This window comes from Arthrobacter sp. efr-133-TYG-104 (assembly GCF_030208915.1).
Lineage (GTDB): Bacteria > Actinomycetota > Actinomycetes > Actinomycetales > Micrococcaceae > Arthrobacter.
In genome coordinates this window covers 56,962-112,599 of record NZ_JARVTA010000005.1, presented here as the reverse complement: position 1 = coordinate 112,599, position 55,638 = coordinate 56,962, and the positions used below count along the sequence as shown (strand labels likewise).

Here is a 55,638-nt window from a genome sequence, read left to right as displayed (position 1 = left end):
GGTGCGCTGCTGTGGCTTGTCTCAGGCCAGGACAACGCCGTGGGCATTGCGCGCCCGGTCCTGGAGCGGCTGGGCAAGGAAGTGCGGGTTGTCGGCGGGGATCTGGAGGCCAGCGCCCTCAAACTGGCCGTGAACACGTGGCTGGCAGCATCAACGGTGGCGATCGCCGATGTCCTGAAAGTGTGCGATGCCTTGGGTGTCTCACACGAGGAGATGGTCACAACGCTCCAAGCAACGCCGTTGGCAATGCCTTTCGCTTTCGCCAAGATCGATCTGATGGAGAAGCGCGAATATCCCGCAGGCTTCGCGGTCGACCTCGCACTCAAGGACGTGGACCTGACCTTGGCCGACGGCAAACTGGACTTGCCGTTCCTGGAAGCAGTGCAGGAACGCCTGAAGGCGGCCATCAGCGCAGGTCACGGCCGGGACGACGTCGCGGCGGTGTACGAAGGGTAAGGAAGAACCCGTACGCTGGGACCTACTCCGCGAACAGTGCCGCCAAGTCGTCCGCCGTCAACGATCCACCGGCCATCGCGTCGCCTTCCATCACGTCCGCGAACAGCTGCGATTTCTTGGCCTTCAAGGCCATGACCTTCTCTTCGATGGTGTCCTTCGCTACCAGCCGGTACACCATGACGTTCCGGTCTTGGCCTATGCGGTGGGTACGGTCCACAGCCTGAGCCTCCGACGCCGGGTTCCACCAAGGGTCGAGCAGGAACACGTAATCAGCCTCGGTCAGGTTGAGTCCGAAGCCGCCGGCCTTCAGCGAAATCAGGAACACCGGAGCCGTGCCGTTCTTGAACTCGCTCACCACATCGCCGCGGTTCCGCGTGGAGCCATCGAGATAGCAATACTCCACCCCTTCAGCGTCCAAACGGTCGCGGACTTTGCCCAGGAAACCGGTGAACTGGCTGAATATCAGTGTCCGGTGGCCCTCGGAGATGACGTCTTCGAGTTGCTCGAACAGCACGTCCAGCTTCGAGGATCGAACGCCGGAGAGCGATGAATCCACCAATGACGGGTCAAGGCTCAACTGCCGGAGCAACGTCAACGACTGGAAAATCGTGAAGCGGTTCTTGTTGACGTCATCAATGAGGCCCAGGATTTTCTGCCGTTCGCGCTGCAAGTGGGTCTGGTAGACCTTCTGGTGCCGTGGGTTGAGCACCACTTCAAGTACTTGCTCCTGCTTGGGCGGCAGGTCCTTGATGACTTGCTCTTTGGTGCGGCGCATCATCAGCGGACGGACCCGACGCCGGAGCTTACCCAGTTGCGCGGAGTCCCCGTTCTTTTCCACGGGCTTTTGGTAGTTCTCGGCGAAACGCTTGGGGCTTGGGAACAGACCCGGCGCCACAATCGAGGTCAGCGCCCAGAACTCCATCAGGTTGTTCTCCAGCGGCGTGCCGGTGATGGCCAGCTTGAAACGGGCCGGCAGTTTGCGGGCACACTGGTACGCCTTGGACTGGTGGTTCTTCACGAACTGCGCCTCGTCCAGCATCAGCCCGGCCCAGTGGAAGGACGCGTAGGCATCGTAGTCAATGCGGAACAAGGCATAGGAGGTAATGACGACGTCGGCACCGGCCAACGCTTCCGCCGGCGCCAGGCCGCTCTTGGCGAAGGTTTCCCCGACGGTCCGCACCACAAGTCCCGGCGCGAACCGCTCCGTCTCCAGCGCCCAGTTGCTGACGACGCTGGTGGGCGCCACCACGAGGAAAGGAGCCCGCGGCGGTACTCCCGCAGTATCCCTCGCAGCATCCTTCGCTGCCAGATCCTTCGCGGCACACATCAGCGCGATCGCCTGGACCGTCTTACCAAGGCCCATGTCATCGGCCAGCACACCGCCGAGGCTGTGCTTGTACAGGAAGCTGAGCCAGTTGAACCCTTCCAGCTGGTACGGACGCAGCTCAGCGTTCAGGCCGGCCGGCAGCGGCAGCCCTGTCACGCCGTCGTCGAGCAATCCACCCACGGCCTCCCGCCACGCGGCCGCCTGTTCGTCAACTATGCCGAGCTGCGCGAGCTCGTCCCAGAGCCCGGCTTGGAAGCGGCTGATCTGCAGGGTTCCGTCCTTGTTGTCCGGGTTGTCCTGCAGGGACCGGGCCTCGTCGATGAGGGCCCGCAGCTGGTGAAGTTCGGGGAGGTCGAGCGAGAAGTAGGCGCCACTGGGCAGCAGCATGCGGGTCTGGCCAGCGGCGAGGGCAGAGAAGACCGCAGCGAAAGAGACGGGTTCGCCTTCGAGCGTGATCACGATGCCGAGATCGAACCAGTCACCGCTGGCCGTTTCCTTGGTGGAAATCGACACGACGGGAGCCTCTTCGGCCTCTCGGTAGTCAGCGATGTCACCGGAGGTTTCCACCACGACGTCGGGGAGGTCCTTGAGCGCGGGCAGCACCTCCTCCGTGAACGCCAGCGTGTCCAAGCCGCTCAGTTCTGCCGAGGCCGCCAACCGCGGAGCGCCCCAGCCGCCAGTGGACGATTCCGCCAACGCGGACACCACATCCCACGGCCGCCCGAGGGACTCCAAGATGCGCTCTTCCTCGGGGTCGTCACGGTACCCGCGATCATCCGGGTGGCGCCAGAGTGGCTGAGCCGTGACGAGCGTGCCGGACTTGTAGTGCCATTCCCAGTGGAGCCGGACTTTGTGGTCGTTGCCGTAATTCGCGAGCAGGGACAGCGTGGGAAGGGCAAGGGTAGGCAGCTCCACGGAGTCATCCGCCGCCTGCACGGCCGTGGACTGCCGCAGCTTCGGGTAGAACGAGGTCAGGAACCGGCCCTCGTCCTCCGCCGGAATCTGGAGCGTTTGGCCGTCGCTCACGAATTCCAGCAACTCATCGGTGATGCCACCCTCGATCGGGGCAAGGGTGATGAGGTTGTTCAGTTGCGGTACGCCGGGCAGCGATTCGCTGGCATGGGTGAAGAAGATGCCGTTGGCAGGCTTACCGAGGAAGCCCACGGTTCCGGCATCAATCGAGTGACCGTTAACGGTGATCGACGGCGCGAGCTGCAGGCCGCCGTCGTGCGTTGGGTTGGTCGGCTCGGTCGCGTCGGTGCCCACTCGCGCCAGGCTAAGTCCGACGACGGCGGGTTGGGTTTCGACGCGGACAGGCTCACTACCAGCCGAGTGGATGAGGGGGATGCCGGCTTTGGTGGCGTCCGCGAGTAATGACCAGAGGTTCTTGGCCGCAAAGTCGTTCAGGCTCAACCACATGGCGCCCGATGGTTGCTGGCGTCCGTTGCTGGAGCCGTGGGCGGCGAGGAATGTTTGGAGCCATTCGACCTGGACCTCGTTGAATTCGCGCCGGAAGCTGATGTAGGTCAGGTTGTTCCACGAGACATCACCGCGAATCCATTTACCTTTGGCGCCCATCATCACGGGCCGGGCCTTGAGTTGCCGGACGCTGCGCATGGGGTCCCGACGGCCTGTGTAGGAGAAGTGGGCGGCTGGCTCTTCAACCTCGAACTGAAGGGCCAGCTGGATTCCTGCCGCGCTTGGGGCAGTAGCGGGCTTGGTTATTAACCTGTTGAGGGCCTGTTCCCAAGCGGGACGTGCCGTGGCGTTGTGCTGGGGCCGTGCGGTTTGGATTCCCGGAGCCTGGGACAGGAGTTGCGCCCGAATAGTGGGGTGGTCTTCGGCGGTGAACAGCAGGGCCGCCACGTGCTTGCAATCCTTGCGGACCGGGCAGCTGCAAATACCTACCGTGCAGCTCCAGCCGCTGGGCTTGCGGACCAATTTTGCCGACGTCGAATATGGCTGGGGACCGCTGCCGCGGACTTTGCCGAGCAGGAGGCCGGTGCCCGCATCGAACGTGACCCCGGTGACCCGGCTTCCCATGGCATAGGCCAGCCCGGCCGCGAGGGAGCGGTCGTTGATAGCAGGAGTCTGTATGGCCAGTTCCCAGGTTTCGTCTGTGTGGGACGGCATGCGTCGGGCTACTTTCGGCAGGAGGTTATCTGTTCAATCTTAGTCAGCCCGGGACGGCCCCCAAACTTCGCCCACCGTTAACCCCAACCTCGTTTGCCGCGCCACTGCCCCGCGTACGTTGAAAGTGTCCGGAGCACCATGAGCTTTTAGCAGTGAGGATTTCCCATGACTACCAACCAGTACCCCGTCGTCCTGAGCAAGGCCAGCCTTGAAGCCGGCAACGCGGAGGTTGTGGACTCCAACGTCACCGTCGTGAACGAGATGTACCAGGAACTCCTCAACAGCGACGAAATCGCTCCAGCAGCGCTGAACAGCTACTTCGTGGATTTCTACTTGACGCAGGCCCTGTCCGGTGGGTTCGCGCAGTACGTCTTCACCGCACCCGAACGGGAAGAAGTAGATGCTTTCGTAAGGGCCGGTTTGGAAGGCATGGGCGCAACGCGGCACTGGACCTGTTCAACCGGACTGCCGCCGCCTTCGACGCGCTGAGCGAAGACGAAGCGGAGGCCTATCTCGACGGCGAACTGGACGAGTCGGAGACGCCGGTTGCCGGCGTCGTGCTGCTTGATGAGCTGGACGGTGAGTTCGAAGGCCTGCTGGAGGAAGAGGACATCATCGACCTCAACGCCGCTTACCTTCGTGGTCAGTCCGAGCTTCTGGTCCTTACTGACGAAGAGATCGAAGCGCACATCGCCGAACGGGTTGCACAGATACCGGACCTCGCCGAGCGCCAAGCCGAAGCGGACGAGGAAGCCCTCGCCAGCGCACCCGAGTTCGAGGTCATCATCCGCGAACTGTGCGATGTGGCTGGCTACGCCTTGGAAAAGATCACCATGGGTGACCCGAACTACGACCACGACGGCGTGACCACCCTCGCCTGGCATTTCTCCACCGATCACGGCGACTACATCATGGTGGAAGAGGACGAGGAAGCCTTCATGATCCACCCGGAGACCAAGGAGATCATCGCCGCCGTTGAGTTCGAAGAGTCCGAGTTCGCTGACGCGTAGGGCTTCCCCGGTAAACGCCTATGGCGCCGCGTTCCCCGGCGCCATAGGCGTTGCCAGTCACGTCGGAGTCAGGAGTCGGGGTTCTTGCGCAGGTACTCTCGGAGGCCGGGAATGGCGTAATCGACTTTGCCGTGACCTGTTGATTCGATGAGTCCGGCGTCCAAGAGCCGGTTCCTGTATTTCGCAACGAGAGTTGGCCGCGATCCCGTGCGGTGGATGATGTCGGCCGTCACGGAGGGTCCGTCATCGATGGACATGGCATGGAGGAACTCCCTGTCCTTGGCTGATGCGGCGGCGAGGGCTGCCTCGATGACGACGCGTTCGTTGCGTCGGATGCCGGCAGCGATGGCCCTGTTGACCGCTTTCGGGGGTAGCTGGCCGTTGTTCTTCTCAGCTTCTCGCCAGAGGAAGTAGCCGATGAGCTGAATCAGGAAGGGATATCCTCCTGTGGCAGCTGCTGCCTCTCGGATCAGCCCAGGCGCGATGCTGATGCCAGCTCCGGCAAAAGTGTCGGTGTACGACTTCTCGACGTCGCTGACGGCCGCGGCATGCAGGTCGATCTTGTCGGCCCTCCGAAGGAACGTCGCTACGCCTTCGTTCAGAAGGTCCGATACGGCTGCGGGCAGCCCAGCGAAAATCAACGCGATGGGCAGTCGGTCCTGGATGAAATGCTGCACACTGGCCGCTAATTGGGCGAGCTCGGCGCGGTCAGCGGCGTGGATCTCATCCACCGTGATGAGCAACCCCGTGCCGTGTTCATCAAGCAGGGCCAGGAGGGCTTCTCCCAGTTCGCGCCAGTCGACTTGGCGTTCGGGTGTCAGTTGGGAAGTGATACTGAAACCGGCCACGGACATCCCGGTGATACGGCGGCGGGATTCGTAATTGTCACCCAGTTCCTGGGTCAACCGCCGCATCTTCTCCCCAATACGGCCCATGAATGTACCTGTGGCGGTCTCGGCGATGACAGCCCACCCGTGCTCGCGGGCGACGTCGTGGGCTGCCCCAGCATGACCGTCTTGCCGATGCCCCGGGCGCCAGTGAAGATCGATAGCAAACCCGGTGCGCCCGAGCCAAGCTCCAAGCCATATTCGAACTCGTCCAGAAGCCCGGAGCGGCCGATGACTTCCGGAGGGGTGGCCCCAGCCGTGGGTCTGAAGGGGTTCTCGGTCGGGGCCTCGCAGCAGTCTCCAGGTTCAGGTGAATTCAGGTGAATTTGGTGAATTTGGCTAGGGTGGTGGATTTAGGCAGGGTGGTGAATTTAGGCAACGGGGTGAATTTGGTGAATACCACCATGCTAACGCAGCACCGCGCCCCTACCCTGGCCTCAGTACCCGGAGTTTGCCGAACCCTTGACCATCTCGCCGCTCGGGCCTGCCAGGTACCAGACGCTGCCGACTCCTTGTCCGAGGACGTCGCCAGGTTTCTTGTCCTTGGAGTAGTAGTACAGGGGCATCCCGTTGAGGGTCACTTGCTTCTTGCCGTCCGGAGTTGCGATGGTGCCCACGGTTCCCGTGACCCCGTCAACGGCAGGTGTGGCGGACGTCGTCGTCAATACCGGCCACAGGGCCAAGCAGGCTCCGGTGCAAGAGCTCTTACCCGAGTCCTTGACGTCCTTGGTGAAGAAGTACAGGCTCATGCCTCTGCTGTCCACCAGAATCTGCCCGGCACTTGAGGAGGCAACTTTCAGTTCGGCCCCGGAGCTGGACGCTGCTGAGGAACTGGAACTCGAACTCGAACTGGAACCCGACGACGCCGGTGGTGCTGCGGAGGAGCCGGCGCTGGTCCCGGAACTGCTTCCGCATCCGGCGAGGGCGGCGGCGAGGACAAGTGCACTGAACCCGAGGCTGAGTTGCTTTTTCATCTCTTGCTCCTTTGATGAGCCGGCCGGGATGGGCTGGCGCTACCCCCTATGACGCCAAGGGGGGAAGAATGGTTCACGGGTGGTGAACCTTTTTCCGCCGGGGCACGTCTTATGGGCAGGAGCGGTGGAAGGGATCGCAGCGGAGGTGGGTAATGGCCTTAGACGAAGACGTGGTCGCCGCGATCTACAGAGATCACGGGACAGCGCTGAAACGCTTCGTGCTCAGCTGTACCTCGGACACGCACATGGCGGACGACGTCGTTCAGGAAACCATCCTCAAGGTGTGGCAACACGCCCCACAAATCACCGGCAGCCTGCGCAGCTACCTCTTCCGGACGGCCCGCAACGTCATCATCGACAACTACCGCAAATCCCAGAGGCGGCCGCACGAAACCGGGGAGCATGACCTCCCGGACCACGCCGCTACCGAGCGCGTGGACGAACTCCTGAACCGTGTGCTCATGGAGGAGGCCCTGCTGAGGCTCAGCCACGAACACAGGGAGGTCCTGGTGGCCCTCCACTATCAGCGGTACACCGTCGCCGAGGCAGCATTACAGCTGAACATCCCCAGCGGCACGGTGAAATCCCGGGCCTTCTATGCAGTGAAGGCCCTTCGAACAATCCTTGACGAAATGGGGGTGGAACGGTGAGCGTTGACTCTGTCCACCAATTGCTGGGAGCCTACCTGCTGGGCGGCCTGGACCCTGTAGAAGAGCGGGCGTTCACAGACCATCTCGCCGGTTGCGCCGAGTGCCGCGGTGAATTGGAAGGCCTCGAAAGCCTGCCGGCGTTGCTCGACGCCTTGCCCGCTGCGGACGCCATTGCCCTCACGTCCAGCGGCCACGCCAGCGCGCCGCTTTCCCTCGTGGAAGCCGAAACGGTCCCGGAGGCCATCCTCGTAGATCTCGCTGCGCAAAGGAAAAAGTCACGACGCCGGTGGTCCGCTTTGGTGGGTGCGGTCGCCGCGGCCTGCTTGGCAGCGGGCGTCCTAGGCGGCCCATTGCTGAACCAACCACCAAAGCCCGACGCAAGCTACTCGGTGCAAGCAGACAACGGTCTGCAACTCACCGTCGCCATGGTGAAGAAGACCTGGGGCACCGAACTCGACGTCGATGGCAAGAGCATGCCCTTGGCCGGAACGCTCTATCTCTGGGTGAAGGGCCGTGACGGCGCCGAGGAGCTTACGTGTGGTTGGACTGCGACGCCGAGTGGTCGGATCAAGGTAACGGGCGCGACGCCGGTCCAGCTGGCGGGGATTGCTGGCGTGGAACTCCGGGATGAGGCGCAGAAGACCGTGGCGTCGATCTCGGTGCCTTAAGTCGGGAAGCCGGGCTAGATCTTGCGGTAGGTCAGGTCGAAGATCATGCGGCCAGCCTCGTGCGCTTTGTTCTCAAAGCTGGTCCGGACGCGGCCCTCGAAGCGCGGAGCCCAGCCGCCTTCCTCGTCCACGCCTTCGTTCGGCCCGGTGTGCTCGGTGCTGACAGGAGCCCGACCCTCGCGGACGGGCGCCCCACCCACCACGGATTCGACGCCGGACTGCCACACTTGGGTCAGAGGGCTGTCCTCGCCGCTGCGCTCGCCGTCGTGCATGTTCTCGAAGTCCGGTGACCCGGCGAGGACCTCGCGAACGTGGACCGCGTAGTTGGACCAGTCAGTGGCGATACGCCAATACCCGCCCTTTTCGAGGGCCTTGGCAGCAACGGCTGCGAAGGCAGGCTGGATGAGCCGACGCTTGTGGTGGCGGGCCTTGTGCCACGGATCCGGGAAGAACACCCACAGTTCACTGACTGAGCCTGCCGGGAGCATGGACTCAAGGACCTCGGGCGCATTTGCTTCCACCACGCGCACATTGGTCAGCCCGCGGCTGTTGATCTTGATGATGGTGTTGGCCAGCCCTGGGGTGTAGACCTCCACGGCGAGGAAGTCCTTGTCCGGGTTCTGTTCAGCAGCGTGGACAACGGCGTCGCCCAGTCCCGATCCGATCTCGACGATCAGGGGAGCCTTCCGCCCAAACACTGCCTCGGCGTCGAACGTGTAATCCGGGTGCACCGAGGTGTTGGCCACGTGCCGGGGGACCTGGATGGCCCAGCGCTCAGCGTGCTCCTCCCACGCAGCTTGCCTGCGACCCTGCAAACGGGTGCCTCGACGCACAAAGCTGACAGGCCGCCCACCATACGTACCGAAGGAAGCTTGGCTGCCGGGCGTGATGGGGCGCGGGGAATCTGGGGTTTCACTCATCCATTCCAGAATACTTGGCTTCGGCTGCCCGAGGTGGAACGGGCTGGAAGGGGGCACGCTGACACAATGGGAGGCGTGACCGCCTCGAAGAACCCTGCGCACCCCGGGAAATCCATCCGACCCGAGATCGCCGTGGACGCCGAGATCGATGAAGAACCGGCAGCGGACCCTACCTGGCTCAACGGCGCACGGGGCTTGGTCTACCTCGGTATTTGCCTTGTCCTGATCGGCTTGAACCTTCGGACGGTCTTCTCGAGTTTCTCGGCGGTGCTTCCGGAGATAACGTCCGACGCCGGCCTGCCGGGCTGGTCGCTGGTGGTGCTCACCACGGTGCCGGTTACGTTGCTCGGGGTCTTCGCGCCCGTTGCCCCGGTCCTTGCCCGAAGGTTCGGTGCAGAACGTGTGCTTCTGGGCGCCATGGCGGTGCTCACAGCCGGGTTGCTCGTCAGGCCCGTGGACCTCCCCGGGGTGGGTCACTTGCCGGCCCTCCTCCTTGGGACCGCCGCGTGCGGGGCGGCCATCGCGTTGTGCAACGTGCTGCTTCCCGGTGTGGTCAAGCGGGACTTTCCTCAGCGGCTCGGCTTGATGGGCGGGCTGTACACCACAGCGATTTGTGCCTCGGCCGCCCTTGGTGCGGGCTTCACGTACCCGATCTTCACGGCAACCGGCCACTGGACCTCGGCGCTGTGGTTCTGGGCGCTGCCTGCCGGCGTCGTGCTTTTGCTGTTCCTGCCCCTGGCGGTCCGCCAGCATCCCGTCCGGCATCAGGCCGTCGGTGGTGGCGTTAACGTGTGGCGTTCGGCCGTGGCGTGGCAGGTGACCATCTTCATGGTCCTCCAGGCGATGATGTCCTTCAGCGTTTTCGCTTGGCTTGCACCGATTCTCCGGGACCGTGGGGTGGATGGCGGAACGGCCGGTTTGATGGTTTCGGTGTCCATTGTGCTGCAGATGCTTGGCTCGTTGTTCGCCCCGGCCCTGGCTGCCAGGCTCAAGGACCAGCGGGTGATCAATGCCGTGGTGGCGTTGATGACCGGTGGCGGTTTTGCCCTCAGTATCTTCGGCCCACCGGAGTTCATTTGGGTCTGGACGGGGCTCAATGGGTTGGGGCAGGGGTCGCTGACCGCCGTCGCCCTCACCATGATCATGGTCCGTACCCGCGATGCCCACACAGCCGCGCACTTGTCCGGGATGATGCAGGGGGTCGGGTACGGCGTGGGCTCGGCGGGGACGTTGATGGTGGGGCAGTTGCACCAAGCGACGGGCGGGTTTGCGGCCGCCGGAATCCTGTTCCTGGTGGTTGGATCACTCGGTGCGTTCTTCGGCTACCGCGCAGGCCGGGACCGTTTTGTTTAACGTTGCCAGGCCCGCTCTGCACCCTAAAACTCCTAAGAAGGGTGCAGAGCGGGCCTCGCAACGAGGAAGAACCTACAGAGTGAGGTCCTTGCCCTTGGTTTCGGCAATGGAGAAGGCAAACCCGATACCCACCAGCAGCAGGATCACCGCGTACACATTGAACAGGTACCCCTGCCCGACGCTGCCCAGCCAGGTCTGCAGGTACGGTGCCGTACCGCCGAACACGGCGACGCAGATGGAATACGGGACACCGACGCCGATGGTGCGGATGTGGGTGGGGAACAGCTCGGCGTAGACGGCCGGAACGATCGCGGCGCTGCCTGCGATGAAGAACAGCATCACGGACATGGACACGGCCAACTGCCACGGCGAATCCTTCAACAGCCAGGTCATGGGGAAGTGCAGCAATGCCGCACCTGCAGAGGAAGCAATGATCACGGGCTTGCGGCCGATGCGGTCGGACAGCTTCCCCCAGAACGGCAAGGCGGCAATGAACACCACGTTTCCGATGACGCCCGCCCAGAGCGCTGCACCGCGGTCCATCTTCAACGACGACGCCGCGTAGCTCGGTGCCACGACTCCCCAGATGTAGTAGACAACGGTGAGTCCCACAGTCAGACCGACCACTTGCAGCGCCTGCTTGCGGTACTTAACGATCTGCGGCCACATCGGCAGCCGCTTCTCCTTGGGAGCCTCAGCTTCGAATGCGTGGGTTTCCCTCATCTTGGCCCGCATGAATAACGCGTAAACGCCCAGCGCCCCGCCGATCAGGAACGGCACACGCCAACCCCAGGCGTTCATGTCGCTCTTGCTGAGCACACCGGTGAGTATGGCACCGAGCAGAGTACCCGCGAGGATGCCCGCAGTGCCGGACGTGTAGATCAGCGTGGCCCAAAAACCGCGGCGCTCCTTGGGTGCCATCTCCGAAAGGTACGTTTGCGACGACGGCAACTCACCACCGTGGGCCAGGCCCTGGATGAGCCGTGCGATCAGCAGCATCACCGAGGCGAACGCACCAACCGCTTGGAATGTTGGCGCTATGCCGATCAGCAGGCTGCCCACGGCGCCGATGGCGACGGCGATGGTCATCGACGTCTTGCGGCCAACCCGGTCTCCGATCCACCCGAAGACGAACCCGCCGAACGGCCTGGCTACGAATCCGACGGCGAAAATCGCCAAGGTGGACAGCACGGCCGACGTCGGGTCGGTCTGGCTGAACAGGGCGCTGGCGATGAACGGCGAGAACGTGGCGTAGATCGCCCAGTCGTACCATTCGACGGCATTGCCGATCCCTGTTCCGACGAGCGTGCGCAGATGCGACTTGTGGACCTTGACGTCGGGGGACGTTCCTACGGTGGCGGTCATGTGCTTCTCCAAGTTAAGCGGGGGCTGGGGATTTTAGTTGCCGGCGAGGGCGGCGATGCGGGACACGGCGAGTTCGGCATAAAGCGCCGCACCGTCGGTGAGGACGCCGTCGTCGAACGTTGCGTACGGCGAGTGGTTGAAGGGCGACGTCGCGTGGTCGGCGCCCGGGGGGACGGCGCTTAGGCCCACGAATGTTCCGGGAACTTCTGCCAGGACGCGGGAGAAGTCCTCGGAGCCGCTGAGTGGCGTGGCCATCCGGGTGTGCCGGGATTCCCCGAACAGCCCCTCGATTACTTTCGCTGCCGTGGCGGTCTCACCTTCGCTGTTGATGGTGAGCGGATACTCTTCCTGGTAATCCACATCCACCTCCAAGCCGTGGGCTGCGGCGATCCCTTTGAGCAGCCGTGGTACCACATCCATCATCTTCTGCCGGGACGCCTCTGAGAAGGTGCGGATGGTGGCTTCGATCCGGGCGGTTTCGGGGATGACGTTCCGCTTGGTGCCCGCGTGCAGCACGCCCACGGTGAGGACCACCGGATCGAACATGTTGAACTGGCGGGTCACCATGACTTGCAAGGCGGTCACCATCTCCGCCGCGGCTGTCACCGGGTCTTTGGCTGAATGGGGAGCCGAGCCGTGGCCGCCGGCGCCCAGCACCGTGACTACCAGTCCGTCAGAGGAGCTGAGCATGACGCCGGGCTTGGTCACGAACTGGCCATGCCGTTCCATGGAGGAGAAGACATGCATTCCATAGGCTGTGTCCGCCCGTTTGCCGGCTGCGTCCAGGACGCCCTCCTTGATCATGTAGCTGGCGCCGTCGTAACCCTCTTCTCCGGGCTGGAACATGAGGACGACGTCGCCGGCCAGCTGATCACGACGTTCGGCGAGCAGCGTTGCAGCCCCGGCGAGCATGGAGGTGTGGAGGTCGTGGCCACAGGCGTGCATGGCACCATCCACGCGGGACGTGTAGTCCACGCCGGTGCTTTCCTGCACGGGGAGCCCGTCCATGTCCGCCCGCAACAACACCACCGGCTTCTCAGCCGAGGAATGCGCCGCGCCGCCGCGCAACACTGCCGTGACCGACGTCGTCTCCTGGCCCAAGGTGATCTCGAACGGGAGTCCGTCCAGTGCCTTGAGGACCTTCTCTTGCGTGCGGGGCAGCTGCAAGCCGATCTCGGGTTCACGGTGGAGTTCGTGGCGGAAACGGACGATGTCGTCCGTGAGTTCCTTGGCATCGGTGGCGATGGACATGCGGTGCTCCTGGTCTTTGGCTATCTGGTTCCTCATGCCATTTTGTGGTGACCTGCCTCACAATTCTAGAAACATCTGGAAATACGCACTTTTGTCATTCAACGGCCCGATTCATGCACGACCCTGCGAGAATGAAGGGATGGAGCTCAGCGAAGAAGATTTGCGTTTGGTCAACGCCTTACAGATTTCGCCCCGCATCAGTTGGTCCGACGCCGGCGAAGTCCTGGGTGTCCACGCCACTACGTTGGCCTCGCGATGGGACCGATTGCGCTCCTCCGGTGCCGCCTGGACCACGGCCCACCTCATGGGAGATCCCAAGGACATGTGCCTGGCCATGGTGGACATCGATTGCGAAATGCACCTCAGGCCGGAGGTCACCGCAGCGGTGGCCCAACTGCCGGAAGTCATTACGGTGGAAGAGGCGGCCAGCAACAGGGACCTTACCCTGACGGTCATCACCCAGGACCTGGACCAGCTCAGCACAAGCGTGCTGCCACGGCTCAAAGCGATCCAGGGACTCACCAAATATCACACGGCCCTCTGCACCCGCATCCACACCAGTGGCTACGCCTGGCGGCTCAATGTCCTCACCCGCGCCGAGCAGCAGGCGCTCCGGGCACTCGCCGGTCCCGAGTCGGCCAACCCCTCCGCCCCCGACGCCACCGTGGTCCCGCTGCCCGAGAGCCACCTGGCGCTCATTCCCTTCCTGGCCCGGGACGGCCGCGTCACCGCTGCAGAGATAGCGCGTGCTCTCGGCAGGAATCCGGCCACGGTGCAACGCCAACTCGGGAGGGTACTGGCCAGCCGCATGCTGTCCTTCCGCTGCGAAATCGCCCAGCAATTCTCCGGTTTCCCCGTCACGGTGCAGTGGTTCGCCAACGTTCCCGCAGGCCAGCACGAGGCAGCAGCCACCGAGCTGCGTGCCGTTCGGAACGTGCGGTTCTCAGCGTCCACCACCGGCCGCACCAACTTCACCATGATCATGTGGCTGCGTTCATTGGCCGAGGTCATGGACATGGAGTTGGCCGTTCAGCAGCGTATTCCCGGCATCCAACTCGTGGAGAGCGTGGTCATGCTGAACACCGCCAAACGCGTCGGCTGGATGCTGAATCCCGACTCGACCGCAACAGGGAAGGTTGTCCCGCCCTACGGAGAGTTGCTGCCCGCTGGCGTTTAGCTGTGCTTGGTGGCCTTCAGGACTGCGTCCAGGATGGTGGCCGGTTCGCCGTCGGGCCCGGTAACGGTCCGCTCCCGGGCTGTCAGGACGTCCACGCGCCACGGCCCTTCGTGCAGCCGCAGCCCGCCCTCCAGCCGCAGTTCTTCCGCCAGCTGCTCAGGCGTAAAGAATGCCTCGGTGTCGTGATGGTGGCTGCTCCACGGCGGCAACCCGTGCGGGTGGTGCCCCACCACCAGCAGCGTGCCGCCCGGAGCCACGGCTGCTGCGGCCGAGGCCAGAGAATCGCGCCAGGACAACAAGGGTGAGTGCAGGAACTGGGCCGAGACCAAATCAAAGACAGGCTCGGGCACCCACTCTGTGAGGTCCTGTTGCTGCCAGGTGATCCGTTCAGCATGGCCCGCTTCCGCTGCATGCGCGGCCCCCCGTTCAAGCGCGACGGCGGAGACGTCCAGGGCGGTGACCGTCCACCCCTGCTCGGCGAGCCAGAGGGCGTCCGCACCTTCGCCGCAGCCCAGATCGAGTGCCCTGCCCGGCTTCAGGTCACGGGCCTCGGCCACCAGTTGCGGGTTCGGGTTTCCGCTCCACACTTTCGGGCGTTCCCGGTACATCCCGTCCCACATGTCCACGGCGTTCTCTGCGTCCTCGTCGAGATGGAGTCCTCCCGGCCGGAGCCCGCCAACATAAGCGTCGCCGTCGTCGTGCTGTTCGTGATGTTGAGTGCCGCCGTCGCTCGCGTGTTCGGTCATGACCCAAGCCTGCCGCGAGGTGTGGACCTAAGGCAACGCCTGTTGCTGTTGGGGCAGGCTCCGCGGTACAGCGGGGTCTGTTTATTCCAATTGATGGTGGCTACGATGAGGCTCAACGCGCCCTGATGGTCCTGCGGCGCCTGTAATTGGGGGAACACAGTGGTCTTCTTCACGCGCAAAATGCCGATCCGAACAGCTGCGGTGAGCATCATGATGGCGGTGGGGCTGATCGCGTCAGGTGTGTCGGCTGTCGCTGGCCCTATTGCGTCCAAGGCAGGAGTCGCAGATGTGGTTCACGCTGCGCCCTCCACGGATCCAGCAAGGATCGAGGTTCCCAGCCCGCGATTTGTTGAAGCCAGCCCAGACAGTTCGAAGGTGTTCGCAGCCTCTGCGGCAGGTGACTTCACGGTCATTAATGTTGCGACGGATACCGTCCAGGCAACTGCCCGGGTCGGCAACGTGTCATCCATGGCTGTTAGCCCCGACGGGCGGCGGGTTTTCCTCGCCACGAGCACCGCTCAGGAAAACAGCGTGACAATCGTAAACGTGCAGACGACGATGCCGACTGTCATACCGATGGGCGGCCGTGTGCAGGGCCGGGCGGTCTCTCGGGATGGGCTCACCGCGTACGCCGCCGCATCGGGCGTGGGTTCAGGGCCTGGCTCCATCTCGGTCATTAACGTGGCGGCGGCGCGCGTCCAAATGACAATTCCTGTGGGCCGCGGACCCTCTCAGCTCCTGGTTTCACCGGCAGGCGACAAACTCTTCGCCCTGAGCGTCCCGGACCAGTCTGTCTCCGTTATTGCCACATCCGCGGGCACAGTAACAAACACCATCCCGCTGGGCGGAACCCCAACCGAGGGCTCAATGTCTCCGGACGGAGCAAAGCTGTACTACCCGAAGGTTGAGGGCGGTATTGCAGTGGTAGGAACCCCTGCGGCCGCTGTCATTGGCCAGATTGCCACAAAGGCCGTGGCCACGGCACCCATTTTCACGCCTGACGGGTCCCGCGCATTCACCGTTGACCAGACGCGGGACGAATACACCCTCGCTGAGGTCAATCTCAAGGGGAACTCACTGACCACCGTGAACCTCCAACCATCCGGTGCGCCAACGGTGAACATGGGGTCTTTCACGATCCGGATCAGCCACGACGGCGCCCGCCTCTTTGTGATTACTTCCTACATCCTGGTTGTGAATGTCCCGGCGCTGAAACCGACAAGCCAAATTCTTTTGCAAGGGCAAATGCCCGGACTGCTGACAATGCTCCCCGATGGGTCGAAGGGGTATGTGACACCCGCAAACCAAGACAACTACTTGTGGGTCGTTCCCACCCCGCGCTCACCAAACCTGTGGAAGGACTACAACTCCGATGGGTACACCGATGTCCTGGCCCGTGACACGGCCGGTGCACTGTGGCTGTACCCGGGCGACGCGCGAGGAGGCTGGCTGCCCCGCTCCCAGGTGGGGTCCGGGTGGAACGTGATGAATCTGATCATGTCCGCGGGTGATTTCAACGGCGACGGACTGCCGGACGTACTAGCCCGTGACGCTGCGGGCGACCTGTGGCTGTATCCGGGAAATGGACACTCCGACTGGCTTCCGCGCTCCAAGGTAGGGGTCGGCTGGAACGCCATGACCGCCGTCGTCGCACCCGGAGACTTTAACGGCGATGGGAAGGGTGATGTCCTTGCGCGGGATTCGGCCGGTGTTATGTGGCCCTATCCAGGAAACGGTTCGGGTGGATGGCTTCCCCGCACAAAGATAGCTACCGGGTGGAACGATATGACCGCGATCATGGGCCCAGGCAATACTCATGCCCCCGGACGTGATGTGTTGGCGCAGGATAGCCACGGGACTCTGTGGCTATACGAAGGGGACGGCTCGGGCGGGTGGAATCCGGATCGATTGCTGGTGGGCCTCGGCTGGGACGTCATGACGGCCAAAGTCACTCCGGGTGACTTCGACGGCGACGACCTCCCGGACATTTTGGCCCGTGATTCCACCGGCGTGCTCTGGCTCTACCCAGGCACCAACGGCGGCGGTTATCAGCCTCGAGTGCGCGTCGGTGTTGGCTGGAATGTCATGACCGCGATCGTCTGACTGTTCACCCGGGCAAATTCCAGCGCTGCGCCCCTGCACCGGACGCGCCGAGTTCGTCCGACGGATTCTGGAGCGCACACGACTTCAAGCTCAGGCAACCACAGCCGATGCAGCCGTCCAGATCGTTGCGCAAGTGCTCCAGTGCCGCGATCCGATCGTCCAACTCCTTGCGCCACCGCAACGACAGTTTTGCCCAGTCCCGCTTGGTGGGCGTGCGGCCATCGGGCAAGGAATCCAACGCATCCCGGATGTCCTTGAGCGGGAGTCCCACGCGTTGTGAGGTCTTGATGAACGCAACCCGCCGGAGGGTGTCCCTCCGGTAGCGCCGCTGGTTGCCTGCTGTGCGCTCTGATGCGAGCAGCCCGTTGCGTTCGTAAAAATGAAGGGCCGACGGCGAGACCCCGCTGCGTTCCGAAAGCTCACCAATCGTCAGGGGCCTGTGGGCGGCGCCGGGGATCTGGGGCATGGGTTCTTTTCCGTGACGGGGTGGCGAGTTGACCTCAACAATAGTTGAGGTTTTAGGGTAGCGTCCATGAACACTGACACTGCAACGGCCGGGATACTGCGCCGTCCTTACCTGCTTGCCACCGTGGGGGCCTGCGCGCTGGTGTTCCTCAGCGCCTTCGAGTCGCTTGCGGTGACCACCATCATGCCGCTCGTCAGCCGCGACCTCCACGGGGCAAGCCTTTATGCGCTTGCCTTTGCAGGGCCCCTGGCCACCGGCGTCATCGGAATGGTTGGTGCCGGTAACTGGTCCGATCGCCGTGGTCCCGCTGCACCGTTGTATGCCTCCGTGGCACTGTTCGTTCTTGGCTTGCTGATTGCCGGGACAGCCGGAACCATGGAGATCCTGGTGCTTGGAAGGCTGGTTCAAGGACTCGGTGGGGGAGCCATGACTGTGGCCTTGTACGTGCTGGTGGCCCGGGTCTACCCGCCAGCGCTGCACCCCAAGATCTTCGCGGCTTTCGCTGCGTCATGGGTGGTCCCGTCACTGGTAGGTCCGTTCGCGGCTGGTGTTGTTGCCCAACTCAGCAGTTGGCACTGGGTGTTCCTGGGCGTGGTTGGGTTGGTTGTTCCTGCGCTGCTCATGGTGGTGCCCGCTGTTCGGGGTCTGCACCCGGAACCCGCTGCCGAGCCGGTCCCATGGGCTTTCGGCCGTATGGGATGGGCGGCGCTCGCGGCCCTCGCCGTCCTGGGACTGAACCTGTCCGCAGAGGTGCCGGGTTTCGGCGGGGTGATGGCCGTCGTCGCGCTTGTCTTGGCAGTGGTGGCGCTGCGTCCGCTGGTGCCGCGTGGAACTTTGACTGCGCGCCGTGGGTTGCCGAGCGTGATCGTAGTTCGCGGCCTGGCGTCGGCAGCGTTTTTCGGGGCTGAAGTGTACTTGCCGTATCTGCTGACCGACCGGTACGCGTTCATGCCGACATTCGCAGGACTCACCCTGACCGGCGCTGCGCTGGCGTGGGCGGGCGCGTCGGCGATTCAGGGGCGGATGGGCGCCAGGTTGGTTAACGCCCTGGCAGTGAGGATTGGGGCTGCGCTGGTGCTGGTAGCCATTGGGTTGGCATTCGTGACGGCGGCGTTGTCCCTGTCGCCCGCGATAGCTGTGGGCGGGTGGATCCTCGCCGGAGGTGGGATGGGGCTGATGTATCCGCGGCTGAGTGTCATGACACTTGCCCTTTCCACGCCCGACAACCAGGGGTTCAACAGTGCTGCCATGTCCATCTCCGATTCCCTCGGCGGCGCGTTGTCCTTGGCCGCCACCGGTCTGGTGTTCGCTGCCTTCGCGGGGAGCCCCTTTGCGGCCGTCTTCGCGCTCACGGGTGTGATCGCCGTCGTCGGGGTTGTCATAGCGCCGCGCGTAGCAGCGCGGTCTGGGTCTTCCGGAGCCAGGGATGGTCAACCCCAGCTCTGTCGCCACCCATGATCCGTTGTGGGGCCTACTCTGCACGCTTGCTGCACGCTGAACCCTGTAGAGCGGGCCTCGCAACGGGAAGGGTAGCGAGGGCCGATGCGGGGTCAGGCGCCGGGTACTGCTAGACTGGACTTACTTGATGTGCGGTGACGCCCTGAAGCAGGTGGCCTAATAGGCTGCGCGGCGGGGCATTTTTCATGTGAGAGGCACATCCTGCGTCGATGAACGCGTTCCATTTGGTCCCGGCCCCCGCTGCTGAAGCGAACCGGTAGACCACCTGAATTTTCCTCGGCGAACCCCTGGCCCAACCGGCGTCGGGGGCCGATGTCCGCATGTGGACACCGCCCGAAAGACATTAGTACATGACTACTTTTGCTGCCCTTGGCACACCCAAGCCCATTGCTGAATCCCTCGCTGCAGACGGCATCGAAGAGGCATTCCCCATCCAGGTGAAGACCCTGCCGGATACGCTCGCAGGCCGCGACGTCCTGGGCCGAGGCCGTACCGGCTCCGGCAAGACCATTGCTTTCGCTATCCCGCTCGTGGCCCGCTTGGCCGAGCGCGAAGCAAAGCACTTCCGCAAGCCGGGACGCCCCATGGGCCTCGTGCTTGCACCGACGCGTGAACTGGCAACCCAGATCAACGCCACCATCGAGCCGCTGGCCAAGGCTATGGGCCTGAACACCACTGTCATCTACGGCGGCATCTCCCAAGCTCGCCAGGAAAAGGCGCTGCGCGCCGGCGTCGACATCGTCATCGCCTGCCCGGGCCGCCTCGAAGACCTGATCCGCCAGCGCATCCTCACCCTCGAGGCTGTTGAGATCACAGTGCTGGACGAGGCCGACCACATGGCAGACCTCGGCTTCCTCCCGGTAGTCAAGAAGCTCATGGACATGACCCCCACCCAGGGTCAGCGCATGCTCTTCTCCGCGACGTTGGATAACGGTGTTGACAAGCTGGTCAACCGTTACCTGTCCAACCCGCTGACGCACTCGGTGGACGATCCCCAGGCCGCCGTGACCACCATGGAACACCACGTCCTGGTAATCAACGACCAGACCGTGAAGAAGCAGGTCATCGTCGAACTCGCGTCCGGCGCCGGCCGCCGCGTTCTCTTCATGCGGACCAAGCACCACGCCCGCAAGCTTGCCAAGACCCTCACGGACGCCGGAATCCCCGCCGTCGACCTTCACGGCAACCTGTCGCAGAACGCCCGCGACCGCAACCTTGCCGAGTTCTCCAACGGCGACGTCCGCGTCCTGGTGGCTACCGACGTCGCAGCCCGCGGCGTGCACGTTGACGACGTCGAACTCGTCATCCACGTTGACCCGCCCACAGAGCACAAGGCATACCTGCACCGCTCAGGCCGCACGGCCCGCGCAGGTTCGGACGGCACCGTGGTCACGTTGACCCTTCCGGAGCAGCAGAGCGACGTCAAGAAGCTCATGAAGGCTGCCGGCGTTGACGTTTCCTTTGAGCGCGTGACCGCCAACTCCCCGCTGATCGCCGAGCTCGTTGGTGACATCGCGGACAAGGTTGATCCCCGCACCCGTGCAGCACTCCTTGCAGCGAAAGCCCCGCAAGGTGGCGGCACGTCCACTGGCGCCAACGCCCAGCGCAAGCGCACCCGCCGCACCGGCGGCCAGGCTGCCCCCACTGCCGGTGGCCGTGGGGGCCGCGGTGGTCGTGGCAAGGTCGCTGCTGAGCCGGTTCGCACTGATGTCAACCGCGCCGAGCGTCGCGCAGCAATGAACGACGACGTCGCCCGCAGCCCACGTGGCCGCGGCAAGTCGGCTGCAACCCACCGCAACGACGTTCCCGGCGCGCAGGGTCAGGGCGCCCGCAGTGGTCGTCCGGCTACGGGCCAGCGCTCAGCTTCGGCTCCGCGCACGGCTTCGACCACGAGCACGCGAACTGGCGGAAACAAGGCCGTATGGTCTTCCGCTACGGGTGCCACGTCCGGCGGATCGTTTGGTTCGGGTTCGGGTAACTCGAGTCGCGGCGGCTCCGGTGCAGGTCGTCCGGCACGTAGCGGCCCGCGTCGTGCATCGGCTCCTGCCTCGAACGAGCGTCGCGGCCGCTAAGTACTAGCGTTGCGAGGCCTGCTCTGCACGGTTTTCCTGAGGATTACCCTGCAGAACGGGCCCCACAACGGGTTACCAGCCTCGGGCGCGCCACTCTTCCAAGTGCGGCCGCTCGGCTCCGAGGGTCGTGGGCAATCCATGGCCCGGGTGCACCAAGGTTTCGTCCGGGTAAGCGTCGAACAGCCGCTCCGACACGTCGTTCAACAGAGAAGTGAAGCGTGCAGGATCGTTCTGTGTGTTACCGACGCCGCCCGGAAACAACGAGTCGCCACTGAAAATGTGGGCCGGCCCGTCCGGGTCTTGGTACACAAAAGCGATCGAACCCGGGGTGTGTCCACGCAGGTGGACCGCCAAGAGCTCGAACCCGTCGAACCGCTCAACGTCGCCGTGGCCAAGCCGGACATCCACCGGAACCGGCAACGCATCGGCGTCGTCCGCTCCTGCTGAAGTGCTCGCACCTGTGGCCGCAACCAGCTCGGCAAGGGCTCGGACGTGGTCCCAGTGCTGGTGGGTGGTGGCGATCCTGGCCAGCTTCGGTGTCGCGGACGTATCCGCAGCCGCGTCGTTGAGCAGTTGCTGAATGGCTGGAAGGTCATCGGCGGCGTCGATCAACACTTGCGTACCGGTGGACTTCGAGGTCACCAAATACACGTTGTTGTTCATCTCGCTGACAGAGATGCTGCGGATGGTGACGTCACGGAGTGAGTGAATGAGCGAGTCCATTCGTTCAGCCTACGTTGCCCGTTTCGCGGCCTTCCGACACCCAGGTGGGGTCAGCGGACCGTGAACCCACGACGGCGGACGCGGCTTCGTCGAGGACCTCAAGGTGCGCTGCCCCCAGTTGCAGGGACAGCGCCCCCAAGTTCTCGTCGATGCGGTGCGTTTTGCGCGTACCGGGGATCGGAACCACAGGAATCCCGAGGCGCTGACCTTGGGTAAACAGCCAAGCCAGGGCTACCTGGGCAGGAATTGCATCCAGCCCGCTGGCTACCTCGCGAACCGCGGCCACCACGGCCTGGTTCGCATCAAGTGCCTCGTCGCCAAAGCGGGGGACCCTATGGCGGAAGTCATTCTCGCCGAGGTCGCTCGCGCTGATGGTTCCCGTGAGGAACCCGCGGCCAAGCGGCGAGTACGGCACGAACCCGACGCCAAGTTCCTTGGCTGCAGGCACAACGTTGCGCTCCACATCCCTGCTCCAGATGGACCATTCGCTCTGGACTGCGGCAATGGGATGGACGGCGTTGGCCTGCCTGAGTTCCTCGGCTGTCACTTCAGACAGCCCGAGGTGCCGGACCTTGCCCTCACGGACCAGCTCCGCCATGGCCTCCACGGTTTCCACTATCGGAACGCGGAGGTCGCGGCGGTGCATGTAGTAGAGGTCAATAACGTCAGTGTCCAGACGGCGGAGGCTCGCTTCCGCTGCTTGCCTGACATAGGGTGCATCCCCGCGGACTCCCGTGTATCCGTCCGCGGGGTTGCCCTCAATTCCGAATTTCGTGGCCACTTGGATCTCGTCGCGGCGCCCTTTAAGGACCCTGCCCACGAGTTCCTCGTTGCTGCCCGCACCATAGATATCTGCGGTGTCAATGAACGTGATTCCGGCGTCCACTGCGTGCCTCAACGTGGTGAGGCCACCTTCGGGGTCGATTCCGCCATACACGGGGGTCAGGGCCATTCCGCCGAAACCGAGGGGGCTGACTGTGAGGCCGTCGCCGAGTTGAACTGCAGTCATGAACTTCTCCAATGCGCGTTTGGGTGCTCTTGAATGGGAGAACTCCACGGACGCTGTGGGTATTCCGGCGAGGGCAGGAGTGGTGAGTTGCGACCGATTCGGGGCTTTGCTGCGAGATGCGCCGCGCGAACGGCCTGGTGCGCAGTGAGCCATCGAAACGGGGTGCTACGCAGTGGTGGCTACTCGCTGTCCAGGGCAGGCTTCCCAGTGGGCAGGGCCTTCAAACCGGCAGCACAGCCTACGATGCCCGCGATGAACAGCAGTTTCAGCGGGCTAGCGGATTCCAGGCCTGTGATCATTGCCCAGCCCACTGTGAGAGCCGCGCCGATGCCCACCCATACGGCGTAGGCCGTGCCGAGGGGAATGCGCTTCACGGCGATGCCCAGTCCGAGCATGCTCATGGTGGCCGCGACGGCGAAAACCAGGGTGGGGATGAGTTGCGTGAAGCCGTTGGAGAGGCCCAAAGCTGTGGCCCACACGGCTTCGAGGATGGCCGATGCCAGGAGGATGACCCAGAAGGCGGTGCTCTTTGTCGTCTTGGTGGTCTTCGTCGCCATAACCATTGCTACGCCACCACCTTCAGGCCCACCACACACGCGCCAATGCCGGCGAGCAGTAGCAGCCGGGCCGTCGTCGCCCGTTCAACTTTGGTGACCATCGCGTACGTTGCCGTCAGCACAACGCCAACGCCAACCCACACCGCGTAGGCCGTGCCGGTGGGGATGCTCTGCATGGCGATGGCGAGTCCGCCCGTGCTGGCAACGACCGCCACCAGGAAAACGGCTGAAGGCAGAGGGAGGCGGAAGCCTTTGGAGCGATGCAGGGCTGCGGCCCAGACAGCCTCAAGCGCGCCCGAAAAAATGAGGATTAACCACGGCATGACAAGTCCTTTGGCCAGTCTTGTCGCGTGCCGGGTACTGAACCGTCGTCCGGAGGTCCCATGGCGGAACCTTGATTTCAGGCTAGCAACTCCTGCGAAGAGTGGCCAGTTCCGGTGGCGAAGGTCACCAGCTCACGCGTCAACGGGATCGATCGAAATCACCGCAATGAATCCCCTGCCGGAAATCTCGGGGCTGCGCGTATCGGAACCCACCACGGTGTCGTAACGGGACAGTTCCAGAGGTTCGCCTGCGCTGGTAGGCGCTGGGCCGCCGTCGGGCGTGTTTCCGCCAAGAGTGCCCGGCGCGACCGTAGCTTTTCCCTCGAGCAGGACTGCCAGCTGGCCCTCGAAAACGGGGTGGGCGCGCTTCTTGGAAATCTCCACAATGGACGTGTAGCCCTTGAAGGCACCGGTCCGGGCGATGACGTTCAGGTCGCGGACGTCGCCGGTGGGAAGGCTGGAAGCGGAAGCCGCTTCGCCGGAGAAGCGGAATGGCCGGTACTTCTCCAGCGGATGTTCAGAGCCGTCGACCGTGAGCAGCAGCAACTCGCCGTCGATGATGGTGATGACGCGTTCCATGCCCGGAAACGTGGAGAAGTCGCCCGCTGTGGAGACCTCGGCGATGCTGACGCGCCAATCCCACGAGCCGCCCTGTGCCGAGCCGTCCTGTGCCGATGCTGCTGCAGGGTGGCGGGCGAGTTCGCGAGTCACCCCGCCTCCGTTGCGCCAGGGTTCGGGGCGGATGTCGGCAAAGCGGATGATCTCCATCCGACCAGCCTAGTGCTGGACAACGGTTCTACGTTGCCGGTTTGGCTTGCTAACGTCGTAAGTGGAAGTTGTGTGCGGAAAATAGTTGCAAATACCTGGAGGCACGGATGTTCGTCAAAGTGTGCGGCTTGAGCACGCCTGAATCCGTGCGCGAAGCCGTCGACGCCGGTGCGGACGCCGTGGGTTTCGTCCTCACTACGAGTGCTCGTCAAGTCAGTCCTGAGCAGGTCCGCGCGTTGCTTCCCCTAGTTCCTTCCTCCGTCCGGGCCGTGGGCGTGTTCCGCCATGAGTCGGCGGCGGATGCTGTTGCCGTTGCCCAGGCAGCGGGTCTCCAGTGGATCCAGCTGCACGGTCACCGCACCTCCGAGGACGTCGCAACAGTGCACGACGCCGGCATGCGGCTCATCCGGGCCGTCACCATGGGTGCCTCCCAGGACGAGTTCGCGGATCTGGGCGAAGAGGTGTTCCTGATCGACGCTGCAGTGCCTGGATCCGGTGAGGCGTGGGACTACGCGTCCGTGCAGGCCAAGGGTCTCGAGGGGCGTGAGTGGTTGCTGGCCGGCGGGCTCGAACCGGGTAACGTCTCCGGCGCGGCAGCGAGCGTGGGTGCGTGGGGCGTGGATGTTTCCTCTGGCGTTGAGTCCTCCCGTGGGGTCAAAGACCTGGCCAAGATCCGCGCATTCGTCCTTGCCGCGAAGGCCTGACGCACCCACAGGGGAGGCCCGGGGCTCTTTGTCAGACCTACCGGGGAGAATGAAGAGATGAAAACGCTCCTTAACATCATCTGGCTGTTCTTTGGTGGCTTCTGGTTGGCTTTGGGCTACTTCGCAGCGGGGATCATCTGCTGCGCGCTCATCGTGACCATCCCTTGGGGCATAGCCTCGTTCCGGATCGGCGCCTACTGCCTCTGGCCTTTCGGGCAAATGGTTGTTGAAAAGCCTGGGGGAACGGGGGTTTTCACGCTCCTCGGCAACGTCATTTGGCTACTGGTGGCTGGTATCTGGATCGCCGTGGGCCACGTGGTCACCGCGTTTGCCATGGCCATCACCATCGTCGGCATCCCCTTGGCCATCGCCAACCTGAAGCTGATCCCGGTTTCGCTGATGCCACTTGGCAAGCAGATCGTGCCAACCAACCAGCCGTTCGTTAGCAGCTACCGCTAGGACGCGGCTTCACTGTTCAGGCGAGCTCGGCTGCCAGGTTCCTCGCCGCTGCCTCATGCCACAGCGCTTGCGCGCGCTGGCTGTGAAACAACGGGTCCAAGGCCAGCAAATGGCGCACGACGGCGGCACGCCCCTTGGCGAAGTCGTCGTCGCTGACATGCGCATAGTCTTCGCGAACGGCGGCAAGGTATCGCGCGTAGGAATCCTCGTTGCCACCGAGGACCGAGAGGTCGGCATCGCACAGGAGTGCTCCGGCGTCGTCTCCGGGCTTGGGCGCGTGCGTGGCGGTGAGCCGGACGAGCCTGGCCACTTCCGCAACATCCGCCGGCGGCAAGCCCGCAAGCGCGAGCCGGTCCTCGGCGAGCCGGGCTGATTCCTCCTCGTCCTGGCCTGCAACCCCTTCGTAAACGGCGTCGTGAAACCATGCGGCCAGGACAACAGTCGCGGGTGGTGCGGACGGCTCGGTGAGGGTGTCCAGAGCCTCCAGGACCGCCAGGAGATGTGTGCGGCTGTGGTATTTCCGGTGCTGCTCTCCCCACCGCTCCAACAGCTCAAGGCCTAATTCCTCGTGATCCGGGAAGAGGCTGTTCCAACGTTCCATCAGGGGGACGGTCAGGGCTTTGCTGCGTTCGCGCGCCGGAATCCGCAGACCACTGGCGATGAGTTTGCGTACCAGGATCCTCGCTTCCACAGCAATGGCGCCGGCAAGGACCAAGTCGTCGTAACGGCGTTCCGGCACGTCGTAGTGATCGCCGTCGAAGGCCCTTTCGGGGACCCCTGCCGCATCGGCGAAAGCGTGCAGCTCAGCCAGCGATCTGTCTGAAACGAGGTGTGAGAACACCGTTCCGTGCGCTGGCCACAACGGGGGATCGATGTAGATGGCCATGGCGAAAGTGTACCCAAGCGATCCTTCCCAGTTGCTGGCCATCGGGACGTCTACCGCCTGCTTGCCGTCCCGGAAATCGGGCGTCAGTGCCCGTGTCTCGCACCGCAACTGGGAAGGAGCGTCGAAACCCGGTAGTAGAACAGCGTACGTCCATGCCGCCCGGCGGGCCATGGGTAAAGCTTACGAATTGCTTTCGTGATCACGGAGCCGGCGAACTGCGCCCCGGGTAGCAGTGAGTCACAATGCGTTTGCGGAACCCAAACTGCCCCATCACCGCATTTACGGAACTACACTCATTTCATGCCGCAAATACGAATCTCCGAGGCCGCCCGCTTCCTCGGCGTCAGTGACGACACCGTGAGGCGTTGGACGGAGAATGGGACGCTCACGGCGCGCAAGGACGCGGCGGGCCGCCTTGCGGTTGACGGGTTGGAACTTGCCACACTCGCCCGCGACCAGTCGCACCTGCCGGACGACCCCGCACGAACGGGTAGTTCGGCCCGCAACCGCTTCGTCGGGCTCGTTACAGGGATCACTGCTGACAAGGTCATGGCCCAGGTTGAACTCCAGTGCGGTCCGTTCCGTGTGGTGTCGCTGATGAGTAGCGAAGCAGTCCGCGAGCTCGGCCTGGAACTCGGCTCAGTCGCAACCGCAGTGGTCAAGGCGACCAATGTCATCATCGAAACACCGCACGGAAAGAGCATCATATGATCCCGCACCTGAAGAGGAACTTGGTGGCTCTGTTGGTAGCCGGCGGGTTGGCCAGCGCCCTCACTGGATGCGGCGGGGCGCCCGCCGGCACGTCATCGAGCACCGGAACCTCATCAAGCGCCGGCACCTCATCAAGCGCCGCCAGCCAGCTGGACGGACCCATCACCGCGTTCGCCGCGGCCTCCCTCAAGGCCCCGTTCACGCAATTGGCCCATGAGTTCGAAGCGAAGAACCCCGGCACCAAAATCACTCTAAGCTTTGCCGGATCATCGGACTTGGCAACTCAGATCATCCAAGGAGCCCCGGCGGACGTTTTCGCGTCCGCGGACACTAAGAACATGTCGAAATTAGTAGACGCGAAACTGCTCGACGGCGGCCCGCGCAACTTCGCCAGCAACGTCCTGGAGATCGCGGTCCCACCCGGCAATCCGGCGTCGATCTCTTCCTTTGCGGATCTGGCAAAGCCAGGGGTCAAAGTGGTCGTTTGTGCCCCGCAAGTTCCCTGCGGCTCGGCCGCGGCAGCTGTCGAGAAGTCAACGGGTACAACCCTGAAACCCGTCAGCGAGGAATCGTCGGTCACCGATGTCTTGGGGAAGGTCATGTCCGGCGAAGCCGACGGCGGTCTGGTGTACGTCACTGACGTCAAGGCCAACGGGGGCAAGGTCCAGGGAATCCCGTTTCCCGAGGCATCGAAAGCGGTGAACACCTATCCCATCGCGGCGGTGGGCAACAGCAAGAACAAAGCGTTGGCGGCGGCGTTCATCGCCTTGGTCACCGGCGAAACGGGCCGGAAGGTCCTCAGCGACGCCGGTTTTGGGGCACCCTAGGAAGCCCATGAACAAACACCACAGCCACAGTTACCACGGGATACCGGGGTGGGTTTACGCCGTCGCGTCCATCGGTGGTCTGTTGGTGATCCTGCCTTTGGCGGCCATGGTGGCCAAGGTCAATTGGGCGCAGTTCATCCCCCTGGTCACGTCCGAATCGGCGCGCACGGCCTTGGGCCTGAGCCTGCGGACGGCCACCGTCAGCACACTGCTGTGCATCGTGCTCGGCGTCCCGCTCGCGCTCGTCCTGGCCCGCGGCGTGTTCCGGGGCCAACGCCTCCTCCGCGCCCTGGTCCTGTTGCCCCTGGTGCTGCCCCCCGTCGTCGGCGGTATCGCCCTGCTGTATACGTTCGGCAGGCAAGGCCTCTTGGGAAAGTCGCTCGAGTTGGCAGGTATCCACATCGCGTTTTCGACGACGGCGGTGGTCCTCGCCCAGACATTCGTTGCCCTGCCGTTCCTAGTGGTCAGCCTTGAGGGGGCCCTGCGCTCGGCCGGACACAGGTATGAGGCTGTGGCTGCCACTCTGGGGGCCCGCCCCACCACGGTACTGCGCCGGGTTACCCTTCCGTTGGTTCTCCCGGGCCTGGCTTCGGGGGCGGTGCTTTCCTTCGCTCGGAGCCTGGGTGAGTTCGGGGCCACGCTGACTTTCGCAGGGAGCCTGGAAGGGGTCACCCGAACCCTCCCGCTGGAGATTTACCTGCAACGCGAGACCGATGCCGATGCCGCCGTCGCGCTTTCCTTGGTTCTGGTGGCAGTGGCGATGGCCGTGGTTGGACTCAGCTATGGTGGCCGTCGAAGCCGGCAAGGGGCAGCCCTATGAGTTTCGCTTTCAAAGCAGCCTTGTCCGCGCGGAATTTCGACATGTCCGTCAGCCTTGCCGATGCTGAAACCGTGGCAGTCCTTGGTCCCAACGGCGCGGGCAAGTCCACGCTGCTGGGAATGATCGCTGGACTGCTGCGACCGGATTCCGGCACCGCGGTTTTGCGGGAGCGGAGGTTGTTCGACCTCGACGGCGGCACCCACCACTGGCGCCCCCCGCACCTTCGCGGTACTGCGTTACTGGCCCAGGATTCCCTGCTCTTTCCGCATCTGGATGCCTTGGACAATGTGGCCTTCGGGCCGCGGAGCGCGGGAGTGTCGAGAAAGGCTGCGCGCGAGGCTGCCCGTCACTGGTTGGCCGAGGTGGACGCTCTGGCCTTCGCTGACCGCAAGCCCTTGCAGCTATCGGGCGGACAGGCGCAACGCGTCGCGGTGGCGAGGGCCCTTGCCGCCGAGCCCGAACTGCTGCTCCTTGATGAGCCGATGGCCGCCCTCGATATCCACGCAGCGCCCATGCTTCGCCGCGTGCTCAAGAGGGTCCTGGAGGGACGGAAAGCCATCATCGTCACCCACGACGTCTTGGACGCGTACATGCTTGCCGATCGTGTGATCGTTGTGGAGAACGGCCGCATCGTGGAGGAAGGCCCCACCCGCCGGATCCTCGAAAGGCCGCGGAGCGCGTTCGCGGCCGGACTGGCCGGGCTCAACCTCGTTTCCGGGACCATCACCAGGGAAGGAATTACGACGCCGGACGGCCAGGTTTTCGCCGGGCAGCACGATCCCGCGTGGTTGCCCCAGCCGGGCCAGGCAGGCGTGGCAGCCTTCCCGCCGTCGAGCATTTCGGTGTTCCTGGGCGACGTCCACGGAAGCCCCCGCAATTCCTTTGCGGTAACCATCACCGAACTCGAACCGCACGGCGACCAGATCCGGGTACGGGCGGACACAGGGCAGCACACCCTCTCCGCTGACATCACGCCCGCCGCATCCGCCGATCTGGGCTTGGTGCCGGGAATGGAAGTGCGGTTCGTGGTCAAAGCTGCGTTGGTGTCTGTCTATCCGGCGTAGGAGCGCGTCCGGATTCAGCGTTGTTCACATAGCCACCCCTTTTTCTGGACAGGCCTTTCGCCGTGGGCAAACATGGAGACCAGAGCGGGTAAATCAAACTTGAGCGTAGTAGACTCAACTTTGAAAGCATTGGTCACACCCAGAAAGGGAGCACTCTTTGGACGTCAAATTCACCACCAAAAGCCAGGAGGCCCTTTCTGCGGCCGCCATGAATGCCTCCACCGCAGGCAACCCCCAGGTGGAGCCCGCGCACCTGTTGAAAGCCCTCATGGATCAGCGCGAAGGTGTGGCAGTGGCCCTTCTCAGGGCCACGGGCTCCGATCCGGACGCCGTCAGCGTGCAGGCCAGCTCGGCCATCAAGGCGCTGCCGTCGTCGTCCGGCACCTCCGTCCAGCAGGCCCAACTGTCCCGCCAGACCGTGCAGGCCATCCAAGCAGCCCAAAACGAGGCCGACAAACTGGGCGATTCCTTCGTCTCCACCGAGCACCTCCTGCTGGGACTCTCGGCCGGAAGTGATGCGGTAGGGAAGTTAATGCGCGACGCCGGGGCCTCCCACGAGGCACTGCTCGCCGCACTGCCTGGTGTGCGGGGCGATCGGAAAGTGAACTCGCCGGACCCGGAAAACACTTTCCAGGCGCTGGAGAAGTTCGGCACCGACCTCACCGCAGTGGCGCGTTCCGGCAAGCTGGACCCCGTGATCGGCCGCGATAGCGAGATCCGCCGTGTCATCCAAGTCTTGAGCCGCAGGACTAAGAACAACCCGGTGTTGATCGGCGAACCCGGCGTGGGTAAGACTGCCGTCGTCGAGGGCCTGGCACAGAGGATGGTGGCCGGTGACGTCCCGGAAAGCCTCCGCGGCAAGACCCTCATCGCTCTGGACCTTGCTTCGATGGTGGCCGGAGCCAAGTACCGCGGCGAGTTCGAGGAACGGCTCAAGGCCGTGCTGGAGGAGATCAAGAACTCCAACGGCCAGATCGTCACCTTTATCGACGAAATCCACACGGTGGTGGGTGCTGGTGCCACCGGCGAGAGTGCCATGGATGCTGGCAACATGCTCAAGCCCATGTTGGCCCGCGGTGAGCTGCGCCTGATTGGTGCCACCACCTTGGATGAGTACCGGGAGAACATCGAGAAGGACCCTGCGTTGGAGCGGCGTTTCCAGCAGGTCTACGTGGGCGAGCCGAGCGTTGAGGACACCATCGGCATTCTTCGCGGCCTCAAGGAGCGCTACGAGGCGCACCACAAGGTGGCCATTGCCGACTCCGCCCTGGTAGCTGCAGCAACCCTGTCCAACCGCTACATCTCCGGCCGCCAACTTCCGGATAAAGCCATCGACCTCGTGGACGAGGCAGCGTCCCGGCTGCGCATGGAGATCGATTCCGCGCCCGAAGAGATTGACCAGCTCCGCCGCGCCGTCGACCGTTTGACCATGGAGGAACTGGCGCTGCAGAACGAGACCGACCCGGCCTCGGTAGAGCGGCTGGCTGCCCTCCGCGCGGACATGGCGGACAAGAAGGAAGAGCTGAACGCCCTGAACGCGCGGTGGGAAGCGGAAAAAGCCGGCCTCAACCGCGTGGGTGACCTCAAGGCGAAGATCGACGAGTTGCGCTCGGCGCAGAAGAAGTACGAGCAAGAGGGCGACCTGGAATCGGCGTCGCGCATCCTCTACGGTGAGCTGCCCGCGCTGGAGCGTGAGCTAAGTGCCGCAGCCGAAGAGGAAGCCCGCACCAGCGGCGAGAACAAGCCTGAGCTCATGGTTGCCGAGGACGTCACGGCGGATGATATCGCCGAGGTCATTTCGGCCTGGACCGGCATCCCGGCCGGCCGCATGCTGCAAGGCGAATCCCAGAAGCTTCTCCACATGGAAGAGGAGCTGGGCAAACGCCTGATTGGCCAGGGCAAAGCCGTCCAGGCTGTGTCCGACGCCGTGCGCCGTGCCCGTGCCGGTATCAGCGATCCCAACCGTCCCACGGGTTCGTTCCTCTTCCTGGGACCGACGGGCGTCGGTAAGACTGAGCTGGCGAAGGCCTTGGCGGACTTCCTCTTCGATGACGAGCGCGCCATGATCCGGATCGACATGTCCGAGTACAGCGAGAAGCACGCTGTGGCCCGCCTCGTGGGTGCACCTCCGGGATACGTGGGCTACGAGGAAGGCGGCCAGTTGACGGAAGCCGTCCGTCGTCGTCCGTACTCTGTGGTGCTGCTCGATGAAGTGGAAAAGGCCCACCCGGAGGTCTTCGACATCCTCCTGCAGGTGCTCGACGACGGCCGGCTCACCGATGGGCAGGGCCGCACCGTGGATTTCCGGAACACGATCCTGGTATTGACCTCCAACTCGGGAAGCCAGTTCCTGGTGGACGCGAACCTCGATGCCACCTCAAAGCGCGAGGCTGTCATGGCCGTAGTCCAAAGCTCGTTTAAGCCCGAGTTCCTGAACCGCCTCGACGAGATTGTCCTGTTTGACCCGCTGTCCGTGGATGAACTCGCCCAAATTGTCGAGTTGCACGTAGCTGAACTGGCCAAACGGCTGCGCGATCGCCGCCTGAGCTTGGAAGTCTCTGACGGAGCCCGCGCTTGGCTTGCCATGTCGGGTTACGATCCCGCCTACGGTGCGCGGCCGTTGCGCCGGCTGGTCCAGCGCGAGATCGGCGACCGCCTGGCAAAGGAGATCCTCGCGGGGGAGATCGCCGACGGAGACACGGTCCTGGTGGACACGGCCGCCGACCTGGACGAACTCACGATTGAGGGCCTTGAAGCATTGTCGGCCCCCGACGGCGGCCCGACGGTGGGTGCGGGCCTCACCGTCCGACGGAAGTAGGGACGAAGCATCGCCTCAGGCTACTTTTTGAGGACGTCGTCCTTGATGGTGTTCCCTGAGTCCACCACGATGAAGCAATCAACGCGGCGGTCGCCACGGTCCCAGCTGCTGGAGCTGGGGTAGACGTTCTGCTGGAGCAACTGGTAGTTCGCGGCCGCCGCGTTGAGTGTCGCCCCGTGGCAGACCTCGCGGCCCTTCTCGCCGAGGGCCTTGGTTCCCGGGAAGGAATCGTCCGCGCCATAGTTGAACACAGCCACAAGTTGCGCTGAGTGTGGGGTGTTGCACGCCACCGCCTTGGCGGTCGCGTTGTTCGGGTTGAAGTCGGCAAAACACTCGCCAGCTTGGAAGTTTTTTGCGGCCTCGTCGCGCGGCAGCGGTCCTTGGCTTGCCGAGGTCGTGGGGGCGGGGCTTCCGCCCGCCTCGGGGTGGCTGCCAAGCACGTTCAGGAGGGTCCAGATAACCACGCCGATCAGCACGAGCACACCCACAACGATTGCGGCGATGATGAGCCTTTGCCGCATGATGGGGTTCGTTGAGGACTTGACTGGCAAATCCTCTGATGGATCCTGCCTTTGATCCTCGGGAAAGGAAGGCGCCCACGCGGACGTGTCCGACGGTGAGCTTTCCGACGGCGGAATGTTGTCTTGGGTCATGTCCCGGTGTGTGCCTTCCTGCTCTGGAGCCGCATTGAAGCAGACTCTACCCAATTTTGGGGACCTTTGGAGGTGCTGAACCCGGGTTTAACCCGGGGCGGGTCCCTCGGGCGACGCCGATGGCACACGGGCACCCCTGAAAGCATGTAATCTAGACATACGACAAATTGACCAAACATTCCGGGGCCTCACCGATAGCCAAGGTGACCACCTCCGGTCCAAGTACAAAAGGGGGTCACGCCATGGGGCGCGGCCGTCAAAAGGCAAAAGCTACCAAGCAGGCTCGGGACATTAAGTATTACTCCCCGAACACTGACTATTCGGCACTTGAGCGGGAGCTCACGGGTCCGTCCAGTCGTGTAAAGAGCCACTTCCCGGACGATCCTCCGGAGCCCGACTACTCGGCCTACGAGGATAAGTACGCGGATGATGATGACGACGAGGTAGACACCCGCCGTATCGGATAGCTGTCGTAAACACCAAGTGCCTTTGGCGCTGTGTTGCGAACCGCCGTCGTACATCAGGTCGTCGCGCATCTCCGGATGCCGTATATCTCTTGAGAAGGGCCCTCGGGCGCGCTGAAATTTGGCGTGCCCGGGGGTCTTTTTTGCGTAGTCTGGACTTTGAACCTCGTGAAGGGAGTTTCGTGTGACCACGCGCAAACATTACGCCAACGGTGAGCCGTGCTGGGCCGACCTCCAAACGCCGGACGTCCCTGCGGCCAAGGACTTCTACCAGGCTCTGTTCGGTTGGAGATATGAGGACCTTCCAACACCGGACGGGCGCAGCTACGCCCAGGCCTTTGTCGGAGATGACTTGGTGGCTGTGATTGCGCCCCAAAATCCGATGCAACAAGCCGCCGGGACGCACGGGCAGTGGAACATCTACATCGCTGCGACGGATGCGGAGGAAGTAGCCGAGGACAGTGTGCACGCCGGGGGAAAACTGGAGTTCGGGCCTGAGGCAGTCGCGGACACGGGTACGCTCGCGTTCATTGAGCCGCCTGGGGGCGGCACCACCGGCATCTGGCAGGCCGGCACGCATCGGGGCAGCCACCTTTTCAACGAGCCCGGGGCGTTGGCCTGGGCCGAGCTCCTGACGCCCGAGCCGCAGGCCGCCGTCGGCTTCTTCCAGCAGCTGTTCGGTTATCAGGTCACCGAATATCCACAGGACGACGGCGCGAATTACAGTACGCTGCTGGTCAATGGTGACGAGGTCGCCGGGATAGTTCCTGCCGATGCCGGCGAGGACGCCAGCTGGCAGGTGTACTTTGCCGTGGCTGACGTCCGGAAAGCCGTGGAGGCCGCGGTTGCCGCTGGGGGAGAGGCCATAGTGGAGCCTGAGGAGAAGCCGGAAAGCGGATCCCTCGCCACCATCCAGGACCCGCAGGGTGGAGTGCTGAGCCTGATCCAGGTCTAACCCCTGATCCAGGTCTAAATCAAAGAGCGGCCGGCCAGTTGGGATCAACTGGCCGGCCGCTCTTTCAGAAGGCGGTAAGACGCCTAGGCGTAGGCGTTCACCAGACGGACGGCGCCGCCGTCGACGCCTTTGGCGCCCTGGACGTAGTCCGGACCGGTCTTGTCGATCGAGTCGCTGTTGGACGACACGGTGCCCATGACCCATGACGGCAGTCCGCGGTCGTTGAGGCGGGCTACCGCAGCGTCGGCAACCTCGGGGGACACGATGGCGATCATGCCAACGCCGAGGTTCAGTGTGCGCTCCAGGTCAGACAGGGGAACGTTCCCCAACTCAGAGACCAGCTTGAAGATCGCCGGCAATTCCCACGTGCTGCGGTCAACCGTGGCCACCAGGCCCTGGGGCAGGACGCGGGCCAGGTTGGCGGCCAGGCCACCACCGGTGACGTGGCTGAAGCCGTGCACTGCTGCGCCGCCGCTCAGCGGGAACGCGCGGGTCAGGTCCAGGCAATCGGCCGCGTACACGCGGGTGGGCTCCAAGAGCTCTTCACCCAAGGTCCGTCCGAGCTCGGAAACCTGGCGGTCCAGTGCCCAACCGGCGTGGTTGATGACCCGGCGAACCAGGGAGTAGCCGTTGGAGTGCAGGCCCGAGGAGGCCATGCCGATCACCACGTCACCTTCGCGTACGCGGTCCGGGCCGAGCAGCGCGTCAGCTTCGACCACGCCGGTAGCGGCTCCGGCGACGTCGTATTCGTGCTCACCCAGAAGGCCCGGGTGCTCGGCGGTTTCGCCGCCCACAAGGGCAGTACCCGCAACGGAACAAGCCGCAGCGATACCACGGACGATGTCAGCGATGCGCTCCGGAACAACCTTGCCGCAAGCGATGTAGTCGGTCATGTAGAGCGGCTCGGCACCCACCACGACGATGTCATCGACCACCATGCCCACGAGGTCGAAACCTATGGTGTCGTGGATGTCCATGGCCTGTGCGATGGCAACCTTGGTGCCCACGCCGTCCGTGGAAGTAGCCAGCAGCGGCTTCTTAAAGGTCAGCAGCTTGGAGACGTCGTACAGGCCAGCGAAACCGCCGACGCCGCCAATCACCGAGGTGTTGTGGGTCGCCTTGATGGCACCCTTCATCAGTTCGACGGCGCGGTCTCCCGCTTCGACGTCGACACCTGCCGAAGCATAGGTGATGCCGTTCGCGGCGTTTCCAGCGGCAGGGGTTGCGGAGGTCATACGGGCTCTTTCTTGTCGGCGTCGGTCAAACGATCAGCGTCGGTCAGCAGGTTCTCGAATTCGGCGTCCGGTCCCGGATCGCAACCCGTGGCGCCCGGCTTCTCGGCCGGGTCCTCGGAATCGGCAACTTCGTCAGTCGCGGACTCCGCCGGAGCCAGTCCACCCAAATCCGTGCGCTCCAGCAAGTTCTTGCCCAGCTTGTCAGCATGCGGAAGTTCGATGGGGTACTTGCCGGTGAAGCACGCCGTGCACAACCGTTCACGCGGCTGCTGCGTGGCGCCGATCATGCCGTCTTCGGAAATGTACGCGAGCGAGTCAGCACCGATGGCTTGGGAGATCTCGTCGATCGTGGCACCGTTGGCGATCAGCTCTGCACGGGATGCGAAGTCGATGCCGTAGAAGCAAGGCCACTGGACCGGCGGGGAAGAAATCTTCACGTGTACCGCGGCGGCACCGGCTTCGCGCAGCATCCGGACGATGGCGCGCTGCGTGTTGCCGCGAACGATCGAGTCATCCACCACAACAATGCGCTTGCCACGGATCACTGATTCCAAGGCGTTGAGCTTGAGCCGGATACCGAGCTGGCGCAGTGTCTGTGAAGGCTGGATGAACGTGCGGCCCACATAGGCGTTCTTCACAAAGCCGTGCGCAAAGGGGATGCCCGATTGCTCAGCGTAGCCAACAGCGGCCGGAGTGCCGGACTCGGGAACGGGAATGACAAGGTCTGCCTCGTGCGTGTTCTCACGGGCCAGCTGGCGGCCCATTTCAACGCGGGCCTCGTACACGGAACGGCCGGCAATGGCAGCATCCGGGCGGGCAAGGTAGACGTACTCAAAGACGCAACCCGCAGGAGTCGCCTCGGCGAAGCGCTGCGAACGGACGCCGTCCTCGTCAATGGCAATGAATTCGCCGGGCTCGATCTCGCGGATGAAGCTGGCGCCAACAGTGGCCAGGCCGGCCTGCTCGGAAGCGACAACCCATCCCCGCTCCAGGCGGCCCAGGCACAGCGGGCGAATGCCGTAGGTGTCCCGGGCGGCGTAGAGCGTTCCTTCATCCATGAAGACGAAGCAGAATCCACCCTTGATCTTGGGGAGCAGCTCAAGCGCAGTCTGCTCAAGGGTTTTGCCCTCTTCGCCTTCAAGGAGGGCAGTCACCAGTGCCGTGTCCGAGGTGTTGCCCTGCTTCATTTCACCGGTGAGCTGGCCATCGTTGCGCCCCAGGATCATTTCCCGGAGCTCAGCAGTGTTGGTCAGGTTGCCATTGTGGGCCAAGGCAACGGTGCCCGTCGCGGTCGCACCCAAGGTGGGTTGCGCGTTGGCCCAGTGGCTTGCACCGGTGGTGGAGTACCGGCAATGGCCTACAGCCAAGTGACCGGTGAGGGTATTCAGGGTTGTCTCGTCAAAGACCTGGGACACGAGGCCCATGTCCTTGTAGACATTGATGCGCTTGCCGTCACTGGTAGCAATACCAGCCGACTCTTGTCCGCGGTGCTGCAGCGCATACAGCCCGTAATAGGTGAGTTTTGCTACTTCTTCACCGGGAGCCCAAACCCCGAAGACGCCACAAGCGTCCTGGGGGCCTTTTTCGCCGGGGAGAAGATCATGAGAAAGTTTTCCGTCGCCACGTGCCACTGGTCGATTGTCTCATGTTGTGGCCGTGGTACGTTCCCGCTCAGCTTATGTGACCGCCAAAACAGCCTGTTCGGGCAAAAATGCGGCGAGTTTCACATTCGCACCTGCACCGGGATGACTCTTCAGTAGACCTGGTTAGTTGACGCCGTCGTCGTCGGGTCCTGCATCCGGAACCGAATCCGCAACGGCCTCCACGACGGCGCGTTCCGCCCGCTTCACGCTCATCCGGTCCAGGATGAGGGCGAGGATCGAGAAGAGGATGACCCCGCCGCCGATGCAGACGATCAGGAAAAAACCGAAGACCGTGCTTGCATCGTAGGCGGGGTCGGCCGGGCGGCCGTAGGCAATAATCGCGGCGACTATGGCGCCCACCACCGCGCCAAGAATCATGAACGGTACGAACTTGGGCGCCCGGCGAACCGTAATCTCGCGGTGGGCGGTGCTGGGGGTGGTGTCCTCTGAAGCCATGCCTTAAAGCCTACCGTTCCGCTGGTGCCGCCTCGGCGGCGGCTGTTAGCTTCCGCGGTAGGTGGAGAAAGCGAACGGGCTGAGCAGGAGCGGCACGTGGTAGTGCTCACCGGCGTCGGAAACCGTGAAGTTCAAGTCGACCTCCGGAAAGAACGTTTCGGTGCCCAGGGCCTCGTAATACGCGCCGGTGGCGAAGTTCAGGCGGTAGGCGCCGCCAGGAATTCGTTCCGGGCCGAGCGTCTTGATGCGGCCGTCCGCGTCGGTCTCGCCCTTGGCCACCAAAGTCCAGTCGCTGCCCTCGCGCACATAAAGTATGACGGCGACGCCCGCCGCCGGGCGGCCGGAACCTGTGTCCAGGATGTGGGTTGTTACCTGCGAAACGGTCATGCGTTCACTCCTTCGCTGATCAGCCCGGCGAGCCGCAGCAATGCGATCTCCCGGAGCTGGCCGGCCACAATGATGTCTTCTTCTTCGGGGGTATGGGTGAGGCGTTCCTGCAGGGCACCCAGGATTTCCTGGGCGCTCCGGCCGGCAGCACGGATCAGGAACACCCTGCCGAACTTCTCTTCATAGGCCAGGTTGCCCTCGGCCAATGCGGCAGTGGTTCCACTATCTCCGGGGTCCACACCGGCCTGTTCCGAGCGCGACATTGCGGCTTCGGTTGTCTGAGCCTTTGGGCGTTCGCCAATCCGGGGGTGATGGGCCAAAGCCGACTCCGCCTCGTCCGGTGTGAAGGGCTCGGCGGCCTTCCGGGCCCGGGCGAGCAACTCGTCCAGGCTGGCGAACGGACGGGCGTCCACGACGTCGTTGACCCAGCGGCTGATGTCCAGGCAGGGCGTCAGGATCCTGATGGCCTCACCGCGGTCAACACTGTTGAATACTGCAAGCTCCATGCTTGTCATCCTCGTGCAAATGCTGGCATCCATGGTGTTGGCTATGCGGAACTCCAGCTGGCAGCAGGAGGAAGCAGTGACTTCTACTTCCGCATCATGGAACTGTTATTTCAGCATACGTAATAGTCAAGCCGAGGATGAGCCCTGGTGTCAAGAGACTACGTGCTCTGCGTGTCTGGCGCGAACCGTGAGGTAGAGCCGATGGGCGGTGATGACCAAGGCCAGCCATGCGATGCCCAAAGCCCACGCCGCCAGAACGTCGGTCAGCCAGTGATGGCCGAGGTACACCCTGCTCAGCCCGATGGTGATGGCGAACGCCGAGGCGACCAGTATGGTGACTACCCTGGCTCGGGTGGTCTCCAGTCGGAGGATGATGATGTAGGCCACGATGCCGGCGATCACGATCGAATTGAGGGAGTGGCCGCTAGGGAACGACGGCGAGTGCTCGTACGGTGGGACGGCGTCGCTGAGGTTCGGACGGGCACGGCCAAAGAGTTGCTTGCCCGCAATGGTCATGAGCAAGGAGCCTAGTCCCGCAGTGACAATCAAGATAACCGGCGTCCAGGATCGCCTGCGCAGGGCCAGCCAAATCATGATGACGACGGCGATGATGGGCATGCCGATGGTGCCGCCGATATCCGTATATGCCGTTACGGCCACATTCAGGGCCGGCGATCTGACGCTCTTGGCGGCGTCCAGTACGGGATGATCCAATCCGGCGACGCCGTCGGCCTCAGTCACTGATTCGTAGACCTCACCGAACACCAAGGCCAAGGCAAGCACCACCGCAAGGCCGACGGCGAGCGTGATGACCAGCGCGGCGTAGGGGCCAAGGAAGGCCGTGATCCGCTGGGCGATCCTGACCATGAATCGGCCGATGGGGGACTTCCAGCGAGTGAGATCCTGCCCGCCGACAAAGCGGTCCTGGTTCACCTCACCACGAACGCCCGTTTCCGGCGTTTTAGGCTCTTGGGCGGTCACTGTGGTCCTTTGCTCGGGGCGGACTCCATATTAGTGAGTAACCTTAGCATTTTGCTCTTGGGGCTTCCTGGGCGGCTCGCCCGACGCTCCTGGCTGGGGCAGAATGGCGTCAACAGCTAAGGAGTTCCCCATGCCAGACATCCTGACGTCCCGGTTTCTGTTCGGTCCGGGGCCGAGCAATTGCTACCCGGAAGCCATGGCCGCTTTGGCATACCCGGTGTTGGGGCACCTCGACCCCGTGTTCATCGATCGGCTGGACCGGACGTGTGAAGGCCTGCGCGCCGTTTGGGGCACCTCGAACGCCCGCACCCTGCCGTTGAGTGCCACCGGTTCCGGCGGCATGGAGGCAGCTTTCGTGAACACCGTTTCCGACGGCGACGTGGCGGTCATCGCCGTCAACGGGCTCTTCGGTGAGCGGATGTGCGAGGTTGCCCGCCGCTGCGGGGCCACGGTGGTCCGTGTGGATCACCAGTGGGGCCAACCCGTGGACGCCGAACGAGTGCTTTCGGCGCATCCGAATCCGAAGGTCATAGCCGCCGTCCATGCCGAGACTTCCGTCGGCGTGCTCTCGGATATAGCCGCCCTTGGCGCTGGCAAGGGTGACGCCCTGCTGATCACCGATGCCGTGACGTCCATCGGCGGACTGGAACTGCGCGCAGACGACTGGGGGATCGACGTCGGATATGCAGGGACCCAGAAGTGCCTGGGCGTCCCACCGGGTCTCTCACCGTTCACGGTGTCCGATCACGCGTTCGAGCGTCGGGTGAAGGAACCGCGATCGTGGTACCTCGATATTGGCCTGCTCGGCGGGTACGTCGGAGCCGCGAGCGGCGCCAGGACGTATCACCACACGGCTCCGGTCACTATGATCGCCGGACTCGAGGCGGCACTGGACCGGATCCTCGCCGAAGGCCTGGATGTGGTCCAGGCGCGGCATCACGCTGCCGGGACGGCGTTGCAGGATGGGCTGCAGGAGATGGGGCTCGAATTGTTCGCGGAAGAAGGGTCGCGGCTGCCAAGCCTCACCACAGTCAAGGTGCCCGACGGCGTCAGCTCGGCCGCGGTGCGAAGTTACCTTCTGGAGAACTTCAGCATGGAAATTGGCTCGGGGGTTGGCGCGTATGCGGACACGGTGTGGCGGATCGGCATGATGGGCCCGAACGCCAACCCGGCATCAGTGACCTTGGTGTTGGGTGCCCTGAAAGAGGCCATCGCGAAAAGCATGTAACGCCCGCTCACATTTGCGAGCGGGCGTTACAGGAAATGTGCAGTTATGCGGAGAGGGCTAGACTCCGAGCTCTTCCTTGAGCGCTTGGACATGGCCCTTGGCGCTGACCTGGTACTGGGTGAGCTTCACTGTGCCTTCGCCGTCGAGCACAACGGTGGAGCGGACCAGGCCTTCGACGATTTCGCCGTCGACCAGCTTCTCACCCCAGGCGCCGTATGCCCGGGCCACGGCGTGGTCCTCATCGGAGAGCAGCGGGAATGTGAGGGCAAATTCGCCTGTGAACTTGGCGAGGGCTTCCGGGGCGTCCGGGGAGATCCCGATGACGTCGTAACCGTTTCCCTGCAAGCTGGCGAGGTTGTCGCGGAAATCGCAGGCCTCGGTGGTGCAGCCCGGGGTTGCAGCCTTGGGGTAGAAGTAGACGATGACGTTGCGTCCGCGGTAATCGGACAGCGAGACCTTGGTGCCGTCGGCGTCGAGAAGCGCGAAATCAGGTGCTTGCGTTCCGACGAGGAGTTTGTGGGTCATGGCGATCCTTTACATTCAACCGGTGTGCACCGGCGGTTATTCAAACAACAGCGATCTTTCACAGTGCGGAGCTCTGACTGCCTATAACAACGGCGTCAGATGCTGTATTCCGCAGGTCCGCGCACGGTGGCATAGGGGCCTGGCACGAACTGGTAGCCGCCACCACGGACGGTGGAGACAGTGTGGCGGGCACTTCCGAGCTTCCGCCGCACTCTTCCAACATAAACGTCGATCGAGCGAAATGCTGCGCCGGGAAGGTCAAATGACTCCAGGAAGCGTTGCAATTCTTCACGACTGATGGCCCGTGAGCAGTTCACCACCAGGTAGCGCAGCAGCTTGTATTCCATGCCAGTAAAGGCAACGGGCTCACCGTCGAGCAGTACTACTTCAGCGGCGAGGTCGATTGCAACTTGGCTGCGACGGGCTGCCAACGTTACGGGCTCGACGCCGGTGCTAGCGCCAGCGGCGTCGCCTTCAGTCAGGGCGTCGGCAAGCGTCACGCTGCCCGGCCCCGAAAGGTGGTTACCGGCGTCGGCGGCTTCCTGCGGAGTGCCGCCCCAGGAAGTGTCACCGACGCCGGAGTGCTCTGCCCCGGTGGCGGGCCAGATGCGGACTTCCGCCTCCGGGGCAAGTTTCATGGCGCGGGCAAGCACCAAGCGGGCGGCCCGCTCCCAGACCTCAGGGTCGAGCTCGTCGCCCTCGGCAGGGTTGACCCACAGCGCCAGGCCTCTTGCGCTCAGGCCCGGTCTGCTCAGGCCATTCGTGCTCAGGCTGGTGCCACGCCGCGCGGCGGAACCGCGTGCTGCGGGTCCTCGCGAGGGCGGCGGCCCGTAAGCATTCACTGCCATGGCAGTGGGCCTACACGTTACCGCGGCGGAGCAGTTTGCCGCCGGGGTTCTGGCCGTCGATCGGGGTGCCGCGCAGGTAGGTTTTGCGGACGACGCCGGCCAGCGGACGGCCGTCGTACGGCGTGATCGGGTTCTTGTGCTTGAGCTTGGTCACGTCCACCACGAACGCTTCATCCGGGGCGAAGATGGAGAAGTCGGCGTCGTAGCCCAGGGCGAGCTGTCCCTTGGTCTGCAGTCGGGCCAGAGCGGCGGGCTTCTCGGACATCCAGGAGACCACCTGTTCCAACGGGATCCCGCGGTGGCGGGCTTCGGTCCAGATCAGGGACAAGCCCAGCTGCAGGGAGGAAACGCCGCCCCAGGCCACGGCGAAGTCGCCGTTTTCCAGGTCCTTCAGGTCCAAGGTAGAGGGGGAGTGGTCCGAGACGATGCAGTCGATGGTGCCATCCTGCAGGCCCTTCCACAGGAGCTCCCGGTTAGAGGCTTCGCGGATGGGCGGGCAGCACTTGTAGGCCGTGGCGCCGTCCGGGATTTCCTCGGCCATGAGTGTCAGGTAGTGCGGGCACGTCTCAACCGTGAGGTTGACGCCGTCGCGCTTTGCGGAGGCGATCATCGGCAGCGCGTCCGAGGACGAGAGGTGCAGGATGTGGGCGCGGGCGCCGGTCCACCGTGCGCGCTCGATGACCTCGGCAATGGCCTTGTTCTCGGCGCCGCGGGGGCGGGAGGCGAGGAACGTTTCGTAGTGGTCACCGCCCGGGTGCGGTGCGCGGTCGATCGCGTGGGAGTCCTCTGCGTGCACGATCATCAGGGAGTCGAAGGACTTGAGCTCAGCCATGTCCTCTTCCATTTCGTCCGCTTCAAGGTGCGGGAATTCGTCCACGCCGGAGTGCAGGAGGAAGCACTTGAAGCCGAACACGCCTTCGTCGTGCAGCGGGCGGAGATCCTTTTTGTTGCCGGGAATGGCGCCGCCCCAGAATCCGACGTCAACGAACGCCTGATCCTTGGCTACCACGCGCTTCTGCTCCAGGCCGTCAACGCTGGTGGTGGGCGGGATGGAGTTCAACGGCATGTCGATGATGGTGGTCACGCCACCGGCGGCTGCTGCGCGGGTGGCTGAAGCGAAGCCTTCCCACTCGGTGCGGCCGGGCTCGTTGACGTGGACGTGGGTGTCCACGAGGCCGGGGATGAGGGTTTCGTCGTCTGCGAGTTCGATGACCTCGTTGCCGGTCAGTCCGTTGCCGAGGGGTTCGATCGCGACGATAACGCCATCGCGAATGCCGACTTCGCGGGCAGTGATTCCGGCGGTGGTCAGGATGCGCTGGCCCCGGATAACGAGGTCATAGGCGCCGATTGCTTCAGACATTGATGTACTCCTTGTTTTCGGTCCGTTCCGCCAGGTACACGCCTATGTGCTTACCTAATTGTTCAAGCAGCGGACCTGCTTGGGCGATACATTGTTGGACGTCTTTTTCCAGATCGGTCAGGGCATGGACCGTGTGGAAGCCGGCATCCGTGAGTTGGTCCCGGCTCAGGGTACTCCGGCCGCACACCGCGATCACGGGAACCCCGTTCCGTTGCGCCGCCCGGGAGACACCCATGGGCGTCTTGCCGAGCAGGCTTTGTTCATCCAGGCTGCCTTCTCCGGTGATCACCAGATCGGCGCCCTTCAGCCTCTGTTCGAGGTCGGTGAATTCAAGCACGACGTCGATGCCCGGCCGCCGCTCTGCCTTCAGTGCCGCGATGGCGATGTAGCCGACGCCGCCCGCTGCTCCGGCGCCCTCTGCTTTGGCTGCGTACTTGGCTGCGAACTTTGCTTGTTGGCCGGTTGTTGCTGCCAAGACCTCGACGAAGTGGCTCAGCGCCGCGTCCAGTTCGGCGACGTCGTCCGGCGTCGCGCCCTTTTGCGGACCGAAGATGGCTGGGGCTCCACTCGCCCCCAAAAGGGGATTGTCGACGTCGGACGCCAACACGAACTCCGTGGCTTCGATGCGGACGTCGAAGTTGGAGAAGTCGATGGTCTCCAGCCTTGCCAGTGCGGCGCCACCGCCGGGGAGCTCGTTGCCGTTCTTGTCGAGAAAGACTGCGCCGAGGCCTTGGAGGACTCCCGCGCCGGCGTCGGTGTTGGCGCTCCCGCCCACACCCAGGATGATCTTGCGGCAACCGAGGTCCAGCGCGGCTCGGATGAGTTCGCCGGTTCCAAGGCTGGTGGCGTTTTTGGCGGTTTCGCTGGTTGGGCCCTCGGGGAGGAGGGCGAGGCCGGAAGCTGCCGCCATTTCGATGACAGCTTCCTGATCCCGGATTGCGAAGTCGGCCTTGACCGGTTCGCCGAGCGGGCCGGCGACGGTGGTGGTCCTGCGGGTGAAGCCGGAACCGATGGCGGCGTCGATGGTTCCTTCGCCGCCGTCGGCCACCGGAATGTGTGTTGCCTCCAAACCTTGCCCGAACCCCGCCAGCAGGCCTGTTGCCAGGTGCTTGGCGACGTCGGGCGCGGACAGCGAGCCCTTGAATTTGTCCGGGGCGATGACAACACGCATTCCGGTGCCTCCCTTCTTACTGTTATTTACGCTTTGGTGAGGATCGCAGTGGGGGCGTCCTCAGCGGTTTCGGCCAGCTCTTCGAACTCGTTCACGCCGTTGATCTCAACGCCCATGGAGATGTTGGTGATCTTTTCCAGGATCACTTCGACAACCACGGGAACCTTGAACTCGCCCATCAGTGCCTTGGCCTTGTCGAAGGCGGCGGGCAGGTCGTCCGGGTTCTCAACGCGGATGGCCTTGCAGCCCAAGCCCTCGGCAACCTTGATGTGGTCAACGCCGTAGCCGTTTGTCTCGGGGGAGTTGATGTTTTCGAAGGCCAGGGAAACGTTCTGTTCCATGTTGAAGCCGCGCTGGCTCTGACGGATCAGGCCCAGGTAGCTGTTGTTTACAACCACGTGGATGTACGGCAGGTTGAACTGTGCGCCCACAGCCAGTTCCTCGATCATGAACTGGAAGTCGTAGTCACCGGACAGTGCAACAACGGTCGCGTCCGGGGTTCCCCGAACCACGCCGAGGGCTGCGGGACCGGTCCAACCCAGTGGACCGGCCTGCCCTGCGTTGATCCACTTGCGGGCACCAAAGACGTGCAGCATCTGTGCACCGGCGATCTGCGACAGGCCAATGGTGGACACGTAGGTGGTGTCGCGGCCGAAGGCCTTGTTCATCTCCTGGTACACGCGCTGCGGCTTGATCGGCACGTTGCTGAAGTTGGTCTTGCGGTGCAGGGAGCCCTTGCGCTCCTGGCATTCGGCAACCCAGCCCGAGTAGTCCGGCAGGGTCTTTGCTGCCTGGCGCTCACGGGCCAGCTCTAACAGACCGTCCAGCGCCGCACCGGCGTCGGACGCAATGCCCAAGTCCGGGGAGAAAACGCGACCGATCTGCGTCGGCTCGATGTCGATGTGCACGAACTTACGGCCAGCCGTGTAGGTGTCCAGGCCGCCGGTGTGGCGGTTGGCCCAACGGTTGCCGATGCCGATCACGAAGTCGCTCTGCAGGAACGTCTCGTTGCCGTAGCGGTGCGAGGTCTGCAGGCCAACCATGCCGGCCATCAGCTGGTGGTCATCCGGGATGGCGCCCCAACCCATCAGCGTGGGGATAACGGGAACGTTCAGGATCTCGGCCAGCTCAACCAACTGGGCCGAAGCGCCCGCGTTGATGATGCCGCCACCGGCAACGATCAGCGGGTGCTTGGCCGCGGTCAGCAGATCCAAAGCCTTCTCGAGCTGCTTGCGGGAAGCCTTGGGCTTCTCTACCGGCAGGGGCTCGTAGGCGTCGATGTCGAACTCGATCTCAGCCATCTGAACGTCGATGGGCAGGTCCAGCAGAACCGGGCCCGGGCGACCCGAACGCATCAGCTGGAACGCCTTCTGGAACGCGCCGGGAACCTGGCCCGGCTCCAGGATGGTCATCGCGAACTTGGTGAGCGGCTTGGCGATGGACTCAATGTCCACAGCCTGGAAGTCTTCCTTGTGCAGCTTGGCAACAGGTGCCTGGCCGGTGATGCAGAGCATGGGGATCGAGTCAGCCTGGGCTGCGTACAGGCCAGTGATCATATCCGTGCCGGCGGGGCCGGACGTGCCGATGCAGATGCCGATGTTGCCATCAGCTGCCCGGCTGTAACCATCAGCCATGTGGCTTGCGCCTTCAACGTGGCGGGCCAGCGTGTGGCGGATGCCGCCGTGGGCACGCATTGCCGAGTAGAACGGGTTGATGGCTGCGCCTGGCAGGCCGAACGCCTCGGTGGCGCCCTCCTTTTCCAGGATGGCGACTGCCGCATCAACTGTGCGCATCTTTGCCATGGTGTACTCCTTGAAAGTCTGTTTTTGGGTGTGGTGAGGGAGCCGCCGTCGTTATTTATGTACGACGGCGGGTTCCCTGCTGTGTGTTGCTAAGTTGCCTTCGGGCTTATTTACGGCCGCTGAGCTGGAGGACCTGCTTGAAGAGGCCCGAGTGGTCCAGGCCGCCGTCGCCTTGGTTGACGGTTGCGGCGACGAGCTGTGCGACGACGGCGCCGAGCGGGACAGCGACGTTGGCTTCGCGGGCTGCGGAGGTGACGATGCCGAGGTCCTTGTGGTGGAGGGCCAGGCGGAAGCCGGGGTCGAAGTTGCGATCGAGCATCTTCTGGCCCTTCTGGTCCAGGACCTTGGAGCCGGCCAGGCCGCCGCCGAGGACCTTCAGTGCTGCGTCGGTGTCTACGCCGTAAGCCTCGAGGAAGGCGATTGCCTCGCCGAGGACCTGGATGTTGACGGCCACGATCAGCTGGTTGGCTGCCTTGACGGTCTGGCCGGAGCCGGCTGGGCCGACGTGAACGATTGTTTTGCCCACTGCGTTGAGGACATCCTGTGCTGCCTCGAAGTCTGCCTTTTCGCCGCCGACCATGATGGACAGGACGGCGTCGATGGCGCCCTGCTCACCACCGGACACGGGAGCGTCGAGCGGGCGGATGCCGGCTGCTACGGCTTCTTCGGAGAGGCGCTTGGCGACGTCCGGGCGGATGCTGGAGGCGTCGATCCAGAGGGTGCCCTTCTTCGCGTTGGCGAAGACGCCGTCCTTGCCGCTGACAACACCCTCAACGTCGGGGGAGTCCGGGACCATGGTGATGACGACGTCGGCATCCTTGACTGCGTCCGCGATGCTGCTGGCACCCCGGCCGCCTTCGGAGACGAGCTTGTCGATCTTGTCCTGGCTGCGGTTGAATCCGGTGACCGTGTGGCCGGCCTTGACGAGGTTGATGGCCATGGGGAGGCCCATGATTCCGAGTCCGATGACTGCAACGTTGCTCATTGTGGTTCTCTTTCTGGGGAAGTCTGTGTGTCTGAAGTCTGTGTGTGTCTGTTAACTCGCGTGCGCTAACTCGGGTGTGCTTACCCAACTAGGGGACAGATAACGTCGCTATGGACGCTGAGTGGGGCGTTTGCTGTCCCCTAGTTGGGTGCGCAGTGGCTAGTTGGCGTCGGCGCGCTGGCGGATGGCCCAGCTGAAGGCCGATTCCTGCGGTTCCTTGTACTCGAGGCCGATGTAGCCGTCGTAGCCGAGTTCGCGGCTGCGGGCGATCCATTCGCCGAGGGGGAGCGTGCCGGTTCCGGGAGCGCCGCGGCCGGGGTTGTCGGCGATCTGGATGTGGCCGAAGTCCTTGGCGTGGTTCTCGATGACGGATTCGACGTCGTCGCCGTTGACTGCCAGATGGTAGAAGTCGGCGAGGAGCTTGATGTTCTGTGCACCGGATTCTGCCTTGACGCGGGCGATGACCTTGAGTGCGTCGTCGGCAGTAAGGAGCGGGTACTTGGGTGCGCCGCTGACCGGTTCGAGGAGGACGGTGCCGCCGATGCGGGCGACGCCTTCCGCTGCTGCGGCGAGGTTCTTTGCCGCGAGTTCGTCCTGCTCTTCAGGGGTGAACTCGTCCTGGCGGTTGCCGTAGAGGGCGTTGAAGGCCTTGCAACCGAGGCGCTCACCGATGCCGGCTACGACGTCGATGTTGTCCTTGAACTCGGAGCAACGGCCCTTCCAGGAAACCAGGCCACGGTCGCCGCCGGGCATGTTGCCGGCGTTGAAGTTCAGGCCCGTGAGCTGAACGCCGGCGTCCTTGATAGCTGTTTCAAACTCGGTTGTCTCTTTGTCGGTGGGAACCGAAGTGGCGAAGGGCCACCAGAACTCGACGGCGTCAAAACCGGCTGCCTTCGCGGCGGCGGGGCGCTCGAGCAAGGGCAGCTCCGTCAGGAGGATGGAGCAGTTCACTGTGTACGTCATCGTAGGTCCTTCCGAGGAGGGGCTTGGATCTATCCTCCGTTGCTTGGCTGCTGCCTTGTCGCCTGGCCTCAGTTTCCGCTTTGTGGAATTTAGATTCTGCTTTATGAAAAGTTTAGGGAAGGCGGGGGTGGGAGTCAAGGGGGTGGGTGAGGAGGTGGGTGTTTGGGGTACGGGAGGGCTCCGGGGCAGTCAACATTCCACGGCGGAAATCCATGGGCTGTTCAAGGCAGCCGAGAGTGGGTTGGGGTCGTCAAGGACGCGCCGTCGTTCGCCGTGATCCGCTGCCGAAGCCGACTAGTGGTGCCCGTTGAGGCATGGATAATCGCAAGATCGAATTCGGTTGGACGGTGGGATGATGGAGGAGTGGGAGGAGGAGGAGTGTCAGCACTCACGAACACCATAGAAATCGACCGTCCACCAGTCGACGTTTTTGTGTATGCGAGCGACCCGCTGCATTTCCCGGAGTGGCAGGTTGACGTCCTCGAGGTGGACTTTGAAGGCGCGGGCGGCCGGCAGTTGGGCTCGCGGTTCACCACCACCCGTCGGATCGGCCCCAACGAGCGCACGATGACACAGGAGATCACGGAGGACGAGCCGCCGCATCGGTTCGCCGCACACGGCATCGACGGTCCGATCCGGCCTCATGCGAGCATCGATGTCGAACCGCTCGACAACGGCACAAGGTCCAGGGTGACCTTCGAGCTCGATTTCGAGGGTCACGGCGTCGGCAAGGCGCTCGTACCGGCCGTACGTCGACTCGCGGCGCGAGGTGCTCCGGCCAGCCACAGGCGTCTCAAGGAGCGGCTCGAGGCCCACGGGTAACACCCGGGGGGAAATCTGTGACAGACGTTTTAGTACAGGATTGAGCGCGCCAATCGCTGACCGAGGAGGCTGGCTAGGTGAGGCTTTTTCAACGCATCGATGCGCCGGGGGGCCGGCCCGCCGTACCTGCCCCGGGACAAACGGTCTGACGACGGGCGCGGACGAACCTCCGCCCGGGAGTTCCTTGGCGAAGCAACGCGAAGCTGCGGCCGGTTGGACCTAGCTGGCCTGCCAGATGTCCGGGCCGAAGACCTCGTAGTGGATTTTCGTCGCCGGGATGCCGGCATTGATGGCCTCATTGCGGATGTTTTTCATGAACGGCAACGGACCGCAGAGGTACAGCGACGCGTTCGCGGGAAGGTCCACGTCGAGCAGGGACATGAAACCGGTCCTCGACCCGGCTTCGGGCTGCTCGAGCCAGAGCTGGAGGTCGGCGCCGTCAAGGCGTTCGATGTCCTCGGTCATTTGGGAGCGCAGCGCCCAGCTGTCCATGGTGCTTTCCGCGTGCAAGACCAGGACTTGCCGGTCGGAGCGGGTTTCGGCGAGGGAGCGCAGGATGGATGCGGTAGGGGTGCAGCCGATGCCGGCCGAGGCAAGGACCACCGGACCCTCATCCTCGTTTAGGGTGATTTCGCCGTAGGGGTTGGAAATTTCGATGACGTCGCCCACTTTCATGTCGCGGTGCATCACGGGCGAGACCTCGCCGCCGTCGTCGAGCTTGGTGGTGAAGCTGCGTGTGGTGCCCGCGTCGCCGGAAAGGGAGTACTGGCGGACCTGGCGCAGACCGTCCGGCAGCGTGACCTTGACGCTGACGTACTGGCCAGGCAACGCTTCGGTGACGGGTGTGTCGTTCGCCGGCTCCAGCACGAAGGTCATCGAGCCGGTGCCAGCTGGCGTTTTGGCGACAATCCGCCAAGGGGTCCACATCACACCGTTTGCCTGTGCGGCGTAGAGGCCCTTCTCGAGCTTGATTAGCGCGTCCGCCATGAGCCAGTAGACCTCGGTCCAGGCGTCGGCGATTTCAGGGGTGATGACCTCGACCAAGTCCTCGGCGATGGCCGCGAAGAGGTGTTCGTAGACCACTTGGTACTGCTGTTCCGTGATGCCGAGGGAGGCGTGGCGGTGCGCGACGCGGGACAGCACGGTCTCCGGCAAAGTACCCGGATGGGTCACGAGATGGCTGGCAAAAGCGGCGATGCTTCCGGCCAGGGCTTGCTGCTGGGCCCCGTTGCGCTGGTTTGAGCGGCTGAAGAGCCCGTCCATGAGTTCAGGATGCGCCGCGAATAGGCGGTTGTAGAACTTGGGGGTGATCTCTCCGATCCGGGAACCGACGAGCGGGAGAGTGGCCTGGATAACCGGGAAGGACTTGTCCGAGAGCATGCTGACTCCTGAGTTAGTGGCCCGGGATCTTTGCCCGGACTGCGTCTAAATACTTTCATTTGAAATACAAGTATTTATGACTCAGTTCTACATTGCGTAGAAAAGGTGCGCAAATCGGCTGGCCTCCCAGGCATGGGCTCGCCAATGGCGCGGGCGGAAACGGCGGTCCGTGGCCGTTGCGGCGAACAAACCCGGATCGAGTGTTCCAAGAATCTCACCGCTCTGCACCACCTAGCCCACCCGTTCGCGCCACCTAGGTGCCCTCAATTCACCCCTCATTCCAGCCCCTTCACCACCTAGTTTTCCCATCCAATCCTGTGAGCACCCAACCCGCCCATAGTGTCCTTCCCAGAGCGCGGACCCCGGATAACCACCGGGACCGCAGCAGGAAACACGTGAACAACTATTTGGGGGTTGGGTCATTGAAGCTGACTGAGCAACAGAGCATTGCCGCCGCTGTGGATCAGTGGATCACAGGGATCCCGGGTCGCATCCCCGGCCACGTCATTTTCGTTGAGAATCCCGAGCACACGGCCTACGCAAAGACGCTGGCTGGCGAGGGTTCCACCATTCTGGTCCTCAACGGGGACAAGGAAGATCCGGACATAGTCCCGGTCCGGGGATCCTTCGACGTCGGCGGTGAAGAACTTCTGGTGGACGGCACCCTCAACCTGGAGATCCAGGACTACTTGGCCATTCCATTCGTGAACCTGGTGGGCGTGACTGTCGTCAGGATAACCACCGAACAAGACTGGCAAGCATTCTTCGACGACGCAGAACAGGCTCGCATCTCCGGCCACTTCGTGCACCAGCTCACCGAGGTCAACGCAGTGCTGGCAGAGCGGGGCTTGCTCAGCGGCGCTACCCGGGACACCCTCATGCTGGCCCGGCTCCACATCGCCGCCGACGGGTCCATCCGCACGGGACCCTACGGATCCACCATCGGCCGGGTGGGAGACGTGATCACCGATCTCCGGGTGAGGGCCATCGCGCTCCGGCCGGAATCGGCTGTTGCCGCCGTCTACTATCCCTGGGACATTCAGGATTCCCCCGCGGCCAAGCCCTGGATCCCGCGCTACCTGGCTGCCTTGGATGCCTGGAAGTTCGTTCCCCGGCAGGACCGAGACAGCACGAGGTTGGTGGGCTTCGGACTGAGCCTCTACGGCGCCAGCATCAGCGACCCTCTCGCTCGAGCAACAGCGCCCTTCATCCTCAAGAGGGGAATGGACCACACCCTCCTGGACACCGCAACGGGCAGGCTGTTCAAGGTCGGCCAGGACGCCGCGGCCATCATCGAGGCCGTTTCCAACATTGGGAACGTCAGCGCGGCGGCAACCAAAGTCGCTCCCACCCTCAACGTCACAGCGGCGACGGCGGAAGAGTCCGCGCACGCGGTGCTCGCCCGGTTTGCGCAGCTCGGCGTCGACATCCTCGGTACCCGCTCATGACGGTGGTGCCCATCCTCCCGACTCCGAGGACGCAACTTCCGCTGTGGGTGCCGCTCGTCACCCAGCACGATTTCGCCGCGGACAGCTACACAGCCGTTAAGGCCGACGGCGTCCGCGTCACCTTCGAGGACGGGCAGCGCAGGCTGTGCGCCAAGAGCGGACTGTGGAACGCCAACCTCGGCTATGGCAACCCACGCATTGCGGCGGCCATCCACAGAGAACTCGAAGCAGCCTCCTACCTTCCCCTGTTCCGCACAGCCCACCGCCAAGCAATCCACGCCTCCACGGCACTCCTGAACCTCCCCGCGCACCCTTTCCAGCGCGTCGTCTTCTCCACCTCGGGCGGGGCCGCTAACGACGCCGTCATGAAGCTCGCCCGGCAGTACTTCGTCCTCAACGGACAGCCTGAGCGGAAACTCGTCGTCGGACTCAGCGGCAGCTACCACGGCCTGACTTACGGAAGCCAAGCCCTCAGCGGCGACGAGCTTGGCCAAGCGATGTACGGCGTCGACCGGCGAAATATCCGACACATCAGGTTCGACGACGACGGCGCTGAACTGGAGCTACTGATGCGCAGGGAGGGCAACAGGATCGCCGCCGTGATCATCGAGCCGGTCCTCGGATCGGGGGCGGAAGTGGTCCCGGCGAGCTTCATCGAACAGCTTATGAGGCACCGAGAGGACCACGGCTTCCTCCTGGTCGCCGACGAAGTCGCCACAGGCTTCGGCCGCGTCAGCGGCTGGTTCGCGTCCGATGAATGGCGGGAAGCGCCGGACGTCGTAGTCACCTCAAAAGGACTCACCAACGGGACCAGCGCGTGCGCGGCACTGCTGATCGCGCAACGTGTCACGGACGCCTTCGACAAGAACGAGGCCGTCTTTGTCCACGGTGAAACCCAAGCCGGCACCCCGGCTACCTGCGCCGCGATCCTGGCCACCATCGAGGAGATGACAAGGCTGGACCATCAAACCCTGAACAAGCAGGTGTCAGCCGGATTGGACAAGCTCATCACCGAGCTTCAAGCCAGCAAAGGCGTTGGCAACTCCACCGGCCGTGGTTGCATGCGGGGGATCAAGCTCCTCACGGATAACGGATTGCCCCTTTCCGCCAACGCAGTGCTCGCCGTCGTCAAACGCATCCACTGCGCGGGAGCCATTGTGCAGCCGGGACCGGGCCGGATCCAGCTACTGCCCGCGCTCACCTACACGGAAGCAAACTTCGAGGAACTACACCGCGCGATCACGGCAGGCTTGGCGAGGGCCCAGCGCGATGGGGTGTTCGCATGATCGCCGACCGCACGTGGAATACGCGCTGCGTCATCCTCGACCACGGAGTGTCCGCCAAGTACGTCGGCGCACTCACCCGCGACCGGACCGGTCTGGTGGTGGACAACGCCCTCCCGGAACACCGGGATCGGCTCCTTGCCGGCGGCCTCAAAGGAGTGCCGGTTCTTGGCCTGGACGCAATGCCCGTCACCCGCGAAACCCTCCGGACGGTGGGCCACTTCCTCCACGAAAACGGGTTGCAAACAGTCGTCGGGCTCGGTGGCGGATCCGTGTTGGACGCCGTGAAGCTCGCCGCCGTGTTCACCGCCGACCCAACGCTGGCCGATCTCGCCGAAGTCCATGCGAAGCGCTCCGGCCTGCTGGTTTTGCCCGCGATCCGCAACAACGAAGAACGTCCCAAAACCGTCCTCCTACCGTCCACCGTGGGGACCGGTGCGGAAGTCAGCGGGGTCGCGTGCCTGGACACCGCCGTCGGACGCCGCCTCATAGCCTCGCCTCACCTTTCAGGTGACGTGGCAGTGCTCGACGGCGGACACCTCGCCACCCTGCCCCGGCACCTGGTCCTGGAGGGTCTGCTCGAGGCGTTCCTTAGGGTGGCGGGAACCCTGACGGGCAGCAGTGCCAGCAGATTTGACGACGACGCCTACTCGCTTATGCAACGCATGATTCGGCTGGGGTTGCGGCTCGCCCACCTGGACGTGCCCGAGATGAGGCTGGCCGCGGCCCGCCTCAGCATGGAGACGCACACCGGTTGGTCGCTCACGGGTCGGAATCCTTACGGTGCCAAGCACTGGTACGTGGCCAACGAACTCGCTTACGTCACGGGTGTCCGCAAGATGACCGCCACGGCAACCGTGATCGGGCCCATTTGGGAAGAGATTGTCAACGGCGCCTCAGCGTGGGGTAACCGTGGGCGCCTTGATGAACTGTGGGCGGCAGTCAGGGAAGTAGAACCGACTCTCGCATCAGACCCGGCCAGCGGCATCAACGAACTCATGCGCCATTGGGGCATCGCAAAGCTCCCGACCCTCCGCGAAGAGGTCTTGATGCAGACCAGCGTCGCCGCCGTCCAGAGCTGGGGTGGAGTCCTTCCCATGCTTCGCGGCATCGATGTGTCCGAGATCCAGCACGTGCTGAGGGTCGGGACTGCTGAGGGTGGCAGCCGCACCGAACTTGCCGGGCCCCATGGGCCGCCTACGAGTGGCAGGGGAGAGGGGGTGAGCACATGAACAGCAGCAACGCACTGAAAGCACTCGACCTCAACATCCAGGAGCTGGAAAGCCTGGACATCCCGGACGACTGGAGCGAGCGAATCCACGGGATCACCGTTGGCCTGGCGCTGGTTGGTATCGCCGTCAGCATCACCTAGCGGCCGCCAGTCCATGCGGGGCCATTCAACTCGCGAAGAAGGGAGGTGAGCGAACATGCAGGACCAACTCAACATTTCCATCCAGGAAATCGAGTCCATGGACACCCCGGACTTCAACAACTGGTTCATCGGAGTCTCCCAAGGCGTGGCGCTGGGCTTGATCGCAGTCAGCATCACGTAGCCCGGGCCTTACGGCACCACGGCCAACACGGCACCACTCCCTACACAGGCATCAGAAAGGAGGAATCAATGAACGCACCATCGAATCTCCAACTGAGCATCGAAGAACTGGAGAACCTCGACACCCCGGACGATACACCGTGGTACATCCGCGTTGGTGACGTGATCATCATCGCCGGCATCGTCGTCGGAATCGCCGCCACCTAGCCGGTACACGCGGGCGGTGCAACGTTCCGCCCCCGCCCGCGTGTACCCCCTCCATGTCCAACCTCCCGGAGAACACGAGCTGATGAACATCGCATCCGA

54 protein-coding genes, 2 pseudogenes and 1 riboswitch (2 of these 57 cut by a window edge) are annotated in these 55,638 nt (G+C 63.8%); of the genes and pseudogenes, 27 read left to right on the top strand and 29 right to left on the bottom strand.

Annotation, left to right across the window (positions count from 1 at the left end):
- Positions 1-456, top strand: the 3' portion of a protein-coding gene (locus tag QRN04_RS05590) for an NAD(P)-dependent oxidoreductase (protein ID WP_350224920.1). Its footprint begins 405 nt before the window's first position; 456 of the gene's 861 nt are visible here — the last part of the coding sequence; the start codon falls outside the window, past its left edge; it ends in the stop codon at positions 454-456.
- A gap of 22 nt (positions 457-478) precedes the next feature.
- Here QRN04_RS05590 and QRN04_RS05585 read toward each other — a convergent pair whose 3' ends face one another.
- The gene (locus QRN04_RS05585) at positions 479-3,916 is read right to left on the bottom strand and encodes a DEAD/DEAH box helicase (RefSeq protein ID WP_284975166.1); all 3,438 of its coding nucleotides are present in this window, start codon (positions 3,914-3,916) and stop codon (positions 479-481) included.
- 165 nt (positions 3,917-4,081) lie between these two features.
- On the opposite strand from QRN04_RS05585, the pseudogene QRN04_RS05580 reads away from it, so the two are divergent.
- Positions 4,082-4,926: pseudogene (locus tag QRN04_RS05580) on the top strand (DMP19 family protein).
- A 68-nt stretch (positions 4,927-4,994) separates the two neighbouring features.
- Here the strand turns inward: QRN04_RS05580 and QRN04_RS05575 are convergent.
- Together QRN04_RS05575 and QRN04_RS05570 are read right to left on the bottom strand one after the other, a co-directional pair.
- On the bottom strand, positions 4,995-5,861 hold the full coding sequence (locus tag QRN04_RS05575) for a DUF8462 domain-containing protein (protein WP_284975165.1): 867 nt from the start codon (positions 5,859-5,861) through the stop codon (positions 4,995-4,997).
- A 389-nt stretch (positions 5,862-6,250) separates the two neighbouring features.
- On the bottom strand, positions 6,251-6,787 hold the full coding sequence (locus QRN04_RS05570; RefSeq protein ID WP_284975164.1) for a COG4315 family predicted lipoprotein: 537 nt from the start codon (positions 6,785-6,787) through the stop codon (positions 6,251-6,253).
- A gap of 152 nt (positions 6,788-6,939) precedes the next feature.
- Between QRN04_RS05570 and QRN04_RS05565 the strand changes: the two genes are divergently transcribed.
- On the top strand, positions 6,940-7,437 hold the full coding sequence (locus tag QRN04_RS05565; RefSeq protein WP_284975163.1) for a sigma-70 family RNA polymerase sigma factor: 498 nt from the start codon (positions 6,940-6,942) through the stop codon (positions 7,435-7,437).
- Positions 7,434-8,105 carry an anti-sigma factor family protein gene (locus QRN04_RS05560; protein ID WP_284975162.1) on the top strand — a complete coding sequence of 224 codons (672 nt, stop codon included), beginning with the start codon at positions 7,434-7,436 and terminating at the stop codon, positions 8,103-8,105. Before QRN04_RS05565 ends, QRN04_RS05560 begins: the two co-directional genes overlap by 4 nt.
- Before the next feature lie 14 nt (positions 8,106-8,119).
- On the opposite strand, the gene trmB is transcribed toward QRN04_RS05560, so the two are convergent.
- On the bottom strand, positions 8,120-9,025 hold the full coding sequence (gene trmB / locus QRN04_RS05555) for a tRNA (guanosine(46)-N7)-methyltransferase TrmB (RefSeq protein WP_284975161.1): 906 nt from the start codon (positions 9,023-9,025) through the stop codon (positions 8,120-8,122).
- Positions 9,026-9,091: 66 nt separating this feature from the next.
- Between trmB and QRN04_RS05550 the strand changes: the two genes are divergently transcribed.
- On the top strand, positions 9,092-10,378 hold the full coding sequence (locus QRN04_RS05550) for a CynX/NimT family MFS transporter (protein ID WP_284975160.1): 1,287 nt from the start codon (positions 9,092-9,094) through the stop codon (positions 10,376-10,378).
- 72 nt (positions 10,379-10,450) lie between these two features.
- Here the strand turns inward: QRN04_RS05550 and QRN04_RS05545 are convergent, their stop codons facing one another.
- The gene (locus QRN04_RS05545; RefSeq protein ID WP_284975159.1) at positions 10,451-11,743 is read right to left on the bottom strand and encodes an MFS transporter; all 1,293 of its coding nucleotides are present in this window, start codon (positions 11,741-11,743) and stop codon (positions 10,451-10,453) included.
- A 33-nt stretch (positions 11,744-11,776) separates the two neighbouring features.
- Complete coding sequence (locus QRN04_RS05540; RefSeq protein ID WP_284975193.1) at positions 11,777-12,994, bottom strand: M20 metallopeptidase family protein; 1,218 nt, start codon at positions 12,992-12,994, stop codon at positions 11,777-11,779.
- A 139-nt stretch (positions 12,995-13,133) separates the two neighbouring features.
- Here QRN04_RS05540 and QRN04_RS05535 point away from each other — a divergent pair, with 139 nt between their 5' ends.
- Entirely contained in the window at positions 13,134-14,171 is a 1,038-nt protein-coding gene (locus QRN04_RS05535; RefSeq protein WP_284975158.1) for an Lrp/AsnC family transcriptional regulator, read from the top strand.
- Here QRN04_RS05535 and QRN04_RS05530 read toward each other — a convergent pair.
- On the bottom strand, positions 14,168-14,917 hold the full coding sequence (locus QRN04_RS05530) for an SAM-dependent methyltransferase (protein ID WP_502868762.1): 750 nt from the start codon (positions 14,915-14,917) through the stop codon (positions 14,168-14,170). The genes QRN04_RS05535 and QRN04_RS05530 overlap by 4 nt on opposite strands.
- A 180-nt stretch (positions 14,918-15,097) precedes the next feature.
- Between QRN04_RS05530 and QRN04_RS05525 the strand changes: the two genes are divergently transcribed.
- A complete protein-coding gene (locus QRN04_RS05525) occupies positions 15,098-17,020 on the top strand; it encodes an FG-GAP-like repeat-containing protein (RefSeq protein ID WP_284975157.1) in 1,923 nt (640 codons plus the stop codon).
- 4 nt (positions 17,021-17,024) lie between these two features.
- Here QRN04_RS05525 and soxR read toward each other — a convergent pair whose 3' ends face one another.
- Positions 17,025-17,486 (bottom strand): redox-sensitive transcriptional activator SoxR, encoded by a 462-nt coding sequence (gene soxR / locus QRN04_RS05520; protein WP_284975156.1) that lies wholly within the window; start codon positions 17,484-17,486, stop codon positions 17,025-17,027.
- Between the two features lie 66 nt (positions 17,487-17,552).
- On the opposite strand from soxR, the gene QRN04_RS05515 reads away from it, so the two are divergent.
- Both QRN04_RS05515 and QRN04_RS05510 read left to right on the top strand, forming a co-directional pair.
- Positions 17,553-18,944 carry an MFS transporter gene (locus QRN04_RS05515; RefSeq protein WP_284975155.1) on the top strand — a complete coding sequence of 464 codons (1,392 nt, stop codon included), beginning with the start codon at positions 17,553-17,555 and terminating at the stop codon, positions 18,942-18,944.
- Between the two features lie 350 nt (positions 18,945-19,294).
- A complete protein-coding gene (locus QRN04_RS05510; protein WP_284975154.1) occupies positions 19,295-21,016 on the top strand; it encodes a DEAD/DEAH box helicase in 1,722 nt (573 codons plus the stop codon).
- Positions 21,017-21,088: 72 nt separating this feature from the next.
- On the opposite strand, the gene QRN04_RS05505 is transcribed toward QRN04_RS05510, so the two are convergent.
- The 5 genes from QRN04_RS05505 to QRN04_RS05485 all read right to left on the bottom strand — a co-directional run bounded on the left by QRN04_RS05505 (position 21,089) and on the right by QRN04_RS05485 (position 24,396).
- Complete coding sequence (locus tag QRN04_RS05505; protein ID WP_284975153.1) at positions 21,089-21,739, bottom strand: MBL fold metallo-hydrolase; 651 nt, start codon at positions 21,737-21,739, stop codon at positions 21,089-21,091.
- Between the two features lie 4 nt (positions 21,740-21,743).
- Positions 21,744-22,748, bottom strand: coding sequence for an aldo/keto reductase (locus tag QRN04_RS05500; RefSeq protein ID WP_284975152.1), 1,005 nt, complete (start codon positions 22,746-22,748; stop codon positions 21,744-21,746).
- Positions 22,749-22,927: 179 nt separating this feature from the next.
- Positions 22,928-23,305, bottom strand: coding sequence for a DMT family transporter (locus QRN04_RS05495; RefSeq protein ID WP_284975151.1), 378 nt, complete (start codon positions 23,303-23,305; stop codon positions 22,928-22,930).
- Between the two features lie 8 nt (positions 23,306-23,313).
- Complete coding sequence (locus QRN04_RS05490) at positions 23,314-23,628, bottom strand: DMT family transporter (RefSeq protein ID WP_284975150.1); 315 nt, start codon at positions 23,626-23,628, stop codon at positions 23,314-23,316.
- A gap of 9 nt (positions 23,629-23,637) precedes the next feature.
- Positions 23,638-23,703: riboswitch (guanidine-III (ykkC-III) riboswitch) on the bottom strand.
- Positions 23,704-23,760: 57 nt separating this feature from the next.
- Entirely contained in the window at positions 23,761-24,396 is a 636-nt protein-coding gene (locus QRN04_RS05485; RefSeq protein WP_284975149.1) for a HutD/Ves family protein, read from the bottom strand.
- 107 nt (positions 24,397-24,503) lie between these two features.
- Here QRN04_RS05485 and QRN04_RS05480 point away from each other — a divergent pair, with 107 nt between their 5' ends.
- Together QRN04_RS05480 and QRN04_RS05475 are read left to right on the top strand one after the other, a co-directional pair.
- The gene (locus QRN04_RS05480; RefSeq protein WP_284975148.1) at positions 24,504-25,100 is read left to right on the top strand and encodes a phosphoribosylanthranilate isomerase; all 597 of its coding nucleotides are present in this window, start codon (positions 24,504-24,506) and stop codon (positions 25,098-25,100) included.
- Between the two features lie 57 nt (positions 25,101-25,157).
- Entirely contained in the window at positions 25,158-25,559 is a 402-nt protein-coding gene (locus QRN04_RS05475; protein ID WP_284975147.1) for a YccF domain-containing protein, read from the top strand.
- 16 nt (positions 25,560-25,575) lie between these two features.
- Here the strand turns inward: QRN04_RS05475 and QRN04_RS05470 are convergent, their stop codons facing one another.
- Positions 25,576-26,445, bottom strand: coding sequence for a DUF4031 domain-containing protein (locus QRN04_RS05470; protein ID WP_284975191.1), 870 nt, complete (start codon positions 26,443-26,445; stop codon positions 25,576-25,578).
- A gap of 300 nt (positions 26,446-26,745) precedes the next feature.
- Between QRN04_RS05470 and QRN04_RS05465 the strand changes: the two genes are divergently transcribed.
- From QRN04_RS05465 to clpB, 5 genes are all read left to right on the top strand, one after another.
- Complete coding sequence (locus tag QRN04_RS05465; RefSeq protein ID WP_284975146.1) at positions 26,746-27,156, top strand: TOBE domain-containing protein; 411 nt, start codon at positions 26,746-26,748, stop codon at positions 27,154-27,156.
- Positions 27,153-27,983, top strand: a complete 831-nt coding sequence (gene modA / locus QRN04_RS05460; protein ID WP_284975145.1) for a molybdate ABC transporter substrate-binding protein — start codon at positions 27,153-27,155, stop codon at positions 27,981-27,983. Before QRN04_RS05465 ends, modA begins: the two co-directional genes overlap by 4 nt.
- Before the next feature lie 7 nt (positions 27,984-27,990).
- Positions 27,991-28,803, top strand: coding sequence for an ABC transporter permease (locus QRN04_RS05455; RefSeq protein WP_284975144.1), 813 nt, complete (start codon positions 27,991-27,993; stop codon positions 28,801-28,803).
- Positions 28,800-29,867, top strand: a complete 1,068-nt coding sequence (locus QRN04_RS05450) for a sulfate/molybdate ABC transporter ATP-binding protein (RefSeq protein WP_284975143.1) — start codon at positions 28,800-28,802, stop codon at positions 29,865-29,867. The genes QRN04_RS05455 and QRN04_RS05450 overlap by 4 nt, the downstream gene beginning before the upstream one ends.
- Before the next feature lie 157 nt (positions 29,868-30,024).
- Complete coding sequence (gene clpB / locus QRN04_RS05445; RefSeq protein ID WP_284975142.1) at positions 30,025-32,685, top strand: ATP-dependent chaperone ClpB; 2,661 nt, start codon at positions 30,025-30,027, stop codon at positions 32,683-32,685.
- 20 nt (positions 32,686-32,705) lie between these two features.
- Here the strand turns inward: clpB and QRN04_RS05440 are convergent, their stop codons facing one another.
- Positions 32,706-33,338 carry a septum formation family protein gene (locus QRN04_RS05440; protein WP_284975141.1) on the bottom strand — a complete coding sequence of 211 codons (633 nt, stop codon included), beginning with the start codon at positions 33,336-33,338 and terminating at the stop codon, positions 32,706-32,708.
- 242 nt (positions 33,339-33,580) lie between these two features.
- Between QRN04_RS05440 and QRN04_RS05435 the strand changes: the two genes are divergently transcribed.
- Together QRN04_RS05435 and QRN04_RS05430 are read left to right on the top strand one after the other, a co-directional pair.
- Positions 33,581-33,805 carry a DUF3073 domain-containing protein gene (locus QRN04_RS05435; RefSeq protein WP_284975140.1) on the top strand — a complete coding sequence of 75 codons (225 nt, stop codon included), beginning with the start codon at positions 33,581-33,583 and terminating at the stop codon, positions 33,803-33,805.
- 181 nt (positions 33,806-33,986) lie between these two features.
- Complete coding sequence (locus QRN04_RS05430; protein ID WP_284975139.1) at positions 33,987-34,757, top strand: VOC family protein; 771 nt, start codon at positions 33,987-33,989, stop codon at positions 34,755-34,757.
- 83 nt (positions 34,758-34,840) lie between these two features.
- Here QRN04_RS05430 and purM read toward each other — a convergent pair whose 3' ends face one another.
- The 6 genes from purM to QRN04_RS05400 form a co-directional block, all read right to left on the bottom strand.
- Positions 34,841-35,992 carry a phosphoribosylformylglycinamidine cyclo-ligase gene (gene purM / locus QRN04_RS05425; RefSeq protein ID WP_284975138.1) on the bottom strand — a complete coding sequence of 384 codons (1,152 nt, stop codon included), beginning with the start codon at positions 35,990-35,992 and terminating at the stop codon, positions 34,841-34,843.
- Complete coding sequence (gene purF, locus QRN04_RS05420) at positions 35,989-37,623, bottom strand: amidophosphoribosyltransferase (RefSeq protein ID WP_284975137.1); 1,635 nt, start codon at positions 37,621-37,623, stop codon at positions 35,989-35,991. Before purF ends, purM begins: the two co-directional genes overlap by 4 nt.
- 135 nt (positions 37,624-37,758) lie before the next feature.
- The gene (locus QRN04_RS05415) at positions 37,759-38,091 is read right to left on the bottom strand and encodes a hypothetical protein (RefSeq protein ID WP_284975136.1); all 333 of its coding nucleotides are present in this window, start codon (positions 38,089-38,091) and stop codon (positions 37,759-37,761) included.
- Between the two features lie 45 nt (positions 38,092-38,136).
- On the bottom strand, positions 38,137-38,478 hold the full coding sequence (gene uraH, locus QRN04_RS05410; protein ID WP_284975135.1) for a hydroxyisourate hydrolase: 342 nt from the start codon (positions 38,476-38,478) through the stop codon (positions 38,137-38,139).
- Positions 38,475-38,984 (bottom strand): 2-oxo-4-hydroxy-4-carboxy-5-ureidoimidazoline decarboxylase, encoded by a 510-nt coding sequence (gene uraD / locus QRN04_RS05405; protein ID WP_284975134.1) that lies wholly within the window; start codon positions 38,982-38,984, stop codon positions 38,475-38,477. Before uraD ends, uraH begins: the two co-directional genes overlap by 4 nt.
- A gap of 150 nt (positions 38,985-39,134) precedes the next feature.
- Entirely contained in the window at positions 39,135-39,965 is an 831-nt protein-coding gene (locus QRN04_RS05400) for a phosphatase PAP2 family protein (RefSeq protein WP_284975133.1), read from the bottom strand.
- 130 nt (positions 39,966-40,095) lie between these two features.
- On the opposite strand from QRN04_RS05400, the gene QRN04_RS05395 reads away from it, so the two are divergent.
- Entirely contained in the window at positions 40,096-41,193 is a 1,098-nt protein-coding gene (locus QRN04_RS05395; protein ID WP_284975132.1) for a pyridoxal-phosphate-dependent aminotransferase family protein, read from the top strand.
- Between the two features lie 57 nt (positions 41,194-41,250).
- Here the strand turns inward: QRN04_RS05395 and bcp are convergent, their stop codons facing one another.
- The 7 genes and pseudogenes from bcp to QRN04_RS05360 form a co-directional block, all read right to left on the bottom strand.
- A complete protein-coding gene (bcp, locus tag QRN04_RS05390; protein ID WP_284975131.1) occupies positions 41,251-41,718 on the bottom strand; it encodes a thioredoxin-dependent thiol peroxidase in 468 nt (155 codons plus the stop codon).
- 95 nt (positions 41,719-41,813) lie between these two features.
- Positions 41,814-42,566 carry a winged helix-turn-helix domain-containing protein gene (locus QRN04_RS05385; protein ID WP_284975130.1) on the bottom strand — a complete coding sequence of 251 codons (753 nt, stop codon included), beginning with the start codon at positions 42,564-42,566 and terminating at the stop codon, positions 41,814-41,816.
- A 10-nt stretch (positions 42,567-42,576) separates the two neighbouring features.
- Positions 42,577-43,926 (bottom strand): allantoinase AllB, encoded by a 1,350-nt coding sequence (allB, locus tag QRN04_RS05380; protein ID WP_284975129.1) that lies wholly within the window; start codon positions 43,924-43,926, stop codon positions 42,577-42,579.
- Positions 43,919-45,097, bottom strand: a complete 1,179-nt coding sequence (locus QRN04_RS05375) for a glycerate kinase (RefSeq protein WP_284975128.1) — start codon at positions 45,095-45,097, stop codon at positions 43,919-43,921. Before QRN04_RS05375 ends, allB begins: the two co-directional genes overlap by 8 nt.
- Before the next feature lie 26 nt (positions 45,098-45,123).
- Positions 45,124-46,899, bottom strand: a complete 1,776-nt coding sequence (gene gcl / locus QRN04_RS05370; RefSeq protein ID WP_284975127.1) for a glyoxylate carboligase — start codon at positions 46,897-46,899, stop codon at positions 45,124-45,126.
- Positions 46,900-47,005: 106 nt separating this feature from the next.
- A pseudogene (locus tag QRN04_RS05365) lies at positions 47,006-47,905 on the bottom strand (2-hydroxy-3-oxopropionate reductase); the annotation flags it as partial.
- 138 nt (positions 47,906-48,043) lie between these two features.
- A complete protein-coding gene (locus QRN04_RS05360; RefSeq protein ID WP_284975126.1) occupies positions 48,044-48,847 on the bottom strand; it encodes a hydroxypyruvate isomerase family protein in 804 nt (267 codons plus the stop codon).
- A 378-nt stretch (positions 48,848-49,225) separates the two neighbouring features.
- On the opposite strand from QRN04_RS05360, the gene QRN04_RS05355 reads away from it, so the two are divergent.
- Entirely contained in the window at positions 49,226-49,669 is a 444-nt protein-coding gene (locus tag QRN04_RS05355) for an SRPBCC family protein (RefSeq protein ID WP_284975125.1), read from the top strand.
- Between the two features lie 219 nt (positions 49,670-49,888).
- Here QRN04_RS05355 and QRN04_RS05350 read toward each other — a convergent pair whose 3' ends face one another.
- Complete coding sequence (locus tag QRN04_RS05350) at positions 49,889-51,049, bottom strand: globin domain-containing protein (protein ID WP_284975124.1); 1,161 nt, start codon at positions 51,047-51,049, stop codon at positions 49,889-49,891.
- Between the two features lie 395 nt (positions 51,050-51,444).
- On the opposite strand from QRN04_RS05350, the gene mpaB reads away from it, so the two are divergent.
- The 7 genes from mpaB to mpaM form a co-directional block, all read left to right on the top strand.
- Positions 51,445-52,497, top strand: coding sequence for a daptide biosynthesis RiPP recognition protein (gene mpaB, locus QRN04_RS05345; protein ID WP_284975123.1), 1,053 nt, complete (start codon positions 51,445-51,447; stop codon positions 52,495-52,497).
- On the top strand, positions 52,494-53,783 hold the full coding sequence (mpaD, locus tag QRN04_RS05340; RefSeq protein WP_284975122.1) for a daptide-type RiPP biosynthesis aminotransferase: 1,290 nt from the start codon (positions 52,494-52,496) through the stop codon (positions 53,781-53,783). Before mpaB ends, mpaD begins: the two co-directional genes overlap by 4 nt.
- Positions 53,780-55,012, top strand: coding sequence for a daptide-type RiPP biosynthesis dehydogenase (gene mpaC / locus QRN04_RS05335; RefSeq protein WP_284975121.1), 1,233 nt, complete (start codon positions 53,780-53,782; stop codon positions 55,010-55,012). The genes mpaD and mpaC overlap by 4 nt, the downstream gene beginning before the upstream one ends.
- Positions 55,009-55,152 carry a daptide-type RiPP gene (locus QRN04_RS05330; protein WP_284975120.1) on the top strand — a complete coding sequence of 48 codons (144 nt, stop codon included), beginning with the start codon at positions 55,009-55,011 and terminating at the stop codon, positions 55,150-55,152. The genes mpaC and QRN04_RS05330 overlap by 4 nt, the downstream gene beginning before the upstream one ends.
- A gap of 55 nt (positions 55,153-55,207) precedes the next feature.
- Positions 55,208-55,333, top strand: coding sequence for a daptide-type RiPP (locus QRN04_RS05325; RefSeq protein WP_284975119.1), 126 nt, complete (start codon positions 55,208-55,210; stop codon positions 55,331-55,333).
- 68 nt (positions 55,334-55,401) lie between these two features.
- Positions 55,402-55,539, top strand: a complete 138-nt coding sequence (locus tag QRN04_RS05320) for a daptide-type RiPP (RefSeq protein ID WP_284975118.1) — start codon at positions 55,402-55,404, stop codon at positions 55,537-55,539.
- Positions 55,540-55,621: 82 nt separating this feature from the next.
- Positions 55,622-55,638, top strand: the beginning of a protein-coding gene (gene mpaM, locus QRN04_RS05315; protein WP_284975117.1) for a daptide-type RiPP biosynthesis methyltransferase. It continues 811 nt past the right edge of the window; 17 of the gene's 828 nt are visible here — the first part of the coding sequence; it begins with the start codon at positions 55,622-55,624; its stop codon lies off the right edge, out of view.

Coding starts and splice junctions, on each gene's coding strand:
- QRN04_RS05395 (WP_284975132.1), top strand. CDS start 40,096: ATGCCAGACATCCTGACGTCCCGGTTTCTGTTCGGTCCGGGGCCGAGC.
- QRN04_RS05435 (WP_284975140.1), top strand. CDS start 33,581: ATGGGGCGCGGCCGTCAAAAGGCAAAAGCTACCAAGCAGGCTCGGGAC.
- QRN04_RS05375 (WP_284975128.1), bottom strand. CDS start 45,097: ATGCGTGTTGTCATCGCCCCGGACAAATTCAAGGGCTCGCTGTCCGCG.
- mpaC (WP_284975121.1), top strand. CDS start 53,780: ATGATCGCCGACCGCACGTGGAATACGCGCTGCGTCATCCTCGACCAC.
- uraD (WP_284975134.1), bottom strand. CDS start 38,984: ATGGAGCTTGCAGTATTCAACAGTGTTGACCGCGGTGAGGCCATCAGG.
- QRN04_RS05540 (WP_284975193.1), bottom strand. CDS start 12,994: ATGTCCATCGCCACCGATGCCAAGGAACTCACGGACGACATCGTCCGT.
- QRN04_RS05515 (WP_284975155.1), top strand. CDS start 17,553: ATGAACACTGACACTGCAACGGCCGGGATACTGCGCCGTCCTTACCTG.
- QRN04_RS05455 (WP_284975144.1), top strand. CDS start 27,991: ATGAACAAACACCACAGCCACAGTTACCACGGGATACCGGGGTGGGTT.
- QRN04_RS05330 (WP_284975120.1), top strand. CDS start 55,009: ATGAACAGCAGCAACGCACTGAAAGCACTCGACCTCAACATCCAGGAG.
- mpaD (WP_284975122.1), top strand. CDS start 52,494: ATGACGGTGGTGCCCATCCTCCCGACTCCGAGGACGCAACTTCCGCTG.
- soxR (WP_284975156.1), bottom strand. CDS start 17,486: ATGCCCCAGATCCCCGGCGCCGCCCACAGGCCCCTGACGATTGGTGAG.
- QRN04_RS05385 (WP_284975130.1), bottom strand. CDS start 42,566: ATGGCAGTGAATGCTTACGGGCCGCCGCCCTCGCGAGGACCCGCAGCA.
- QRN04_RS05585 (WP_284975166.1), bottom strand. CDS start 3,916: ATGCCGTCCCACACAGACGAAACCTGGGAACTGGCCATACAGACTCCT.
- QRN04_RS05545 (WP_284975159.1), bottom strand. CDS start 11,743: ATGACCGCCACCGTAGGAACGTCCCCCGACGTCAAGGTCCACAAGTCG.
- QRN04_RS05525 (WP_284975157.1), top strand. CDS start 15,098: ATGCCGATCCGAACAGCTGCGGTGAGCATCATGATGGCGGTGGGGCTG.
- QRN04_RS05470 (WP_284975191.1), bottom strand. CDS start 26,445: ATGGCCATCTACATCGATCCCCCGTTGTGGCCAGCGCACGGAACGGTG.
- QRN04_RS05485 (WP_284975149.1), bottom strand. CDS start 24,396: ATGGAGATCATCCGCTTTGCCGACATCCGCCCCGAACCCTGGCGCAAC.
- QRN04_RS05495 (WP_284975151.1), bottom strand. CDS start 23,305: ATGGCGACGAAGACCACCAAGACGACAAAGAGCACCGCCTTCTGGGTC.
- QRN04_RS05360 (WP_284975126.1), bottom strand. CDS start 48,847: ATGACGTACACAGTGAACTGCTCCATCCTCCTGACGGAGCTGCCCTTG.
- QRN04_RS05570 (WP_284975164.1), bottom strand. CDS start 6,787: ATGAAAAAGCAACTCAGCCTCGGGTTCAGTGCACTTGTCCTCGCCGCC.
- QRN04_RS05510 (WP_284975154.1), top strand. CDS start 19,295: ATGACTACTTTTGCTGCCCTTGGCACACCCAAGCCCATTGCTGAATCC.
- purM (WP_284975138.1), bottom strand. CDS start 35,992: ATGACCTCCGCAACCCCTGCCGCTGGAAACGCCGCGAACGGCATCACC.
- QRN04_RS05535 (WP_284975158.1), top strand. CDS start 13,134: ATGGAGCTCAGCGAAGAAGATTTGCGTTTGGTCAACGCCTTACAGATT.
- modA (WP_284975145.1), top strand. CDS start 27,153: ATGATCCCGCACCTGAAGAGGAACTTGGTGGCTCTGTTGGTAGCCGGC.
- QRN04_RS05500 (WP_284975152.1), bottom strand. CDS start 22,748: ATGACTGCAGTTCAACTCGGCGACGGCCTCACAGTCAGCCCCCTCGGT.
- QRN04_RS05325 (WP_284975119.1), top strand. CDS start 55,208: ATGCAGGACCAACTCAACATTTCCATCCAGGAAATCGAGTCCATGGAC.
- trmB (WP_284975161.1), bottom strand. CDS start 9,025: ATGAGTGAAACCCCAGATTCCCCGCGCCCCATCACGCCCGGCAGCCAA.
- QRN04_RS05530 (WP_502868762.1), bottom strand. CDS start 14,917: ATGACCGAACACGCGAGCGACGGCGGCACTCAACATCACGAACAGCAC.
- QRN04_RS05575 (WP_284975165.1), bottom strand. CDS start 5,861: ATGGGCCGTATTGGGGAGAAGATGCGGCGGTTGACCCAGGAACTGGGT.
- QRN04_RS05505 (WP_284975153.1), bottom strand. CDS start 21,739: ATGGACTCGCTCATTCACTCACTCCGTGACGTCACCATCCGCAGCATC.
- QRN04_RS05350 (WP_284975124.1), bottom strand. CDS start 51,049: ATGCTCTCGGACAAGTCCTTCCCGGTTATCCAGGCCACTCTCCCGCTC.
- QRN04_RS05465 (WP_284975146.1), top strand. CDS start 26,746: ATGCCGCAAATACGAATCTCCGAGGCCGCCCGCTTCCTCGGCGTCAGT.
- QRN04_RS05550 (WP_284975160.1), top strand. CDS start 9,092: ATGGGAGGCGTGACCGCCTCGAAGAACCCTGCGCACCCCGGGAAATCC.
- gcl (WP_284975127.1), bottom strand. CDS start 46,899: ATGGCAAAGATGCGCACAGTTGATGCGGCAGTCGCCATCCTGGAAAAG.
- allB (WP_284975129.1), bottom strand. CDS start 43,926: ATGTCTGAAGCAATCGGCGCCTATGACCTCGTTATCCGGGGCCAGCGC.
- bcp (WP_284975131.1), bottom strand. CDS start 41,718: ATGACCCACAAACTCCTCGTCGGAACGCAAGCACCTGATTTCGCGCTT.
- QRN04_RS05415 (WP_284975136.1), bottom strand. CDS start 38,091: ATGGCTTCAGAGGACACCACCCCCAGCACCGCCCACCGCGAGATTACG.
- QRN04_RS05440 (WP_284975141.1), bottom strand. CDS start 33,338: ATGACCCAAGACAACATTCCGCCGTCGGAAAGCTCACCGTCGGACACG.
- QRN04_RS05320 (WP_284975118.1), top strand. CDS start 55,402: ATGAACGCACCATCGAATCTCCAACTGAGCATCGAAGAACTGGAGAAC.
- QRN04_RS05475 (WP_284975147.1), top strand. CDS start 25,158: ATGAAAACGCTCCTTAACATCATCTGGCTGTTCTTTGGTGGCTTCTGG.
- QRN04_RS05490 (WP_284975150.1), bottom strand. CDS start 23,628: ATGCCGTGGTTAATCCTCATTTTTTCGGGCGCGCTTGAGGCTGTCTGG.
- uraH (WP_284975135.1), bottom strand. CDS start 38,478: ATGACCGTTTCGCAGGTAACAACCCACATCCTGGACACAGGTTCCGGC.
- QRN04_RS05565 (WP_284975163.1), top strand. CDS start 6,940: ATGGCCTTAGACGAAGACGTGGTCGCCGCGATCTACAGAGATCACGGG.
- QRN04_RS05450 (WP_284975143.1), top strand. CDS start 28,800: ATGAGTTTCGCTTTCAAAGCAGCCTTGTCCGCGCGGAATTTCGACATG.
- QRN04_RS05480 (WP_284975148.1), top strand. CDS start 24,504: ATGTTCGTCAAAGTGTGCGGCTTGAGCACGCCTGAATCCGTGCGCGAA.